The organism is Paenibacillus sp. J31R34 (assembly GCF_059383715.1).
In genome coordinates this window covers 288,356-346,026 of the sequence record NZ_JBXENU010000006.1, presented here as the reverse complement: position 1 = coordinate 346,026, position 57,671 = coordinate 288,356, and the positions used below count along the sequence as shown (strand labels likewise).

The 57,671-nt window shown below is 49.2% G+C and carries 55 protein-coding genes (2 of these 55 running past the window's edge); 30 read left to right on the top strand and 25 right to left on the bottom strand.

The features are described from left to right. Positions 1–337 carry the 5' portion of a nucleoside 2-deoxyribosyltransferase gene (locus tag AC50YG_RS18685; RefSeq protein ID WP_494828531.1) on the bottom strand. The gene continues 179 nt to the left of window position 1, outside the view, so the window shows 337 of its 516 coding nt (coding positions 1–337); its start codon is at positions 335–337; its stop codon lies beyond the left edge, outside the window. Between the two features lie 540 nt (positions 338–877). On the opposite strand from AC50YG_RS18685, the gene AC50YG_RS18680 reads away from it, so the two are divergent. Together AC50YG_RS18680 and rsgA are read left to right on the top strand one after the other, a co-directional pair. After that, positions 878–1,063, top strand: coding sequence for a hypothetical protein (locus AC50YG_RS18680; RefSeq protein WP_494828528.1), 186 nt, complete (start codon positions 878–880; stop codon positions 1,061–1,063). Then, positions 1,060–2,040, top strand: a complete 981-nt coding sequence (gene rsgA, locus AC50YG_RS18675; RefSeq protein ID WP_494828526.1) for a ribosome small subunit-dependent GTPase A — start codon at positions 1,060–1,062, stop codon at positions 2,038–2,040. The genes AC50YG_RS18680 and rsgA overlap by 4 nt, the downstream gene beginning before the upstream one ends. Positions 2,041–2,180: 140 nt before the next feature. On the opposite strand, the gene AC50YG_RS18670 is transcribed toward rsgA, so the two are convergent. The 5 genes from AC50YG_RS18670 to AC50YG_RS18650 all read right to left on the bottom strand — a co-directional run bounded on the left by AC50YG_RS18670 (position 2,181) and on the right by AC50YG_RS18650 (position 7,879). After that, entirely contained in the window at positions 2,181–3,719 is a 1,539-nt protein-coding gene (locus AC50YG_RS18670; RefSeq protein ID WP_494828524.1) for a hypothetical protein, read from the bottom strand. Positions 3,720–3,887: 168 nt separating this feature from the next. Next, a complete protein-coding gene (locus AC50YG_RS18665) occupies positions 3,888–4,568 on the bottom strand; it encodes an ABC transporter ATP-binding protein (RefSeq protein ID WP_473755927.1) in 681 nt (226 codons plus the stop codon). After that, on the bottom strand, positions 4,565–5,689 hold the full coding sequence (locus AC50YG_RS18660) for an ABC transporter permease (RefSeq protein ID WP_494828522.1): 1,125 nt from the start codon (positions 5,687–5,689) through the stop codon (positions 4,565–4,567). The genes AC50YG_RS18665 and AC50YG_RS18660 overlap by 4 nt, the downstream gene beginning before the upstream one ends. Positions 5,690–5,786: 97 nt before the next feature. Further along, a complete protein-coding gene (locus tag AC50YG_RS18655) occupies positions 5,787–7,205 on the bottom strand; it encodes a sensor histidine kinase (RefSeq protein ID WP_494828520.1) in 1,419 nt (472 codons plus the stop codon). Next, positions 7,202–7,879: a response regulator transcription factor gene (locus AC50YG_RS18650; protein WP_494828518.1), complete on the bottom strand. Its 678-nt coding sequence runs from the start codon at positions 7,877–7,879 to the stop codon at positions 7,202–7,204. Before AC50YG_RS18650 ends, AC50YG_RS18655 begins: the two co-directional genes overlap by 4 nt. Before the next feature lie 121 nt (positions 7,880–8,000). On the opposite strand from AC50YG_RS18650, the gene AC50YG_RS18645 reads away from it, so the two are divergent. The 4 genes from AC50YG_RS18645 (at position 8,001) to AC50YG_RS18630 (ending at position 11,488) form a co-directional block, all read left to right on the top strand. After that, positions 8,001–8,882, top strand: a complete 882-nt coding sequence (locus AC50YG_RS18645) for an NAD-dependent epimerase/dehydratase family protein (RefSeq protein WP_494828516.1) — start codon at positions 8,001–8,003, stop codon at positions 8,880–8,882. A gap of 28 nt (positions 8,883–8,910) precedes the next feature. Then, positions 8,911–9,726, top strand: a complete 816-nt coding sequence (locus tag AC50YG_RS18640; protein WP_494828514.1) for a GNAT family N-acetyltransferase — start codon at positions 8,911–8,913, stop codon at positions 9,724–9,726. Between the two features lie 93 nt (positions 9,727–9,819). Beyond that, positions 9,820–10,242, top strand: a complete 423-nt coding sequence (locus tag AC50YG_RS18635; protein WP_494828512.1) for a DUF1284 domain-containing protein — start codon at positions 9,820–9,822, stop codon at positions 10,240–10,242. Positions 10,243–10,687: 445 nt separating this feature from the next. Then, positions 10,688–11,488 (top strand): hypothetical protein, encoded by an 801-nt coding sequence (locus tag AC50YG_RS18630; protein ID WP_494828510.1) that lies wholly within the window; start codon positions 10,688–10,690, stop codon positions 11,486–11,488. A 388-nt stretch (positions 11,489–11,876) separates the two neighbouring features. On the opposite strand, the gene AC50YG_RS18625 is transcribed toward AC50YG_RS18630, so the two are convergent. Continuing rightward, entirely contained in the window at positions 11,877–12,611 is a 735-nt protein-coding gene (locus tag AC50YG_RS18625; protein ID WP_341280109.1) for an MgtC/SapB family protein, read from the bottom strand. A 450-nt stretch (positions 12,612–13,061) separates the two neighbouring features. Between AC50YG_RS18625 and AC50YG_RS18620 the strand changes: the two genes are divergently transcribed. The 3 genes from AC50YG_RS18620 to AC50YG_RS18610 all read left to right on the top strand — a co-directional run bounded on the left by AC50YG_RS18620 (position 13,062) and on the right by AC50YG_RS18610 (position 15,275). Further along, the gene (locus AC50YG_RS18620; protein ID WP_473755918.1) at positions 13,062–13,607 is read left to right on the top strand and encodes an MOSC domain-containing protein; all 546 of its coding nucleotides are present in this window, start codon (positions 13,062–13,064) and stop codon (positions 13,605–13,607) included. Positions 13,608–13,637: 30 nt separating this feature from the next. Beyond that, positions 13,638–14,003 carry a DUF7667 family protein gene (locus AC50YG_RS18615; RefSeq protein WP_494828507.1) on the top strand — a complete coding sequence of 122 codons (366 nt, stop codon included), beginning with the start codon at positions 13,638–13,640 and terminating at the stop codon, positions 14,001–14,003. Positions 14,004–14,303: 300 nt separating this feature from the next. Beyond that, positions 14,304–15,275, top strand: a complete 972-nt coding sequence (locus AC50YG_RS18610; protein ID WP_494828505.1) for an ankyrin repeat domain-containing protein — start codon at positions 14,304–14,306, stop codon at positions 15,273–15,275. Positions 15,276–15,405: 130 nt separating this feature from the next. On the opposite strand, the gene AC50YG_RS18605 is transcribed toward AC50YG_RS18610, so the two are convergent. Then, positions 15,406–16,155: a CPBP family intramembrane glutamic endopeptidase gene (locus AC50YG_RS18605; RefSeq protein WP_494828503.1), complete on the bottom strand. Its 750-nt coding sequence runs from the start codon at positions 16,153–16,155 to the stop codon at positions 15,406–15,408. Beyond that, entirely contained in the window at positions 16,136–16,684 is a 549-nt protein-coding gene (locus AC50YG_RS18600; protein ID WP_494828498.1) for a helix-turn-helix transcriptional regulator, read from the bottom strand. Before AC50YG_RS18600 ends, AC50YG_RS18605 begins: the two co-directional genes overlap by 20 nt. A 235-nt stretch (positions 16,685–16,919) precedes the next feature. On the opposite strand from AC50YG_RS18600, the gene AC50YG_RS18595 reads away from it, so the two are divergent. From AC50YG_RS18595 to AC50YG_RS18580, 4 genes are all read left to right on the top strand, one after another. Continuing rightward, the gene (locus tag AC50YG_RS18595) at positions 16,920–17,135 is read left to right on the top strand and encodes a helix-turn-helix transcriptional regulator (protein ID WP_341280105.1); all 216 of its coding nucleotides are present in this window, start codon (positions 16,920–16,922) and stop codon (positions 17,133–17,135) included. Next, on the top strand, positions 17,132–17,845 hold the full coding sequence (locus AC50YG_RS18590) for a DUF3169 family protein (RefSeq protein WP_494828493.1): 714 nt from the start codon (positions 17,132–17,134) through the stop codon (positions 17,843–17,845). Before AC50YG_RS18595 ends, AC50YG_RS18590 begins: the two co-directional genes overlap by 4 nt. 119 nt (positions 17,846–17,964) lie before the next feature. Continuing rightward, a complete protein-coding gene (locus tag AC50YG_RS18585; RefSeq protein ID WP_494828491.1) occupies positions 17,965–18,306 on the top strand; it encodes a sigma-70 RNA polymerase sigma factor region 4 domain-containing protein in 342 nt (113 codons plus the stop codon). Further along, a complete protein-coding gene (locus AC50YG_RS18580; RefSeq protein ID WP_494828489.1) occupies positions 18,258–18,482 on the top strand; it encodes a hypothetical protein in 225 nt (74 codons plus the stop codon). Before AC50YG_RS18585 ends, AC50YG_RS18580 begins: the two co-directional genes overlap by 49 nt. A gap of 67 nt (positions 18,483–18,549) precedes the next feature. On the opposite strand, the gene AC50YG_RS18575 is transcribed toward AC50YG_RS18580, so the two are convergent. After that, the gene (locus AC50YG_RS18575) at positions 18,550–19,185 is read right to left on the bottom strand and encodes a DUF1361 domain-containing protein (protein ID WP_494828487.1); all 636 of its coding nucleotides are present in this window, start codon (positions 19,183–19,185) and stop codon (positions 18,550–18,552) included. Between the two features lie 323 nt (positions 19,186–19,508). On the opposite strand from AC50YG_RS18575, the gene AC50YG_RS18570 reads away from it, so the two are divergent. From AC50YG_RS18570 to AC50YG_RS18555, 4 genes are all read left to right on the top strand, one after another. Beyond that, positions 19,509–20,927: an AAA family ATPase gene (locus AC50YG_RS18570; protein WP_494828485.1), complete on the top strand. Its 1,419-nt coding sequence runs from the start codon at positions 19,509–19,511 to the stop codon at positions 20,925–20,927. Between the two features lie 4 nt (positions 20,928–20,931). Continuing rightward, positions 20,932–21,564: a hypothetical protein gene (locus tag AC50YG_RS18565; protein ID WP_494828483.1), complete on the top strand. Its 633-nt coding sequence runs from the start codon at positions 20,932–20,934 to the stop codon at positions 21,562–21,564. Between the two features lie 277 nt (positions 21,565–21,841). Continuing rightward, positions 21,842–22,129: a putative quinol monooxygenase gene (locus AC50YG_RS18560; protein ID WP_473755908.1), complete on the top strand. Its 288-nt coding sequence runs from the start codon at positions 21,842–21,844 to the stop codon at positions 22,127–22,129. Between the two features lie 14 nt (positions 22,130–22,143). Further along, positions 22,144–22,557, top strand: a complete 414-nt coding sequence (locus AC50YG_RS18555) for an organic hydroperoxide resistance protein (RefSeq protein ID WP_099518023.1) — start codon at positions 22,144–22,146, stop codon at positions 22,555–22,557. A gap of 95 nt (positions 22,558–22,652) precedes the next feature. Here the strand turns inward: AC50YG_RS18555 and AC50YG_RS18550 are convergent, their stop codons facing one another. After that, complete coding sequence (locus tag AC50YG_RS18550; RefSeq protein WP_494828805.1) at positions 22,653–23,087, bottom strand: Lrp/AsnC family transcriptional regulator; 435 nt, start codon at positions 23,085–23,087, stop codon at positions 22,653–22,655. 160 nt (positions 23,088–23,247) lie between these two features. Here AC50YG_RS18550 and AC50YG_RS18545 point away from each other — a divergent pair, with 160 nt between their 5' ends. After that, positions 23,248–23,706 (top strand): VOC family protein, encoded by a 459-nt coding sequence (locus tag AC50YG_RS18545; RefSeq protein WP_494828481.1) that lies wholly within the window; start codon positions 23,248–23,250, stop codon positions 23,704–23,706. Between the two features lie 89 nt (positions 23,707–23,795). Here the strand turns inward: AC50YG_RS18545 and AC50YG_RS18540 are convergent, their stop codons facing one another. The 4 genes from AC50YG_RS18540 to AC50YG_RS18525 form a co-directional block, all read right to left on the bottom strand. After that, positions 23,796–26,108, bottom strand: a complete 2,313-nt coding sequence (locus AC50YG_RS18540) for a leucine-rich repeat protein (protein ID WP_494828480.1) — start codon at positions 26,106–26,108, stop codon at positions 23,796–23,798. Between the two features lie 225 nt (positions 26,109–26,333). Continuing rightward, positions 26,334–26,843 (bottom strand): hypothetical protein, encoded by a 510-nt coding sequence (locus tag AC50YG_RS18535; RefSeq protein WP_494828478.1) that lies wholly within the window; start codon positions 26,841–26,843, stop codon positions 26,334–26,336. Beyond that, the gene (locus AC50YG_RS18530; RefSeq protein WP_494828476.1) at positions 26,833–27,258 is read right to left on the bottom strand and encodes a YkvA family protein; all 426 of its coding nucleotides are present in this window, start codon (positions 27,256–27,258) and stop codon (positions 26,833–26,835) included. Before AC50YG_RS18530 ends, AC50YG_RS18535 begins: the two co-directional genes overlap by 11 nt. Positions 27,259–27,552: 294 nt before the next feature. Beyond that, positions 27,553–28,173 (bottom strand): acetate uptake transporter, encoded by a 621-nt coding sequence (locus AC50YG_RS18525; protein WP_494828474.1) that lies wholly within the window; start codon positions 28,171–28,173, stop codon positions 27,553–27,555. A gap of 215 nt (positions 28,174–28,388) precedes the next feature. Here AC50YG_RS18525 and AC50YG_RS18520 point away from each other — a divergent pair, with 215 nt between their 5' ends. The 4 genes from AC50YG_RS18520 to AC50YG_RS18505 all read left to right on the top strand — a co-directional run bounded on the left by AC50YG_RS18520 (position 28,389) and on the right by AC50YG_RS18505 (position 34,409). After that, positions 28,389–30,089, top strand: a complete 1,701-nt coding sequence (locus AC50YG_RS18520) for a methyl-accepting chemotaxis protein (protein WP_494828472.1) — start codon at positions 28,389–28,391, stop codon at positions 30,087–30,089. An 85-nt stretch (positions 30,090–30,174) separates the two neighbouring features. Further along, entirely contained in the window at positions 30,175–30,465 is a 291-nt protein-coding gene (locus AC50YG_RS18515; RefSeq protein WP_341280093.1) for a hypothetical protein, read from the top strand. A gap of 227 nt (positions 30,466–30,692) precedes the next feature. Continuing rightward, positions 30,693–33,221 (top strand): beta-glucosidase BglX, encoded by a 2,529-nt coding sequence (gene bglX / locus AC50YG_RS18510; protein ID WP_494828470.1) that lies wholly within the window; start codon positions 30,693–30,695, stop codon positions 33,219–33,221. A gap of 402 nt (positions 33,222–33,623) precedes the next feature. After that, the gene (locus AC50YG_RS18505) at positions 33,624–34,409 is read left to right on the top strand and encodes an ankyrin repeat domain-containing protein (RefSeq protein ID WP_473755898.1); all 786 of its coding nucleotides are present in this window, start codon (positions 33,624–33,626) and stop codon (positions 34,407–34,409) included. A 154-nt stretch (positions 34,410–34,563) separates the two neighbouring features. On the opposite strand, the gene AC50YG_RS18500 is transcribed toward AC50YG_RS18505, so the two are convergent. Next, a complete protein-coding gene (locus AC50YG_RS18500; RefSeq protein WP_494828803.1) occupies positions 34,564–35,283 on the bottom strand; it encodes a 3-ketoacyl-ACP reductase in 720 nt (239 codons plus the stop codon). Between the two features lie 125 nt (positions 35,284–35,408). Here AC50YG_RS18500 and AC50YG_RS18495 point away from each other — a divergent pair, with 125 nt between their 5' ends. From AC50YG_RS18495 to AC50YG_RS18485, 3 genes are all read left to right on the top strand, one after another. After that, a complete protein-coding gene (locus AC50YG_RS18495) occupies positions 35,409–36,341 on the top strand; it encodes a helix-turn-helix transcriptional regulator (RefSeq protein WP_494828467.1) in 933 nt (310 codons plus the stop codon). Between the two features lie 124 nt (positions 36,342–36,465). After that, entirely contained in the window at positions 36,466–36,981 is a 516-nt protein-coding gene (locus tag AC50YG_RS18490; RefSeq protein ID WP_473755896.1) for a GyrI-like domain-containing protein, read from the top strand. A gap of 128 nt (positions 36,982–37,109) precedes the next feature. Continuing rightward, on the top strand, positions 37,110–38,891 hold the full coding sequence (locus tag AC50YG_RS18485) for a WD40 repeat domain-containing protein (RefSeq protein WP_494828465.1): 1,782 nt from the start codon (positions 37,110–37,112) through the stop codon (positions 38,889–38,891). Between the two features lie 82 nt (positions 38,892–38,973). On the opposite strand, the gene AC50YG_RS18480 is transcribed toward AC50YG_RS18485, so the two are convergent. From AC50YG_RS18480 to AC50YG_RS18440, 9 genes are all read right to left on the bottom strand, one after another. Continuing rightward, positions 38,974–39,399: a hypothetical protein gene (locus tag AC50YG_RS18480; RefSeq protein WP_494828463.1), complete on the bottom strand. Its 426-nt coding sequence runs from the start codon at positions 39,397–39,399 to the stop codon at positions 38,974–38,976. Between the two features lie 145 nt (positions 39,400–39,544). After that, complete coding sequence (locus AC50YG_RS18475) at positions 39,545–40,378, bottom strand: carbohydrate ABC transporter permease (protein ID WP_494828461.1); 834 nt, start codon at positions 40,376–40,378, stop codon at positions 39,545–39,547. A gap of 26 nt (positions 40,379–40,404) precedes the next feature. Beyond that, entirely contained in the window at positions 40,405–41,280 is an 876-nt protein-coding gene (locus AC50YG_RS18470; RefSeq protein WP_473755890.1) for a carbohydrate ABC transporter permease, read from the bottom strand. 89 nt (positions 41,281–41,369) lie between these two features. After that, positions 41,370–42,659: an ABC transporter substrate-binding protein gene (locus AC50YG_RS18465; protein WP_494828459.1), complete on the bottom strand. Its 1,290-nt coding sequence runs from the start codon at positions 42,657–42,659 to the stop codon at positions 41,370–41,372. A 56-nt stretch (positions 42,660–42,715) separates the two neighbouring features. After that, positions 42,716–44,197 carry a DUF5605 domain-containing protein gene (locus AC50YG_RS18460; protein ID WP_494828457.1) on the bottom strand — a complete coding sequence of 494 codons (1,482 nt, stop codon included), beginning with the start codon at positions 44,195–44,197 and terminating at the stop codon, positions 42,716–42,718. 294 nt (positions 44,198–44,491) lie between these two features. Next, positions 44,492–45,724: a response regulator transcription factor gene (locus AC50YG_RS18455; protein ID WP_494828455.1), complete on the bottom strand. Its 1,233-nt coding sequence runs from the start codon at positions 45,722–45,724 to the stop codon at positions 44,492–44,494. Next, positions 45,702–47,525, bottom strand: coding sequence for a cache domain-containing sensor histidine kinase (locus tag AC50YG_RS18450; RefSeq protein ID WP_494828453.1), 1,824 nt, complete (start codon positions 47,523–47,525; stop codon positions 45,702–45,704). The genes AC50YG_RS18455 and AC50YG_RS18450 overlap by 23 nt, the downstream gene beginning before the upstream one ends. Positions 47,526–47,702: 177 nt before the next feature. Next, complete coding sequence (locus AC50YG_RS18445; protein WP_341280087.1) at positions 47,703–48,536, bottom strand: carbohydrate ABC transporter permease; 834 nt, start codon at positions 48,534–48,536, stop codon at positions 47,703–47,705. Further along, positions 48,536–49,426, bottom strand: coding sequence for a carbohydrate ABC transporter permease (locus AC50YG_RS18440; protein ID WP_473755884.1), 891 nt, complete (start codon positions 49,424–49,426; stop codon positions 48,536–48,538). Before AC50YG_RS18440 ends, AC50YG_RS18445 begins: the two co-directional genes overlap by 1 nt. Before the next feature lie 197 nt (positions 49,427–49,623). On the opposite strand from AC50YG_RS18440, the gene AC50YG_RS18435 reads away from it, so the two are divergent. From AC50YG_RS18435 to AC50YG_RS18415, 5 genes are all read left to right on the top strand, one after another. Further along, complete coding sequence (locus AC50YG_RS18435; protein WP_494828450.1) at positions 49,624–51,489, top strand: sensor histidine kinase; 1,866 nt, start codon at positions 49,624–49,626, stop codon at positions 51,487–51,489. Then, the gene (locus AC50YG_RS18430) at positions 51,486–53,201 is read left to right on the top strand and encodes a response regulator (protein ID WP_494828448.1); all 1,716 of its coding nucleotides are present in this window, start codon (positions 51,486–51,488) and stop codon (positions 53,199–53,201) included. The genes AC50YG_RS18435 and AC50YG_RS18430 overlap by 4 nt, the downstream gene beginning before the upstream one ends. Positions 53,202–53,332: 131 nt before the next feature. Then, entirely contained in the window at positions 53,333–54,670 is a 1,338-nt protein-coding gene (locus AC50YG_RS18425) for an ABC transporter substrate-binding protein (RefSeq protein ID WP_494828446.1), read from the top strand. Between the two features lie 197 nt (positions 54,671–54,867). Continuing rightward, positions 54,868–56,925 (top strand): methyl-accepting chemotaxis protein, encoded by a 2,058-nt coding sequence (locus AC50YG_RS18420; RefSeq protein WP_494828444.1) that lies wholly within the window; start codon positions 54,868–54,870, stop codon positions 56,923–56,925. Positions 56,926–57,114: 189 nt separating this feature from the next. Continuing rightward, a protein-coding gene (locus AC50YG_RS18415) for an ATP-binding protein (RefSeq protein ID WP_494828442.1) crosses the window boundary here: on the top strand, positions 57,115–57,671 show its start. Its footprint extends 1,165 nt past the window's final position; 557 of the gene's 1,722 nt are visible here — the first part of the coding sequence; the start codon lies at positions 57,115–57,117; its stop codon lies off the right edge, out of view.

Sequence of the window (57,671 nt, the reverse complement as noted above, 5' to 3'; positions counted from 1 at the left end):
TATCGCTGACGAAGCCGTACAGCTTTTTATTCATCGCGTAGCCAAGCCCGCACTCAAATACCGTGCCGGAATCCGGCTCATGTCCACGAAAAGGGTTCAAGTTGGCGATGATAATATCAGCCTTCTGCACAAGCTTGACGTTGCCGGCGAAAATCGCCTGTGCCGTCTCCCATTTTGTCGGTGAAGGCTTAATATCTTTATCCAGCGGAAAAATACCTTCAAAGCCGTATGCCTCGCACAGCTCCTTCATTTGCTTGCCCAGCCCCACAGCATCGGTGCGAAACACCTCAAAGCCTGCCATATATACTTTTAGTTTTCCAGTTGTCGTCTCGTCCATTTCCATTCTCCTTCGTGCCTGTGGCACGGTTTTAAGCTTAATTCTACTACGTCTCTAAATAAACAAGCAATAAAAAGGCGGCTGCCCGGCTTGACTGGCTGGTCTTCCAAGTCTATACTGGAACTAATTTGAAGAAGGAGGCTGATGTTATATGAGCACAATGAGCAGAGAGTTAATTGTTATGGCGTCGGTCTCTACGGACTTAAGCTAAGAAGACGGATAGAGCAGAAGGCTTCTGCTGGGGGAAGTGCAGCAGGGCTGGGCCGTTTTTGAAGCTTTTTTGTGTCCGCAGGAGACCAAGTTGGTGTCCTGCGGACTTTTTTTAAATATAAGCCTTTATAAGCTTCACGCTTATAACCGGCTTATATTTCACCCTCGAAATGGGCTTTGGCCGCCGAAAGGTGGAGACTGCCCTTTGCGTTTGTGCGTACAGATGTGGCTCCTTGGCATCGCTGTGCGAGAAAAAGACCGCAGGATTATGCTGTGGTCTTTTTTGTTGTACCTAAATAAATAAACATCCAACAAATGGAGGAATACGATTTGACATTGAATAAGGAAAATCAAGAAATCAAGCAACAACCGGAAGCACAGGAACACAAAACGCTGCTGCAAGCCTATGGCTGGAATGAGCATTGGGAAGTGGAACTGCAGCGCATAGCAGCAGGAGGTGTGCCGCTGGTGCCAGCGCGCGTCGTAGCGCAGTTTTCACATCAGTACCGAATGTGACGGACGCAGGCGAGCAGGCGGCCGTTGTCACCGGAAAGTTCGAGTTTGAAGCAGTCAATCGCGGAGATTTTCCAGCGGTAGGCGATTGGGTGTTGGCGCAGCCGCTCCCCGGTGAGGCGAGGGCTGTTATTCATGCGCTGCTGCCCCGCCGCTCGGCGATGGTACGCAAGGAGGCAGGGCAGCGGGTCGATGTGCAGGTGATCAGCGCCAACCTGGATTATGTTTTTATTACGAATGCCTTGAATCAGGATTTTAATCTGCGGAAAATAGAGCGGTATTTGCTCGCCGTTTGGGAGAGCGGGGCGAAGCCGGTTGTACTCCTGACCAAGGCCGATCTTTGTGATGACCCCGATCATTATACCGCGCTGGTGGAGGGGGTAGCTCCCGGCGTTCCCGTCCATGCCGTGAGTGCTTTTGAAAACCAGGGGCGGGAGGCATTAGCCGAGTATTTGCTCCCTGGGCAGACGATCGCGATAACCGGCTCCTCCGGTGTCGGCAAGTCGACGCTGCTTAACTGGCTGGCAGATGAAGAGAAGCAGCGCGTCCAGCAAATTCGCGAAAGCGACGCCAGAGGGCGGCATACGACGACACATCGCGAAATGTTTGTCACGCCGAGCGGTGCGATTATCGTTGACACGCCGGGTATGCGGGAGCTGCAATTATGGGAGTCCGATGAGGGTATGGATACGACCTTTTCCGATATTGGGGAGCTGGCTGCGAGCTGCCGTTTTCACGATTGCCGACATGTTAAGGAGGAGGGCTGTGCCGTCAAACAGGCGATTGCGGATGGAACGCTGGAGCAGCGCCGCTTTGCCAACTTCAAGAAGATGGAAAAGGAGCTGGCGCATATGGCGCGTAAAGAGGAATCGGTAAATAGGCGCACAAAAAAACAGGCTGATAAGCGCGTGTCCGCCAAATCGCGGGAAGGCAGACGGTCGGCTTCCACCTATGTGGTCGATATGGGGGATGATGAGTAACTAGCAGTAACTAGCTCAACAGTGTTAAGAAATAGCTCGGAATTAGGTTAAAGATAAGCTCGGTAAATGCGAAAACCGCTTGTATCCGGAAGCCCGGAGACAAGCGGTTTTTCGTGTCTAGTGTAAGCTGGATCTGTGATTTAAAAATCCCGTTCAGCGTCAAAAATGTCGAACAGCGTGTCTAAATCAATCTTGATGCCGGCTTCGGCGAGGTTCGGCTTCGTATTTTTCAGCAGATCATGCAGCACCTCGTAAACCTCCTCGCGTTCAATCGTCTCGATGAAGCCGCTGCGGCTGTCCATTTTATTGAGCGTTGCTGTAAAATCCGTCACGAGTGCCGCCAGAGCAGCATGCACTTCTGCGGCATTTATGCCGGAAGCGGCTTGCTTCTCTAGTGCCCCAAGCTCGCCCAGCATTTTTTTATAGAGCTTCATCGCTTTTTTGGCGTTGGTGCTCGTAATATGCTCGCGCCCATCCCAGTCGCGGAACGGATTGGTCAAATTTTCGGCAATCCATTCTGGCTTGCGGGGCTTGGTGACGGAAAGATCAAGGCCGCTTGCGGCCGCTTTTTTATAGCGGGCTTTGATCGTCTTGGCGGCATCCGCCGGAAGGCTGCCCAGCCTTAGCATATTGAGCTGCGGCAGCGTATCTGGCAGCGGAAACTCCTCGCCGGTGAAGCCGAACAAATCATAGGTTGTGAAGGTGTGCAGTCCCTTGAGCTTGGCGATTTCGCCCATATTCGCAGCGTACCCCGGAGCTCCCCAAATCCGCAGCTCGTGCAAATGAGGAAACTGCACGGCGAGCTCGGCCATATCGATGTCCGCGACTCTGCGAATATTCATCGCTCCTAATTGGCTCAGTCCGTAATGGCTTGTCGCTTGCTTGTCCACCATGAGTAGAAGCTCTTTGCCATCATGCTCCGCATAAATGCGCAGCTTCTCGGAAACGGGACCGACTAAGGAAAGCAGGCTCAGCCCTTCAGGAAGCTTTAGCGATTCCACTTGCTCAGCCTTCAAGATAAGGCGGGTTAAGCTCGTTCCCGTGAAATCCAGCTCTGTGGCACGGGGATCGTCCAAATGCAGCTCATTCACGAACGGTGTGCTTTGCAAATAGGTGATAAGCTCAGGCCTATAGGGGTGTGTGGTGTGAATCTGAGTCAAACAGGGCAGCTTATGCAGCTCCGACCAGTCCTCCAGCTGCTCCAGCGCCCCCTGGCGTATCGTGCTTGTCGACAGCTTTGCCGGGAATCCGGCAATGTCCACCTGTTCATTGGAGCCCGCTGCTGCTTTGAAACGGGCGCGAAGCTCGGCGGGAATCGCCTCCCACTGGAGCTGCCGATATAAGCTCCCGCCCGTCCGCCAGCCGCCATAGCTGTTGCATTCCGCTTCAATAAGCGGGGGAATGTTGCCGACTAGGCGATAATGCTGGGGCACATTGGCGTCCACAAAGCAGTAATCCCACCGGTCATTCCAAAAATAATAATTGCATATGAGCGGCTTTATATGCCCCAGCTCGTCCTCGGTCGGCGGCTGGTCGCTGTGCCAATCAAGCTCCAGCACGGCGATTAAGTCTTTTTGACGGCTCGAAGCCTGTTCTTTAATCCTAATAACCTGGCAGGCGGCATATTGCTGAAGCCGCTCTTCATATACAGCAAAAATATCTCCAATTTTGGCGATCATACTATCATCCTTTCGGTGCGAAACACAGGTATAAGAAAATTATACCAAAACGGATGTGGGCAGCCGTCCACCGAAGGGGCTGTTCTTGCCTGAGGCAGCTAGGGCTGCGGGCTTAAATCCCGCTCAAATAGTCGTTATATTATCGTCATATGGCCGTTATGTCGGTGCTTAAGCGCTGACTAATACGCCATTTTTCAGATGTAAAATGCGGTCGCATACATGCAGTACACGCTCATCATGCGTAACCATAACAGCGGCTTTGCCCTCCGTTTTCACCTCGCGGGCGAGCATCGCCACAACCTCCTGACCTCGGTTTGCATCCAGGCTCGCCGTCGGCTCATCGGCAAACAAAATGGCCGGGTCATTCATCCAGGCTCGGGCAATGGCAACGCGCTGTTTTTCCCCGCCAGACAGCTGATTCGGATAGGCTGAACGGCGATGCAGCAGGCCCAGGCGCTCCAGCAGCATGGCCGAGCGAGCCTGAGCGGCCCGCTTATCCCTATCAGCCAGCTTGGCGACGAGCATCAGCTGCTCCTCTACCTTCAAATAGGGAAGAAGATTAGCGCTTTGAAAAATAAAGCCGATGTTATGCAGCCGCAGCTTGCTGAGCTGCTGCCCGTTTTTGCCGGCAAGCGATTCGCCGTCGATGAGCACTTCGCCGCTCGTTGGCGTCAGTAGCGCTCCTGCGATCGATAGAAAGGTGCTTTTGCCAGAGCCGGAAGGCCCCATTACCGCGACGAGCTCCCCTGCTTTTACTTCAAGCGAAAGCTTATCCAGCACGGTCAGCTGGGTATCGCCATCATGATAAACCCGCGTAATTTCATTCAGCATAAGCTTTGTCGTTGTCATCCTGCTGTCCTCCCTATTGCTTCTAGCGCGTCAGTTCGCGCCACTTGAATGACGGAAATCAGCGAGCCAAGCAGCGACATGGCGATAAAAAGCAGGCAAGTATACAAGGTCGTTGCCGGCGATAACTGAAACGGCATCGAAGCGGGCAGCGCCGCCTCCATGACCGCAACCAGCAGGCAGCTTACGGCTAAGCTGGCAGCAGCAAGTACGAGCGCTTGAGCCACAACGCTGCGCGCTAAATAGAATGTCTGGGTGCCAATCGCTTTGAGAATGCCGAATTGGCTCGTCTTCTGAATGGTGATGACGTAGAAGAAAACGGCGAGTACAAAAGCGGAGATGACAAACAGGAAGCTGATCATCATCATTAGTGAGCCTTGCTCTTCTTTGTAGCCGGGAATGCTGGCTACCGCTTGCTTTTGCGTAATAATCACCGCATCTTCAAGCTGCTGTGAAAGCAGCTCTGCTTCTGTATCCGTTGCTTGTATGGCTATGGCATTGAATGGGGCGGCGAATGCGGGATCAACTGCTGCGCGGCCGGCCATTTGCTGCTTCAACTGCTGCCAGTCGCTTAGGTTCATAAATACGGCAGGCGTATGGCTGAACGACTGATTTTCCGTAAAGCCGCTAACGGTCCACGTGAGTCCTGTCGTTTGGTCATGCAGCAAGCTGCCGACGGTTATGCCTTCCTCCGCCAGCTTGCGGTCTACGATAACCTCGCCAGCCCCCGTATTGGAGACGGCTGAGCCGGAGACGACAGTCGGAGCGAGCCAGCTGCTCATGTCCACGCCGAATAACGTAATATCTGTTTTCATTCCGTCCGTTCCGCCTGTTACCGTCGTCATCTGCACGCCAAGCCGCTGGGCATTCGCGTCGCCAACGACCGAACGGGCTTTGTTAAGCTCCTTCTCCCCAACGATAGAGCGGGCGAAGCGTTGACTCGCATCCTGCTGCATAAGGAAATGGGTGGCGGGCATATTTTCAACAGCGGAGGCATTCGCATAAGCGAGTCCACCCGCAAGTCCGGTTACGAACAGGACCAGAAAGGAAACGAGCAGCATAATCGCCATAATGAGCAAATAACGGGTTTTGGCAAAACGCATTTCTCTAAGGGCCAAATACATTCTCATTCCTCCTACTTGTGATGCCACAAGTGTAAAAAGTGAAAATGAACGGCGTATGAACGGCAAATTACAAATGCGGAAGAACAAAAGCGATCCGTTAGGGCTGTGGAAGCGTCACGGTGAAGGTCGTCCCTTGACCGGGCTCGCTGGCTGCCTCAATCGTCCCGTTATGCAGGTGGACGATTTTTTGGGTAATGGCGAGCCCTAGTCCTGAGCCGACGGAGTCGCCTGGACGGTTGTTTGGGTGAGAGCTACCCTCGGTTCCCCGTTCTCTGGCCCGATCGGCGCGGTAGAAGCGATCAAACAGAAACGGCAGCTGCTCCTTGCTGATGCCATCTCCCGTATCGGTGACCCGAATGACACAGCGGCCTCGCTCCAGCTTGGCTTCCACCTCAATCGCCCTTCCTGATGGGATGTATTTAGCGGCATTGGACAGCAGATTCATCCATACCTGATACAGCAGCATTTCATCGCCATCAAGCATTAGAGAGCTAGGGACAGCGATTTTGAGTGCAATTCCCTTCTCTGTCAGCTGCCATTCCATCACTTGTGCAACCTGCCGCAGCTGAGTGCGCAGATTGAAGGGCTTACGCTGAAGCGCCTCCGCAGCTTGGTCCAGCGATGACAGCAGCAGCAGCTCCTTGGTGAGTGCCGCTAGGCGGCGGCTTTCCTCGCCAATAATAGCGGCATAATGGGTACGCTCACCGGTGGGCAATTCTTTCTCCGCCAAGGCGTGCGCAAAGCCTTGAATGGAGGTGAGCGGCGACTGGATTTCATGCGAGACGTTGGCGATAAACTCCTGCCGTGCTTGCTCTACCCGCTCAAGCTCGTGGCTCATTGTCATAAAATGGGCAGCGAGCTGCCCGATTTCATCCCGCCGCTTCGTATTCAGCGACAGGGCGTAGTTTCCCTGAGCGATCCGCTGCGTTGCTTCTGTCAGCCTCGTGACGGGCTTCACCAAATAGCGGGTGCTGAGCAGGAAGCAGAGCAGGCTGAAGGCAACCGTCAGCAGCCCAATCATCGCAAAGAAGCTGCGCAGCTCGCCAAATTGCAAAATGACATCCGGGCGTATGAACAGTGCATACCGTTTGTCTTCCAATTGCAGCGGAACGCCCACCGTATTGCTGAGCGTGTTGTCGAAAAAGCCGGTAATAAACAGCTGATTGGGAAACTCCGCGATGCCATGGTATTGCCCACCAGCGAGTACGGTGCGCAGCACGTCATCCGCCAGCTCTTTTTCCCGAAAAGCTCGTCCGAAGTAACGCTCGGTGCCTTGATCATCCGTCAGCAATATTTCATAGCCGAGCTCGGCCGCATTGGCGAGATAAGCAGTGGCCAGCTCCGGCTGGGCTTCGGCGAACTGCTGCATTTGCAGGGCAATGCGGGTCAGCTTGGCATCGTTATAAGGCTTGAGCTTATTATGATAATAAAGATTAGACACCAGAAAACCGAGAAAGCTGCTGCCAATAATGGCTGCCATAGCTACTAGAAAAACTCTAGAGTAGAGCGACTTCATGGCGCTGCCAGCTCGATTTTGTAGCCGATTCCCCGCACTGTCGTAATGCGGAAGTCTTGATCATATGCAGCAAAACGCTGCCGCAGCCGTTTAATATGCACATCCACCGTTCGTTCATCTCCTTCATAATCCGCTGCCCATACGAGCCGAATGAGCTCCTCGCGTGAAAACAGCCGTCCCGGGTATTCGGCAAGCTGCGCCAGCAGCTCAAACTCCTTAAGCGGCAGCAGAAGCATCGCATCTCCATCGGCAATCTCATAGTTTTTACGGTCGATGGTAAGGCGGCCGAGCTGGATTTTGTCGCTGGAGGAAATAGAATAACGGCGAAATAGCGCCTTGATGCGAAACAGCAGCTCCTCTGGTTCAAATGGCTTGGTGACATAATCGTCAGTGCCGCGCAAATAGCCCTGCTCCTTATCCGTCAACTGCTCCCGCGCCGTCAGCAAAATAATCGGGATATCGTAATTCGTCCGAATATACCCGCAAAGCTCTAGTCCATCCATCCGCGGCATCATGACATCTAATATCGCAAGATCAATCGGATGCTCCTTCAGCTTATGTACGGCATCCTCTCCCTCTTTTGCCTCAACGACGCGATAGCCTTCTTTCGTCATAAAGTGCCTCAGCAGCGTGCGGATATGGGGATCATCATCGACTACAAGCAGGGTTTTCATAGCAGCCTCCTAAAATAGAGTGAATGAATTAGAATTTCCTTATATTTCTAACTGTAGTATTTGCGATAATGATACAATACAGGAACTATACGAAAATTCAAAGTGTTGGAGGTGCTGATAGGTGAAGGTATTGATTCTGGGAGGAACGCGGTTTTTCGGAAAAAAGCTTGTGCAGCGTCTTATTAATCAGCAGGCGGAAGTGACGATCGTTACTCGCGGCATTAAGCTTGACCCTTTTGGCGACGCGGTAAAACGCATATGTGTCGACCGAACCGACGCGGCCGCACTAGCTAATGCGCTTGGCGGGGCAAGCTTCGACGTCATCTACGACAACATTTGCTTCTCGCCTAAGGAGGCGCGGGAGGCCACTTGCCTATTTAGTGGGCGTACGGGCAAATACATCGTCACTTCTTCTATGAGCGTATATCCATTTGGTGAGGAACCGCTAATGGAGCAGGTTTTTGATCCTTATACTTGCGAGCTGCCCGAGCCGGATACCTTCTCCTCCCTCAGTTACGCCGACGGAAAACGGCTTGTTGAGGCGGTTTTTATGCAGGAAGCGCCGTTTCCAACAGCAGCTGTGCGCATTCCGTTTGTGCTTGGCCCGGATGATTACACCCGCCGGCTGCACTTTCATGTTGAACATGTGCAAAAAGAAGTGGCGATTTCCATGCCTGCTCCTGAGGCGGAGCTATCGTTCATTCACTCGGATGAAGCAGCTGAATTCCTCGAATGGCTTGGAAAATCTGATCTTACAGGGCCAATTAATGCTTGCTCTCAAGGGAGAATTAGCTTGAATCAAATGATGTCGATTATTGAAGGAATTGTGGGTAAAAATGCAAAAATTGTTGAAGAAGCATCCGAAGAGCATCAATCGCCGTTTGGCGTACCTGTTTCTTGGTATATGGATACAAGTAAGGCGGAAACGGCAGGATTTGCATTTAAGCACATAAAAGATTGGCTGCCAGAATTGATCGGCGAGCTGGCAAAAACGAAGCAATAAAGCGATTTTATAAAGAGGAGAGAGGCTGATGCTGGAAAGGTTTGAATGCGATGATTCGGTGCTGAATAAGGGTTCTTTCCTTGCCGATGAGGTCGCCTATAATATCATTTACCGCATTTGTGATTCGGAAACGAAGCTCTGCTGGAAGACGGCGGATGATACAATGATTTTTGCAAAAACGCCCAGCAATAGCGGCTGGTTGTGGATGGCGCCAGAGCTGTCCGACGCGGTTCGTGAGGGAATAGCTCGAAATCTGGCGGGGCAGCTGTATAGAGAAGGCATTGAGGTAACGGGGATATCGGGCACCCCAGAGCTGGCCGGACTTTTCGCCAGAGTGTATCCGCCATTAACAGGGCAGAGCCATCGCCTGCATATAAAGCTTGAGGCCTATCGGTGTCCAGTCGTACGGCAGCCTACAGGTATAGCGGGGGCCATAAGAAAAGCGGGACAGGAAGATATTAAGACGGTGGCGGGCTACATCGCTGCCTTTACGCAAGAAGCATATGGTCAGCAGGTGGAGGTAGCAAGCCAAATTCCGGCTGCCGCGGAAATGGTGGAATCGGGCGAATTATATGTGTGGGTTGAGGCGGAGAGAATTGTATCCATGGCAGCGATAGCTCATCGTACAGCAAGGCATGCTAGAATTAATGCGGTTTATACGGCGCTGGATGCGAGAAATCGCGGATTTGCCAGCGCTGTGGTTGCAGAGGTAAGCGCCATTATTGTGGAAGGTGGTTTAGAGCCGATGCTGTATGCGGATGTTCAAAACTCAGCCGCAAACAAAGCGTATCGCAATATCGGCTATATCCCTAGCGGGCAAATTTCTGAATATCGCTTCTCCTAATACGTTCATTAACTCGCCTATCATTGCTCGCAAGTATGTTAACCTTTGTGATATAATTTGGTTAACATTTAATCGGAGAGTGGGAGTAGCATCATGAACATTCGTTTGCGAGGCCATCATTTATTTTGTCTGCTCGGTTATCGGGGCAAGGGCTACTCGGAGGGCTTCTGCGTCAATATGACAGCCGTATATGAGCAGCTGCGCCAGCAGCCTGATACCATCATTGAAATCATTGATGGTCCTGACGATATCTGCAAGGCGTTCCCGGCGGATAAGCCGTCCCATTGCCAGAATAAGAGCGTCTATCAGAAGGACAAAGCCATTTTGCAGGAAGTCGGATTAACGATAGGCAGTGTGGCAAAATGGTCCGATGTATGCGAGTCCGTCGCAAGCCGCATTGTGCCTGGCGACATTAACCGCCTATGCTCGGACTGCCCATGGCAGCCCTACGGCATGTGCCAGGAGGGTATCGGCCATATCCGCGAATCTCGGGAGCTAAGGGTGCTGCCAAGCTAGGTGGGTTAAAATGGGGGCTGAGAATTGAGCTAGTAACCAAAAAACCAATAAGGGTGAGGAAGGCGCCGCTAGAACTACCAAGTACATGTTTTATTTAGTTGTATATTACCGGTGGAGATTAATATGGTTCACGCAATCTAATCGGGGTGAGCTTTAAGGTTAGGTCAGTCAAACTATAATAGAAGATGATTTGAGGATTTTGAAATATGTTAATCCTGTGCGCCTGCTATTTGCCAATTGCAAAAGCGGGCGTGTTTCTTTTTATATGAATATTGAGGCGTAACTGTAATAATGATCCTAGCTTAAAGTGCAAATAATTGCTCTTTATGAAAGAGGGTTTACTTACAGACGTTCACAAAAGATACATATTAATTTTGGTAAATTATACATTTTAAATAATTTATGTGGTAAATTTAATTCCTATAAAAGTAAAAGGAGTTGTACTATGAGATTCAAGAAAACAATCGTAACACTCTCTTCTTTTGCAATGCTATGTGGGAGCATTGTTCCATCCGCTGCTTTTGCTGCGGACGTCCCTAAAACTGTAAAACAGTTAGATGTAAAGGTTGCATCTAACCAATCCCACATTTTAAAGGTGGAAAGTAGCGAGTTAACAGAAGAAATTGTACAAGCTGGTGAAACAATTACAAAATATATTAAACTTGGTGAAGACAATCTATATTACATTGATCCAGCAGCAGAACCATTGTATAGTAGTGAGGTGTATCAATCGTACTCTAGAGCTGTTGATAGTGTTAACGATGCTATTGATCAAAAGTTACTGAAAATCGAAAATGGTGAACCGGTAGCCAATATTGAGGTAGCTCAACCTTCTAGCAACATTGATAGTTTTAAGCAAGCTGCAAGCAAAAAGCTACTTCAAAATACTAATGCAAACTCTACAAGCCTTTCATTTCCTCAAAAAAGTATCGAAGGTGCACAAAAGTATGTTTTTGCTAATCTCTATTGGTGGGGAGTGGCTGTAACTTTTAATAATCAAGAAACAATTGATCAAGTTTATCAACTAAATCAATCTGGTCAGGTGTGGGTCTTAGTAGCAGTTGTTGGTGGAGCTATTGCAGTTGTAAATCCGCCAGCAGGTCTCTCTGCCTCTGCAGCAGCTACAATTGTGGCTGTAGGATCATTTATGATTGCAAATTCGATGTCACATAATAATAAGGGAAGAGGAGTGACATTGAACTTACATTGGCTCCCGCTCCCTTACTTTGAATCTACGTCTAACTAGAAAGTTGCGGGCTATATGATATTGGGCAATATTCTAATTTATGGGTTCCTTTTATTTTATGTTGTTATATTTCTTTTGATCACAGTTATAATAAGAAAAAAATCAAAAAGTAAAATTACACATACGGGTTATTGGATTTTAGCAGTTTTGATCCTATTGTTAGGTATTAGTACTTGGCTACTGTTGGATGGTGCTAATAAGGCTGTAGCTGTACTCATTCCTGTGCTCCTGCTGTCAATAATTACTGTAATTAGAACGATGAGGGCAAAATAAAAAATAAGCAATCCCAAGAGGCTAACTACTCGGGATTGCTTATTTTTTAATAAATGTTAATATTTGTAATGATATTAAGTTTAAGTTCGGTTCCTAACACGCCTGTGCACTATAATTAAAGCGGTTCTCCGCTAATTTCCATGCCCCTAACGCCATCCATGGAGGCCATCATCAGCGTTAGGTCGCTGAAAAGGCTTGTTCCTTTGAATTTCACCTGAATAATGACATTCATCGTCTTCGAGCCACCCATTTGCTCAGATGAATCATCGTCATCATCTAATATGGTCAGCTTATGAATTTTCATGCCGTGTTCATGGAAAGTAGCTACTATGTCCTGCAAGCCGGAAGTGTGCTTCGCCAGCTTGAATCTAATTTCATGAATGCGTTTTGTTCGTGAAAATGTTTTTTCCAGTTTGTTGAATACAAACAAAGATATCACCGCCAATGTAGTAGAGATAGCTGCTGCCACATAAAATCCAGCTCCAACCGATAGACCGATGGCTGCTACAACCCACAAGGAAGCCGCCGTTGTCAGACCCGAAATGCCAGTGCCCTTGCGGAGAATCGTACCGGCTCCCAGAAAGCCGATGCCGCTAATAACCTGTGCGGCTAGCCTTGCCGGATCGAGAGTAACACGAGGCTCATTCGCGAATGCCGCGAATCCGTACATGGATAGCAAAACGACGGTAGAAGAGCCTAGAGATACGAGAATATGTGTGCGGAAGCCTGCGGAGTGGCCGCCGAATTCGCGCTCAAGACCGACGAGTCCGCCAAGCACGACTGCGAGCAGCAGGCGAATGGTCAGCTCATAATAGCTGATTTCCCACACGGAAGAAACGGCATTCGTCATGTTAATCTCCTTTCCCGAAGAGTGGCGTCAGCGGCTGCAGCCGAGTAATCGAATCAGGTTTATTTTCCAAGCTAAAATGAAAATCTAGACGCAAGTACGCTTCCTCCCCATCTTATGCAAATAATAATGCCGTCAACACTGCTGCGGTTTATCAACGATAATACGATCGAATGAACGTTACGTCAATAGCTGGAAATTTCGCAAAGCAAGTAGAATGAAAGCGCTATACCTAAGACTAGTTTAGCAGAAAGAGCATCCCCGCGCAGTACAATGTCGCAAAAAAATGAAATAAAGAGACGGAAAAATGAATTATAAAAACGTTATAGTGATTTATTTGATCAAAAAAACCATAGAATCTACTCCTTTATAATGCCGGACTGTTAATGATCCGATACGGGGATTAATTCAAGCGAAACTTATAAATACTATTTGTTAAAAAGGGGAGCGCGTATGGGTGTGGGTGTTGTGGTTAAACAGGTTTTATTAGCAGAGGAGAAGGCGACTTTCGTAACCTGCGAAGTGCCATTCATTGAGGTGGAGCTGGGCGGCATTCCGGGCGACCGCCATTATGGGCTGCTTCGCCCGGCAGACTCCAGGCAAAAAATTTATTCTCGCGGTACGATGATTGCAAATCGCAGGCAGATCAGCATTGTATCAGTTGAGGAGTGTGAGCTCATTGCGGAAGCTATGGGTTTGCCGCTTATTAAGCCAGAGTGGTTAGGCGCTAACCTGCTCATCAGCGGCATCGACAAGCTGACGGAGCTTCCGGTTGGGACGAGGCTGCTGTTTCCAGGTGGTACCGGCTTAATTTGTGAAGGGGAAAATCTGCCGTGCATCGCCCCTGGCAAGGTGATTGAGGAGGCAAGCGGACAAGCGGGGCTGCGCAGCAAATTCGTTCCTGCCGCCCGCAAGCGCAGAGGTATTGTCTGTTCCGTTGAACGCGAGGGCAGCATTAAAGCCGGTGATAGTGTACGTGTTATGAACGTTAAGGTTTGACGTGTATGTACGTGAAAAGAAAGGCTTGCAATGGAGGAGCTTTTTGCGCAGCTGCGACGTAAAATAGAAGGGTGTAAAGCATATTTTGCGGCTAAAAAGGGTACGCTGGCTCGTATAGGGTGGTGGTCGCAAGTGGTAATCCCGTTTCATCAGCGAATGGCAGAGCTGTGGCTGCATAGCAAAAAACGGCAGCTTTCGCCAAGCGAAGCCGCGGAGCTGGAGCAATGCCAGCAGCTCAACGTGAATTATGTCAGCGAAGCCGCTTATTTGGCGAATATGTCGCTGCTTGCTTCAATGAGCAAGGATGTAAATTGGCAGCATGAAATATGCAAGGAAATCGAGCAGTTCCAGCTGACGGGCAAGCGGAAAAAATCCGGCACGGCAGGTGCGGAATAAATGCTAAATTCAATAAGCAGCGCAAAATACCGTTTCTCCGGGCGATCGTCTGGAAGAGCGGTATTTTTTTGTTTTGGCTGCGTAATACGTTCGTGGTCATTGCCTCCAAAGAATGGAAAAGCCATATATCCTTGCAGGAGCCATTAAGGGTAAAATAGAGAGAGGAGCAATGAATTTTTTTGAAATATAGGAAAGGATATGATTTTTCCATCCATTCTCTATATTTCATTGCGAAACGGTAGCTTAGTCGCCAGAGGACGGCTTTCGGCCGTTTACGCTTGGGAAAGCGGGGGAGTTTTGATGGAAACGGAATGGGAAGAGCGTATGGTGCAAGCTTGCAAGAGCGGGAATATTGAAGTAATCAAAACGCTTATTTCCGAAGGCATGGATTTGAATGATTTAAAAAATCCAGCAATCGTTACGGCTTCAAAGCAGGGCAAGCGCCCAGTATTCGAGTTTTTGCTGGAGCAGGGTGCGGACATTAATGCGGTGTCTCATGTGGGCAGCTCTGCCTTGTCTCATGCTGTCAGCTGGGGAAATGCTAAGGCGGTAGAGGCGCTGCTGGCGCTCGGCATTGATGTGGCTCTACATGGCGGCCTTGCTTTGCGAGGAGCAGCGGGCGGACGTCTGGATTTGGTTAAAATGCTGGTGGAGGCAGGCGCTCCCGTTAATTTTAATGAGCCGGATATGGTACGCCCATATGGCGGAACGCCGCTGCAAGCGGCTGCTGGCATCGGGCATTTGCCGATCGTTCGTTATTTACTGGAGGCGGGTGCTAATCCGGCGATTAAAGACAGCTATGGAGAGCGGGCTTACACGGACGCGAAGCGCTATAAGCATAAAGAAGTGATGGAACTCATCTATTCTTACGAGCCGAAGGAGCTGCATGATTTCGATAACCGAGCGGCTCAACTGAAAAAAGCGGGCCTTCCTGCCGCCATTATCCGCGATCTGGGAGAGACGAGCAGTCGGGTTGAAATACCGGATTGTGAGCAGGTATCCTATATTGAATTTGGTTCGGTCTTGGACGTCACTGAACTGGAATATCAGGGGCTCAAGCTGCTTAATTTACTTGTGGATATGGACAATTATTCGCCGCTGGGCATGTTCGTCTGGGTGCCTGCACATAAGAAATTCGCCAGCTACGATGTGGAGCATAAGGAGCTGATGATGCTGCCTGACGCGACATGGGCGAAGCTGAGGAAAAAGCCGGGCGCATTCATCGACCGCATACTGGACGGTGAGTATGAGCCGCTCGTGCTTGCGGACTAACTCGGAAACGTAGTCGATCCGCTTGCATGCAAATCAATAAAGAGACTTCTGTTTAAGCTGCTGAGGCTTATGGAAGTCTCTTTGCTTTTCAAACTCATGGAGAAAATTGGATTTACCAAAAAGTGCTGCGTTATGCTGTTGCTTTCCCTTGTCTCAAGCTCATGCCTACCCAAACGCAATGTGCCGCAAGGATCGCGATAATGAGCAGATCTGGGCCGATGGCGGTACGCTCATTGCCAATAAACTGAATCAGGTTATGGACAAAATGGAACAAAATCAGCGGCACAAGGTTGCGATTTTTCACCATTAATAACGCAAGGGAAAGGCCGACCGCCAAGGAATAGGCAATTTGGATCGTCGTATCTACCGCATTTTGCCCTGATAAAGCGTTCAAAATATGCGTGACACCGAACAGCAGGCTGGAGAGGATGACCGCGGTCGAAGCCGATTTGCGCAGCAGGATGTTCAGAATAAGGCCCCGGTAAACCGTCTCCTCTACAAAGCCGACAAGCAAGGTGAAAAAGATGAAAAAATAAATTTCGCCCGGCGTAAGCGCCTTGAACCCATTCGTGCCGATAACGATCAGTACAGCCACGAGCGGAAGGTAATACTTCCAGCCGCCTTGCGGAATGGCAGAGAGCGGGCGAAAGCCGGCAAAGCCCCATTTTTTGCGCAAAGTTAAGTAGATGATTAAGGCAAGCGCAATAGGGATGAACGATAGCAGCACAGGTGCTGTATAATCCAGTTCTTTAATGGTGGCGTAGGCCCCGGCAGCGGATACGGCGAATAGCAGCAGCAGCTGGATGATAAGGATAGCGAGCACAGGTCTCTTTTCAGAAAAAGCGGGTTTATTTAGGGGGTTAGTGTTCGTTGCGGTCATTGTTTAAATTCTTCCTCTCTTTAATCGCTTGAATCCATTTCTGTTCCATTAGAAAATAGTTGAGCCCATAGGACAATACGGATACGCGGTAATAGTAGTTTTCCGGATTTGGTACTTCCTGTAGCTCCCCGGCAACAATGCCTTCAACAGCCTTCAGCCTGCCAATCTCCTGACCTAAACGCATCTGGTATTCACTAAGGCGCTGCTGGCGGGTATCCTCATCCAAATAGTCGAAAAAGAAAACCTTCAGCAGCAGCTCGCTTCGCGACAGCTGAATCGGTTCCGCCAGCCATGCGAGAAAGGTAGCCTTGCCTTCTGGCAGCAGCGTGTATAGTTTTTTATTTTTGCTATTATCCAGCTCTGCCGAAACGCTTACCCAGCGCTTGGTCTCCAGACGCTTTAAGGCGGGATACAAGCTTCCGAAGCTTGCCCGATAGAAAATGCCGACGGAATGGTCAATCGTCTTCTTCATGTCATAGCCGCTCATCGGCTGCTCCATCAACAGTCCCAATATTATGTTTTCGAGCATTGTGATTCACTTCCAATCAGGTATTTGAATTTATTCATAATGTATCTACTCGATATATCCATTTGATATATATATGAGTATACCTAGTTTTGGAAATTCGTCAATCCTTTTTTTGTGAAAAAGCAGGCTCGTATGCTTGTGAGGCATATAATTTGTAAGTTTTATTTATTATTTTGACAACTTTAGTTTACATTATGTCATGCATCCTGTATATTAGTCACATGGAGGTGGACGTATGAAGCTCGATAATCGGGTTCGCGAATTAAGGGCTCGTTTTCGAATGAGCCAGTCGGAGCTGGCTGAAGCCATTGATGTCTCTCGGCAAACGATCAGCTTAATTGAACGGGGCGACTATTCACCATCAGTGGTTTTGGCGTTAAAGATGGCGAAGCTGTTTAAGGAGCCTGTGGAATTTATTTTTATATTGGATGATGAGGGGGAACTTCAATGAGCAAGGGGAAATCGCAGAGGCTGCAGTGGGTGCTTGTTATTGTTATAGGTGGATTATTAGGTTTTGGAGTAAGTTATTTTGGAATGTCGAATGCAGGGAAGCTGAATTTCGAGGGGATATCGGTGGGCCTTTTTCGCCTTGATGTCATCCATATGCTGTTTCTGCTCGCTTCTATTGGCACTTGGGCAGCCAGCGTAAGGTATTGTCTGAGGTTTAACCAGGAGGAGGATAAGGATAAGGGGGAGAGGCTGCTCAGCTCCAGCATGATGCTGAACACCTTCGGCACGTATACGGCGATCGTTGGGAGCATGACGCTGCTTTCACAAATGATTATTGAGGACATACATGGCAAGGCTGTACTTGCCCTTTTAATTATTTCGCTATTACTGGTGCTGGCGCATATCCGGCTGCAATCGCTGCTGTTTAAAGTGTTTAACCGCAATTTTCCGAAGCGGGTTTTTGACACCGGACGCCCTTTTGGAGCAAAACAGGCCTATATGGACAAGCTGGATGAGGCGGAGAAATTCATTGTGTATAAAGCGTCGTATCGCGCCTTCAACATGATTAATAATACGCTGTATGCGCTCGTATTTGTCACCTTTGCCTATTCCGCTCTAAGCAGCTTTCAATTGTTTCCGTTCCTCCTCCTGTTAGTTTTGTTTATTGCGAACAATTTGGCATATTTCAAGGAGACTCAGAAGTACCAGTAGCAAGCGGGTCCGCTTTCAGTCCGCTTTGTGTCCGCTAGATGTCCTCTAATAAACCCCTATAATTGTTATAATTATCCTAACGAATGAGATGATTATAACGATAGAGGAGGTTTCAGCAGATGGATGAAGCGAGGACGGCTATTGATTTTTATAAAAAAGAACTCTACCGCATCGGCTGGCGCATCCAGTATCAAGCGAGAAAGCAGCGCAAGCATGAATGCTCGCTCACTTATGAGCCCGTCCGTTCGGATAGCGATTCCGACCAGATGGAGCAGAAAATATTAGTGCAGCAGCTGCTTGCTGAGCTCCCTTCAAAGCTGGGCCGAACCGTCATTCGTGAGCTGTATTTGCAGGACAAGACGGAAGCGCAGGTAGCCAAGACACTGAACATGAGCCAGCAGGCGGTGAACAAATGGAAGCGAAAGACGCTAAAGCAGCTATGTCAGATGCTGAGTTCCTGAGGCTGCTCGAGCTGGTTCAGCAAAATGATGAGCAGGCGGCACTTGCACTGATCCGATTTTTTGAGCCGGAGATGATACGAATCAGCCGCTTTATCCGCATGCCGCAAGAGGATGCTGTGCAGAGCATGACTGCGGAGCTGCTTGCTTTTTTCAAGGAAGGACAAGGAGCCCCCTAGCCCAAATCGGATAGGGGGCTATAGGCATTTAGGAACCCAGACACTCTAACACTCAGACACTGGATAACTACCGCCTCATCCAAGTAAAGGCGTAAAGCACTACGTAGAAAAACAAAGTGAAGGCAAAGATCGACAAGGTGAAGGGGATAAGCAGTACTTCTGCCTTCGCATTCGTTACGATCTCATAGAGCTGGCCGAATACGACATGCGGTCGTGCCCATACATCCCAAGTGTTCCAGCGTACAAACCTGCCAATATAGATACCGAAGCTGCTGAGCAGCAAAACAACAACAGTGAACAGCCAGCCGGTAACAGCACCAAAGGCTTGGCGGACGAGCTGATGCAGCGAGTACAGCGAGACGACGCTTAGCAGCACGCCGACTGAAGCTGCCGTCAGAAAAATAAAAAGATGCTGCCAAAATTCCATTGTCCGGACAAAATGCCCGCCCCCATCGGCTTGAACCCGCATAAAGGGATGCAGCAGGTCCGTGATCAAATAAGCGGCGTTTGGATAGAAGAGCAGCCATACCAGTCCGAGAGGCAGCAAAATCAGCGTCTTCACCGCTGTATGCTTCTGCTTCAAATAAAAAGCTGCCAGTTCAATGATTAAGGAAAGCCCCAGTGGAACCCACGCCAGAAACACATCCCAATCCAAAAACAAATAAATTTCGCGGCCTGTCACCGCTCTTAAGTGATCTGCCAAAGTGAGGCTTGCTATAGTAGCCGCCAATAAGACGGCAATAATAATAGCTTTGCTGTGCAGCTGCGTATTTTCCCGAAATTTCAGTTTGAACCCTCCCTATGCGTTTTCCTATATATGTATAACGTTTGTTTTGGGATTTTGTTGCTGGAGGGAAAAATTGTGGATTGTGTTAATGCCGACCAGTATCGATATTACGGCATTGTAGGGTAACCCATTTATTGCTATCATATTAGAGAATCATGCATGTAATAAATAAAGCGTTATAAAGCCGCGCAGAACGGGCATATTTTATAGTAAGAAGAGGTTTTGAGAGGGTGAGTAGATTGAGCAACCAATGGGAATTGAATGTTAAGGACTTTGGTCGAATAAAAGAAGCCAACGTTATCGTTTCTCCTTTTATGCTGTTTGTTGGTAAAAACAACAGCGGAAAGACGTACTTAATGATGCTGCTTTGGGGGATTTTGACCGAGGCACGAGGGTTGATTAGGAAGCACCTTTCAGAGCATCCCGGTTACAATTCATACAAGGAAACCCTCATGCAGGGGTTAGAGCAGGCAAATGAGGTGCAAGATACTGTATTTGAGCTGAATGAAGCCGCTCAGGATGAGTTATTAAATATGTTCAATGATATTCTTAATGAGAACAAAGAACAGTTATTGAATAAAATTTTCAGGTTTCCAGTGCGTGCTGGGAGCTTGAAGATTAGCAGACATAATGAAACACCCTTTTATTATAAATATAGAAAAGAGCTTTTACCTCACGAAGATAGTATTATCTCAAAAAATCATGCTATTAATAATATTATTAATTTTCAAATTCACTATGGTAATGAAGTGATCATAACAGGTTTTCATCCAGTAGGTGTGCAGCAATTTTTCAATACCTATCTTGAGCTTTGTTTAGTGAACATGATATGTCTCGATTTTAATGCCTCTGCACGAAGAATAGCTAGTGATCCACTTTATTTTCCTGCTTCTCGAACGGGTTTTTTGCAGACGTATCGTGCCATTATTGGCAGTTACTTTGATACGCAGCTGGAGGTTGGATCATATGTAATGGAAGGAAACGAAGGCAGCTTGCTGGATACAAGCGGTACAGAGCTGACGCTCCCTGTCGCGCAGTTTCTCAGCAGATTGCAAAGGCATGACCTGAATGAAGAAACCACAGCTTTTTATCAGGACGAAATCAATTTTCTTAATACGGAGCTACTCGATGGACAACTAGAAAAGGGAATGGGTAATCAGTTTAGGTTTAAGCCGGGTGGCGGTGAGCAAGCTTATCCACTCCACGTCACCTCTTCGCTTGTTGCTGAGGTTGCCCCATTGTCTATTTTCTTAACTGCCAAAGAAGACTCCAAGCTTTGGATTATTGAAGAGGTTGAATCGCATTTGCACTCCGAGCTGCAACGGAGAATGGTACGCTTCTTATTCCGGCTAATCAACAAAGGAAAATCCATCTGGATGACGACACATAGCGATAATTTGGCACAGCAGATTAATAATCTACTAGCCATTGCTCAACATAAGCATAAAGATAAACTTTTGGAAAAGCTAAATTATATGGAGCAAGATATTATTAAAGACCTCTCCATCGTCAACGCCTATCAATTTGAAGTGGTTAATGGAGTTACAGAGGTTACGCATTTGCCGTTAACAGAGAATGGATTTGTAATGGATACATTTAATGACACATTGGTCAAGTTAGTAACAGAAACAGATCTTATTCAAAACTATACGGAGTGATAGCGTGATCGACATCGGTTTTGATTTAAGTCGGGTGAATGGGGCGTATTATGAGATTGTTTCTAATCGCTTCAGTTTGCTGGAAGAGGCGGAGGATGGCGCTGCTGAACTGGAAATTCATTTTGCAGGGCGAGTGGATAAACAATATATAAGGTTGCTTAAAGAGCATGATCATATTCTTACTTATGTAGAGAATCGAAAATGTGCGGATGGCATCATATTGGAGTGGGATTTGGTTGGCTCTGGTAATCGTGCGGTAAAGGTTTATATTATTGAATTGAAAACAGGGATAGGCGTTAACACTTGGAAAAAGGTGAAAAAGCAGTTTCAGGGAGCCACTCTTCGTGCACTCGCCTTTGCCTCAACGATCGGCGTTGGGCCTGTAGAACAGATTCATTATTTTACCGCCTTTACGGAAGACCGCCAGATGAAGAAATCACAGGATATGCTGGATAAACAGAAGAGAATTACAGGTATTGCGGCGTCCAAACGGCTCGTGGGCATAAATCCTGAAGAGATTGAAGAGTGGGACAGCAAGACATTGAAGCTGTTTCCTGAGCAGAAGATGGACTTTTCACATAATCCTGTGCTGCTTGACAAGCATGAAGATAAAAGCGCAGGAACAATAACAATTTAAACGTTCAAGCTATTATATATTTGTATTTTCATATCGTATAGTTAAGTAAATTCCCGAGGAGCCTGTCATAGGCTGGACCGGGAATTTTTTTGCGACTGCAGTTGACAGCAGCACAGTGATGCGTTAATATTGGTTTTATCAAATTAAATTTTATGCAATTTATTATTAAACCCTAACTGACATCCAATCTTCGTTTCCCATTTATGGGAATAGCAATTGCGAATTTGGGTAATAAGAAAGTAGGGTGTAGCAGCACACAGCATGGAGGTAGGCAAAGATGATTATTGTACAAGCTTTTCTGAAGGTGCAAGCAGAGGCGCGTGAGGCTTTTATTGAGCAGGCGAAAACTCTGATCGCCGCGACGCAGCAGGAGCCGGGCAATATAAGCTACAAGCTGTATGAGGATGCGGAGCAGCCCAGCCATTTTGTGATGCTGGAGGAATGGCAGGATCAGCAGGCGATTGACGAGCATAATGGATCGGCGCATTACACAGCATTCGCTGGCTTTGCACGCGGCGTATTGGCGGCACCGCCAGAACTTAAACTTTCTACACCAAAACAATAACGGAGGCGATTGATATGCAAAATTTATACACAGCAACAGTAACAGCAGTAGGCGGAAGAGACGGTCAGCTTAAATCCGAGGACGGCATTTTGGAATTAGCAATTCGCGCACCTAAGGAGCTGGGCGGCCCGGGCGGCGCCACGAATCCGGAGCAGCTTTTTGCTGGCGGCTATGCGGCTTGCTTTGAAAGTGCCTTGAACGTTGTCGCAAGAATGAAAAAGATCAAGGTTGAGAAGACGCAGGTTACAGCGCATGTCACGCTCGGCAAAGAAGACGATGGCGGCTACGGTCTGGAAGCGAAGCTGGACATTTCCGTAGTTGGCGTAGATGCAGATGTGGCGAAGGAGCTTGTTGAAGCGGCGCATCAGGTTTGCCCGTATTCAAGAGCAACAAGAGGAAACATTAAAGTCGAATTGAACATCGTTTAATGATAGATCAAGCCATCCTTCGCGGGATGGCTTTTTTTCGTAAGCGGGCATTAAATGCTTATCCAATAGCCAATGCAATTAGCCAACAACAAGCGTTAGAGCAAAATCCTGTTCTCGATTATATTTTTCATACTAATATGAGATTTGGAGGCTCCAAGCGTGACCAGCGTATCTTGAAAAGCGGCAACCTCGCCGACGGAGTCGGTTTGTATTTTGATTAAATAATTATATTCCCCGCTTATTCGAAATAAATCTGTTACTTCGCCAGCGTTGTGGCAAAAATCGACCAGCTCTTGGCATTGCTCTGTTTTCACGAGAATAAAGGTGGTCATTCCGCGATTCAGCTCCTGCAAACGGAATACGGTTGTGTATGAAGCTATAATATTTTTCTCTTCCAGCTTCATTATTCTTTCTTTAACTGAAGGGGGAGACATGGCGATTTGTTTGCTGATTTGTGAGATGGGCATTCGGGCATTTTGCTGAAGCAACCGCATAATTTTTTTATCAATATCATCAATGAGATGATACATCATAAGCACCTCCCAGGCTATGCCTTAAAAAATAAGCCTATATCGCTTAAATAACTGTGATACATAAACTATTTTAGCCGAATATCCTCATCTATTCTATGTATTTATCACTATATTCCCCGTAAAATAAACGGCATATTCGAAACGGGAGCGATGGCAGATGAGTATAAAAGGACTTGCGCACGTAGCTATTCAAGCTAAAAATTATCAAGAAACGATTGCGTTTTACACGCTGGCCTTAGGTTTTAAGGTGGGGCATCATTGGAGCTTGCCGTCGTTTCAGATTGAGGAAGCGTCCATGCTGATTTCGCCTGACGGACGGACCTGCCTAGAGATTTTCGATAATGAGGCCGTCATTCCGGCACAAGGGAGAAAAGCTGCTTCTGATGAGGAGGTAGTCCATGGGGCGCTGCTGCATCTGGCCTTTTATGTTGATCAAGTGGATGTCATCTATCAGAAGTCGCTTGCCTATGGAGCGAAGTCTTATATAGAGCCTGGGGAGTTAGCTCTTGGGGAGCCGCCGCTGCTCGTCAGAAATGCGCTCGTCTATAGCCCGAATGGCGAGGTTATCGAGTTTATTGAGGATGTGGATTTTGATCGTTCGGGGCTTTTGCAGTGAAGCGGACGCTGCTTTGAATGCAGCAGATCCTATCAGTAAAAAAACCAGTCTCATAAGAAACTGGTTTTTACTTCATTTTAGCACGTAAACTAGGGTTGGCTGCTTAATAATTGCCACAGTATTGTAATAGCCTCAGCGCGAGAGGCCTCTGCCTGCCCGTCAAACTGTCCGTCTTTACGCCCTTGCAATACCCCTTTTTGTTTCAGCGCCTCGGCTGCGCCACTTGCCCAGTTAGGAATGCTTGCACTATCTGTGAAGCTAGAATCGCCTTGAACAACAGCAATATTAAATGCTCTGGCAACCATGGTTACGAGCTCCGCACGTGTAATACGTTCTTTTGGCCGGAAACTGCCGTCGGCATAGCCGCTTACGATGCCCTTGCTGACCGCCTCTTCAACTGCAGACTTTGCCCAAGTGCTAATTGCGGTACCGTCGGTGAAGCTTGCAGCTCCTCCGCTGTTACCTGTGTTTGTTCCTGCGGCTTTCATGATCATGACTACGAACTCTGCTCGTGTTACAGGGGCATTTGGACGGAATGAACCATCAGGATAGCCGCTTACAATGCCGCTAGCAGTCATTTCCTGAATGGCTTCCGAAGCCCAGTGCTCGTTCACATCAGTGAACGTAGACGTATTAGGAGCGGAAGGCTGGGCTTTGCGGACAATGGTAATTGTGTAAGTCTTTGTCGCCCCGTCTGCTGCCTGCACATTCACTTCAATTCGGTTATCGCCTTCTTTGAGATCAATAGGGCTGTCCAGACTAACGGACTTTCCATTAATATACGCCGTAACTTTCGTTGCGTTAGCAGCAACATCAGGGCTGAGGGTAATCTGGCTGGCTTCTGTTTCTGCGGTATAGGCCGTATCACTGGTTTTATTCAGTACTAATGCTTTACCATGTACCAGGAAATTGACCTGTTTAATATCTGTGTTGCTGGAAACAATAGGAAGGCTTCCTCCGCCAGCTCCGCCACCGCTAGGTAATGGAGAGGGGGAGACAATTTGCACCTGTTTTACATACTCATTGCCTGCCTGATCTTTGGCATAGATGCTTAGCCAGCTATTTTCCGCTATGCTCAATGTAGCTTTGTCGTCGATTAAGGTAAGTGTTGTTCCGTTTTGTTCAAAATAGGAGACGGATTGAATGCCGGTTGCCCATTTCGTTTCAACGGTTCCGCTATGCGAATCATATACGGAAGCAGTGACGCTAACCAACTGATTCGATGAAGGTGTAGCTGTCGTCAATACAATATCAGGTGGTGTAACATCAATAAAAAAAGGATGGGATTCATAATAAAAGTCAAACCCATGAGAATCCTTAGCCCATACATGCAAATACCATTGACCTGTTTGCGTAGGAGTCGCAATTGAAACATTGGAGTCAAATGCATTCCATGCTCCGGACTGAGGAATAGCAGCGCTTGTAGACCACTGATATTTCATTATTTCAGTACCGGGTGAAGAGGGAAGAGATATATTTACATCTGTTGTATGCGTCTGTTGCCAATTCGCGTTGCCATTGGGAGTAAAGTCGACAGTAATCGGTGCAAATCGCTCAAATGAATATCCTTGGGCATCGGCAAATTGCTCTGCATTGTCGTACCCAATTAGGGTGAGTCCTGATGGATTATCTCTAAAAGCAGCGTGATTAATGTATGTAGAATCGCCTTTAACAAGTACCTTTGATAATTGATTATTGGAAAAAGCCGCCCCTGCAACAGCGAAGACACCTTCAGGGAGAGAAAGGGAGGTTAGCTGATTATATGAAAAGGCATCCTGATAAATTTGATAGATACTATCAGGTAGCGAGATACTAGTGAGTTCGTTGTGTGAAAAAACGTTCATATTAAGGGTCATCACACTGTCAGGGATAGAGAGACTGGTTAATTGGTTGTAGGAAAAAGCACCTGATTCAATGTTAGTAACACCTTTAGAAATGACAAGGCTTGTTATTTTATTGTGAGAAAAAGCATAATCTCCAATTATTTTTATGCTACCAATGTTCACACTTGTTAATTGGCTATTCGAGAATGCCTCGAAGGCAATTGAGAAGACACTATCTGGGATAGAAACACTAGTTAGTTGACTAAAATAAAAGGCTCGTATACCAATAAATTTTATACTATCAGGAATAGAAACACTTGTTAATGAATTATAAGCAAATGAAGCTGGTCCAATTCCTGTTATTTGCAATCCATTGATGGATTTTGGAATATTGACATGCCCCGCACTTCCTACGTATTTTGTAATGGTGGCTGTCCCATCTCCATTATTTTCATACTCAAAATCTCCTGAAACTAAAGCAGCAGCATGTACTTGTTGCATAGGAGAGCCCGGCCATACAATTTGTAGAAATAAAGCAAGAACAATCAGCGTGATCCATTTAGCAGATTTCATATTCATAAATAGTGATCCCATCCCTTTGATAAATTAAGCAATATATTTAGCTCTAAGCAGATAGTCCCAATGTACCATACCCATTATTTTGATAGCAATAAAATTATAAAGAAACAAAAGGAAAAATATTAAAAATTAAATATTATAGAATATTTAATTTTTAATTTATTAAAGGGATTCCACTACAAATAAAAAATGCGATCCAGTGATCGCATTTTTCCAAAGCATATATTAAGTTTGACGTTGCTTCCCTCGGTTCCTTTTACCTACCCTACTAACATTTCGTGTTATCGCGAGCAGCTCCCCCAGCGCCCACCCATAAATGACATGGCCAACAAGCCACCAAGTCCACGCGGCGCCGCTTCCGATGGACGGCGTACGATCCGATAAAAGCGTAGTCGGAAAAAGCGCCAATCCGATTAGCAGGCTGACTGCCATTGCAGCATAGGTTTGTCGTACGCTGGGCCAGCGAAAGATCCTGAAGAAGAGAGCTAGTCCGATGCCGACGAGTGCAGATACGACCAAGTGCAAGGCGAATTCCCATAGCTCGGATAGCGCCAGCTCGTTCAGCAGCGGGATATAATCGACATTGAGCAGCAGCGTGTAGACGGTTTGTCCGGTCAACTGCTGAACGGCCTTCATATACAATCCGATCAGCAAGCCAGCCCCTGCGCCAGCAGAGGCTGCGAGGGCAAGCGTCCGGGCTAAGCCGCCGTTGCCTAGTTTGCGTTTACTTCGCAAACCACTGCTCCGCCATCTCCGTATGTGCGTCCGTCACATGGATGCTGATGCTGCGGTATGCCGCCCAGAAGGCTGCTGCATCATCGGTATAGCCAATGCCGAGCACGAAATCCGGAATCAAATCAATCGGCAGCAAAATATAAGCGAGCGCCCCAATGGCAATGACTTTAGCCGAAGTAGGCGTATTGGCGTCAACAGCGCAGTAGTACATAGCAACGGCGTGCTTCGCGAAAGGGATTTTTTTGGCGTGTTTTTTAATTTTACGCAGAAAGCCTTGCTTCACATACTTTTCCTGTTTGGCGGAATCGCCAATTTTGGACGTCCACTCATTCACATTCGGCGTATCCTCGGGTGCCGTCTGCTGCTCCTGTTCATCCTTAAAGCGGTAAGGCTGGCCTGTAATCAAGTTATCCATTATCATTTGCCCCTTTCATTCATAAAATCCATCTATTGCTTAACAGCTTCATAGCTTCAACCATCTAAATTCTAAGCCCGCAAATGCAGGATGTAATGCTTATACGTAGTTATACCCAAGTTTGATTCGTTTTGAAAATAAATCAAAAAACCGCCCCCGCGAATCGGCGCGGGAGGCGGCTTAATGAAAATATAAGAAAGTATAAGATTCCCCCTTATACTCCGCTTATATTTCTCGGACTGAAACGCGCCGAGCCGCCAAAGGACGGCGACAGCCGTTTCACCTTGAGCACAGCTAAGCGCGTGGCTTGAAAATGCCGAACGGCTTGCCAATCGGCAGGAAGCTCCGGCCGAAATGAGCGTTGAGCACGGAAGCGCCGCAGCCGTAAAGCGATACGATGCCGATAGCGAGCTCGGAGTAGGCAGCCAGCGTATGGAAAATTTCAGGTGCAACACCGAAAGCATCGAGCGTAAGTCCTAGGAACAATAGATCAATCAAGCAGAAAATGATCAGCAGCACGCGGTTCGTTTCAACCGCGCCAATGGTCATAAACAAAGTAAATACGAGATAGCCGGCGAAAGCGAAGCCGAGCTGCTTGCCATCAACATCGCCTGCGAGCGCGGTGCCAAAGACACCCATTTTAAACATCCAGCTTGTTGCGACTGCAAACCAGAAAAACGCATACGCGCCGAAAGCTGTCGTACCGAATGTATTGTTCCGCTTGGAATCTTGAATGCAAGCGAATAACTGGGCGAATGCGCCCAGGAAGATGGCCCAGGGGATAACGAAGCTGTAGCCCGTTGTAATTCCGAGCTTTTGGGATGATGCGACCAAGGTGACGATTGCTAGTCCGAATAAGCCTAGGGCGCTCGGATCAGCATTAATAATTTTGACGTTCGATGATTCCTTTTGCATATAAGCCTCCAATAATCCTGCGATTTCCTCTGTTTCATGCGTATTTGCCGACTACTAACACACATTGAAACATTCTAACTGAATTCGAAACAAGAATAAAGGGTATAATTCGTGTCCAAAAGTCGAACTTTGTTGAAATTAGGTGTTTCGTCATGTTTAAAATGGTTTAATAGGTAAAGAGAACTATTACATAAGATAAAAGGGAGCGCTTGCATGTGAACATTCGAAAAAAGCTAATTACAGGTTTTGCAGCAGTATTATTGCTTACTTTGGTAGTTGGAATGATTAGCTTGTTTCAGCTTACGTCTCTTAATCAGGCTTATCAGGATTTGCTGAATGACCGTGTTCAGAAAATTATTTGGGTGAATAAGCTTAAGGAATTGACGATGAGTGAGTTCAGCTATGTAAGGGGTCATTTAATTACCGGAAGCTCATCCCAGTTGGATAAATATGAAGCGAATCGCTTATCTTTTGCCGATACAATAAACCAATTGGGGACCTCTGTTAAAACGCAGACGGCGGTCAATCTGACGGCGGAGCTCAAGCAGCTGGAAGCAGATTATAATGCGGCGGCACTGGAATTTATTGCAGCCAAAAAACAAGACGATATGGATCAAGTATCCTATTTGCTTGAAACAAAAGGTGTGCCAATTGCAGAGAAGTTTTTGAGTGCAGCTAATGAGCTGGAGGAATACCAAACGAACCTGCTGAATGAAGGCAGAACCGTTTTAACGAAGCAAGTGAGCGAAGTGAAGACGATCATTTTGACGACAATCATCGTTGCTATGGTCCTTGGTATCGCACTGGCGCTGCTCATTGGACAAATAATTGCCCGTCCTGTACAGAAGGTAGCCCAGGCAGCGCGGCAAATCGCAGATGGCGACCTGACGGGAGCAGATATTGTGCTGCGACAGAAAGATGAAATCGGAGCGATGGCTTTGGATTTCAATAGAATGAAGCAAAATTTGCGACAGCTGATGCTGGCCATCAATCATAATGCGGTGGAGGTTGAAGCAGCGTCGAAGGAGCTTTCTGGCGGGGCAGAGCAGGCAGTAATGGCTTCCAACCATATAGCGGAGTCTGTGCAGGAGGTATCGGAAGCATCGGATCAGCAGTCTGCGAGCATTAATGAGAATAAGCAGGCGATTGAAGAGAGCGCCATCAGCATTCAGCGTATTGCCGATTCAGCTACGGTTACTTCGGAATCGTCCGAGCTTGCCTTACAGCAAGCAGAACGCGGCAGTGCGCTGCTCGGCGAGACGATTGGCCAAATGAAGCAGCTCCACCTGACCATTGATCAATCTGCTGCTGTCATTTACGAGCTTGGCGAGCAATCGCGGGCAATTGAGGGAATTACACAGTTTATTCGTGAGATTGCCAATCAGACAAACCTGCTGTCGCTGAACGCATCCATCGAGGCGGCACGGGCAGGCGAAGGCGGCAGAGGCTTTGCTGTCGTTGCTGGCGAGGTGAAAAAGCTGGCTGAGCAGACCGGTGAAGCATCCGATAAAATTGCATTATCCATTCGGGCTATGGTGGACAAGGTGAACGGCGCAGTTGTGTCCATGCAGAAGGGCTCCGGTGAGGTTGAGTCCAGCACCGCTTATATGAATCAGACAGGCGAAGCTTTTGAGCAGGTGTATGCGGCTATTCGTACGGTAACCAGCCAAGTTCAGGAAGTATCGGCATCGGCGGAGGAACTGGCCGCTTCGACAGAGCAGCAGCTCGCAACCGAGGAGCAGTTGGTCGTGCTTGCGAATAACATTTCGGGCAATTCTCAAAGCGTGGCTGCCGTTTGCGAGGAGCAGCTGGCATCGATGGAGGAAATTTCAGCTTCGGCCGAAGCGCTGAGCCAGATGGCTAATGTGCTGCGGGGCGAAATTCAGAGGTTTACTTTTGAGAAAGAGCAGGCTTAATTTGTTTAGCTGCTGAGCATGCTTAGATACGAAGGGGCCGTTGTGATACAATGACAATAGACAGCCCATGAGGAGATGATGACAGATGAGCGAGCAAGGAAATGACCAAATCGACGAGCAACAGCTGATCGCGTACATAACGAGTAAGGCGAAGGCATCCGAAGCGGATGTAAAGCTGGTGCTTAAGCATGAAATGACCTTCATTAACAATGCGCAGGAGAATGCTTCTGGCGAGGTTGAAGTTGACAGCGATGAGCTGGTCGATTACATCCTGAAGCAGCGTGATGTGAAGCTGGACGAGCTTATGGTTGAGACGATTCTTGATCTGGAAATGGAATATTTGATGGATCAAGGTGTGGCTGGGTACGTTGATTAAGCCGTATAATTAAAAGAAGCTTTCGAAGCGCCATTTAGGCGTATTCGGAAGCTTTTTTTATTCAGAAGTAAACGAATCCCATGATTGTGGATGTGTCGAAGCATCCCCTTATTCTAGTCGCAAAAGTACTAATAAATAGTCGTCTTATCGGTAGTGAGGGTGGATGTATAAAGGTTATAGTCAAACTAATCAAATGCAGCACTTTTAATGAAGAGAGGACGATAGCGATGAAGGGCGTATGGCATGGGCATGTGAAAATGGGGGAAGGCTCCACGCTGTTTATTTTTACAGTAGAGGAATGGGACGGCGATTACCGGCTTGCTGTGCATTCGGTACCAGGCATATACAGCTTTGAGGCAGGCGGCCTGAAAGCGGAGGGAGGCAAAGGCAATGAGCTTAAGGCAACCGGTCATCTGGCGATGTTTGGGGCGAATATGACGGTTCACCTTATATTTGGAGAAACATCGCTCACAGGCATGGTGACTTTACCGTTTGGCGGTCCCTTTCCGCTCGAAGGGGAGAAAGGGCATCCGTCCTTTCGCAATGATTCCCTTTTAGCGAAAGCTGCTGAGGTGCAGGGCGGAACAGTCGTAGAACGAACGGAGGCGGAAATCGCCGAGCAAGTGGAGCTGCTGCTGGAACGAATGAGCGTGGAGGAGAAAATCGGACAAATGAGCCAGGTCGGAGCGTCGAACTTCTCGTTCGGCGGCGATGTGGAGAGCGAGCCGGTTGAGGTGCTGATCGCAAAAGGGAAGATTGGCTCAATATTAGGCGCATTCGATATGAGTCAGGTACTGGAGCTGCAAAGAATTGCGGTCGAGCAGTCTCCGCTCCGTATTCCGCTGTTGTTTAATGCCGATGTGATTCACGGTTATCAGACGATTTTTCCGGTGCCGCTAGCTTGGGCATGCAGTTGGGATATGGAGGCGATTCGCAAAGCCTGCGCAATCGCGGCAAAGGAGGCCGCAGCTTCCGGCATTACGTATAATCATGCGCCAATGGTCGATGTTACTCGCGATGCCAGATGGGGCAGGGTAGTTGAGGGAGCGGGCGAGGACCCGTATCTTGGCGCTGCCATTGCTAAAGCTCAGGTAGAGGGATTTCAAGGTGAAAGCCTGCTGGATCAGGACACAATGATTGCCTGCTTGAAGCATTTTATTGCGTATGGAGCGGCCGAGGCAGGCCGGGATTACAATACGGTCGATATTTCCGAGCGTACGCTGCGTGACGTGTTTTTGCCGCCCTTTCGTGCGGGCATTGAGGCCGGCGCCGGATCGGTCATGAATGCTTTTAATTTGTACGATGGCATTCCGATTGCTGGAAATACCCGCATATTGCGTGATCTGCTGCGGGAGGAGCTTGGGTTCGAGGGCATGCTCATCTCCGATTATGCGGCCATTGATGAGCTGGTCGTCCATGGCGCTGCCGAGAACGGCAAAGAGGCTGCCGCGCAAGCGCTGCATGCAACGATGGATATTGAAATGGTGACCAGGCTGTACGAGGAGCATCTTCCGGCGCTTCTGGCAGAAGGAAGGGTGACGGAAGAGCAGTTGAATGCGGCGGTGCGCCGGATTTTGACCTATAAATTTAAAATCGGCATTATGGATGCCCCTTATCGTTATGTGAGGCCAGAAGAAGCGTACAAGCATTATTTGTCGCCTGAGCATTTGGAGGCAAGCCGTGACGTAGCCCGCAAATCCATTGTGCTGCTTAAAAATAACGGCGTGCTGCCGCTAGCGTATGGCTCCAAGCTGGCAGTTATCGGGCCGTTCGCGGCCAGCCGGGATTTGCTCGGGCCGTGGCAGTTTTCCAATTTCGCGAGTGAAACGGCGACGCTGCTGCAAGGCTTGGCAGCGAAGGGCTTCGCACCGGAGCAGCTGCTGTATGCAGAAGGCTGCGGCGTGCATGAGCCGCTGGCCGGAGGCATCGAGCGCGCCGTGGAGCAGGCGCGCAAAGCAGATATCGTGCTGCTGGCGTTGGGCGAGAGCAGCGATATGTCTGGCGAGGCGGCATCTCGTATGGATGTGACGCTGCCAGATGCCCAATTGGAGCTGGCTAAGGCAATTGCGCAGACAGGTAAGCCGGTCGTGCTTATTTTGACCAATGGCCGTCCATTGGTGCTGGAATGGTTTGATAACCACATGGCTGCGATAGTGGAAAGCTGGTTCCTTGGCTCGCAAGCGGGGCATGCTTTAGCGGATGTTCTTCTGGGCGATTACAATCCATCAGGCAAGCTGACGATGAGCTTTCCATACAAGACGGGCCAAGTGCCTGTGTATTACAATCATTTCCGAACCGGCCGTCCGCTTACGGAGAGCAACAGCGGCCAGAAGTTTATTTCCAAATACATGGATGGCCCGAATGAGCCCTTGTACCCATTTGGCTATGGCCTCAGCTATACGGCATTTGCTTATTCAGAGCTTGCGCTTAGCCGCTCTGAGCTGCGGGCGGGCGACACGCTGGAGGTTTCCATCACGGTGACGAATACAGGCAGCAGAGCTGGAGAAGAAATCGTGCAGCTGTACGTTCAGGACGTTCACGGTAGTGTCGTTCGTCCGGTGAAGGAGCTGAAAGGGTTCCAAAAGCTGATGCTGGAGGCGGGAGAAAGCCGCAAGGCGGTCTTCACCATTTCAGAAGAGCCTTTGAAATTTACGACAGCAGCTATGACTCACGAGGTGGAAGCAGGGCAGTTTAAGGTGTACGTAGGAGGAAGCTCAAGAGAAACGCTGGCAGCGGGGTTCGAATGGCTGGCATAGATTTAAGCTTAAGAGCGATTAAAGCCTAAAGGAAGCATAAAGTTTTGAGTAAGAGGAACCATCTGCTTAAAATAGCTATGAAAAAGACAAGGAAGAGGGCGAATCCCTCGCTCCTTGTCTTTTTTTGCGTCGTTACATGATTCTTAGCCCACAATTGTGCGAATGGAGTCATGCGGCGGATGCGAATATCCGCATGAACACACGCCTATCAAAAGAAAATAAAGGTTTAGATTGGATAGGGGTGTAAGCTAACGGGCAGGACATTATTATCCTTCCACGAATACTTCAAGTACAGCGAATTTGCGAAGCTTAAATTTAAGACAGTATACAATTCAAACGGTTACACAATCCTTGAAGGACAGATATAGAACTGATTATATAAGTGTGTGAGGAGATCTGGATATGGAATTTATTTACGAAGATGAAACGCTGGCAGTAACTGTTGTTAAAGCGCTCCACACTGGCGATATCCCATCTTTGAAACGACTTCTTGAAGAGAATCCGGGCTTGGCTACGGCAAGAATGATCGGTAGAGACAATAACAACGAAAACAATAGTTGTGGAATGTCTCGAACACTTTTGCATGTCGTGACCGACTGGCCCGGTCACTTTCCTAACGGTGCGGCTGCTGTTAGTACGTTAGTCGAGTTTGGTGCGGAGGTTAACGCTCGGTTCACTGGAGCGCACACCGAGACACCGCTTCATTGGGCTTCGAGTTGCGATGACATTAAAGTGCTTGATGCGCTTCTTGATGCTGGTGCCGATATCGAAGCGCCAGGTGCAGTGATCGCAGGCGGCACACCACTGGATGATGCAGTAGCGTTCGCACAGTGGCGGGCAGCGCATAGGTTGGTTGAACGTGGAGCACAAATCGCACTCTGGCATGCGGCTGCGCTAGGACAAATGGCTGCAATTGAGGCTTACTTCGCCGGTTCCACACTTTCAGAACGATACCCTTGGGGAGCAAGTCGCTCTTCACCTCCGGACAAGATTACCGTCGCCTTCTGGTGCGCTTGCCACGGTGGACAACGGAGCTCTGCAGAGTATCTTCTCGGCCGAGGCGCTGAACTGAACTGGATTTCGGTTTGGGATGGATTGACCCCGCTGGATGCGGCGCAACGCAGTTCTGCTGCTGATCTGGTTCATTGGCTGCATAGCCAAGGCGCCAAATCTGCCGGCGAATTGTAAAGAATCAATATGGTTGTTGAGCCTCAAGCTAGAGTTCCTTAGGAATAAGCTAACGAATTCGTTAGTCCAATAAGAACAGCGGCAGTCTAAGGCTTTTTTCAGTCTTAGTCCGCCGCTGTTTCATTTTTATGGTCTGTCTAATCCTTCATTAACTTTATTGCGGGTTCGTCGTCCAGATACCCGCCGTCTTAATGAAGACGCGTGGCGGCAGCGATATAGCGGCAAGCGCCAAAGCTGCAACATCCTCGGGCTGCATCATGCGGTCCTCATCACCGATTTTGAGGCCAGCTTTCGTAGCCAGCTCGGTATTGACCGTGCTTGGCGTAAGGGCTGTAACGCGAATATTGTGCTTGCGCACCTCTTGCAGCAGCGATTCGGTGAAGCCCAGCACTGCGAACTTGGAAGCGCAGTAGGCCGAACCCGTTGCGAAGCCTCGCTCTCCCGCTGTGGAGGCCACATTAATAATTTCGCCGCTATTTCTGGCAACCATATCTGGCAGTACAGCGCGAGTCACATTGTAGGTGCCGAATAAATTGACATCCATCATGCTCTTCCACTCTTCTGGGTCCATATCCAGCAAAGTGCCGAATTTGGCAATGCCTGCATTATTGATTAGAATATCAATAGGGCCAAGCTGCTCGGTAATCGAGGCAACAGCTGCCTGAACCTCTTGATTAACCGATACATCCGCAGCCGCAAGGCTGACCTGTATCGAATAGCTGGCTTTCAACGTATCGGCGAGCGTCTCCAAATCGGATGCCGTGCGGGAAATAAGTCCAAGGCTTACGCCCTCCTTCGCGAGTGCATGGGCAATAGCAAGTCCGATGCCTTTGCCCGCGCCGGTAATGATCGCTGTTTTTCCGCTTAGTGTCATCATTAATCTCTCCATTCATTAGGGAAATCGCTTCTCGTTTCTCCTCTCCATTATAAAGCTGTCAATAACCGGAATACAAATAAGCCCCAATAAGCGGGCAAATGCTACAAGTCAGGTGGGTCCGTATGAAAATAGATCGATTGCTCAGCATCGTTGTCCTGCTGCTCGGCAGGAAGCGTTGGAATGCGACCGAGCTTGCTGAGCGTTTTGAAGTATCAATCAAAACGATTTACCGCGATATGGATACGCTGAGTCTAGCTGGCATTCCTGTCGTCTCGCACCATGGTGCAGCCGGCGGTTACGAAATTATGGAGCAATACACGTTAAATCGGCAGCTTGCAAGCGCGAAGGAATGGAAGGCGCTGCTTGCTGCAGTGAAGGGAATTGCCTCAGCCCTAGATGATCAAACCTATCATGAGCTGCTCGCCAAAGTGAATGCGCTGCTGCCTCAAGCAGCGCATGAGGAGCAAGCCAGGCAGGGCGAGGAGCTGGTGTTTGATCTGCAATCATGGGGAGCGGGACTGGATTTGAAGCCCAAGCTGGCCTTGCTCCAACAAGCGATTACAGAAAGCAAGGTGGCTTGCCTGCGTTATGCCAGCTCGGCCGGGACCGAAAGCGAGCGGGAGGTTGAGCCGGCAGCGCTCATCATGAAAGGCTCCGTGTGGTATGTGCAGGCGTATTGCCGGGGGAAGCAGGGCTTTCGCATGTTTCGTTTGACGCGCATACTCAGCCTGTCGCTAAGGCTGGAACGCTTCGAGCCGCGGCAGTCGCCGCAATTGGAAGGGCTGATCTGGCGCAGCGACTGGGGAGCAGAACAGGAGACGCAGATGCTTCTGCACTTTCAGCCGCAGGTCAAGCATCGGGTATATGATGCTTTTCCAAGCGTGTTTATTACCGAGCTAGCGGATGGCAGCTTGCAGGTGGCGGGCTCTTTTTCGCTGGATGAGTGGTTTTATGGCTTGCTGCTGAGCTTCTGCCAGCATGTTAAGGTGCTGGCTCCCGTTCATGCCGCTGAAGAAGTGAAGCGCAGGGCACGGCTTATTTATGAAAGCTATTAATTTACAATATTGAATCCGGACATATAGCTGTCTGATAAGATGCGATAAGCTTTGGGTAAATCTAAGTAAGCATGGTGAATGGCTCGCACCTTAGCCGCTGTGCTTATGGAAAAGAGGAAATGACATGATGAAATCAATAGTGGAGCAGCAAGGGACCTTGAAACTGGCGGGCATCGGCGTTCGGACAACAAATCAGGAGGAAGCGGGGCCGAATGGGCGAATTCCTGCACTCTGGACACAGTATTTTCAGCTGGCGGGTACGCACTCCAATGAGGCTCAAGCTCAAGACGATTTTATTTATGGGGTATATACGGACTATGAAACGGATGCAAGCGGCGCTTACACGGCTTTCATCGGACATGCCTATGATTTAGACCTGCCCATGACAACAGAAACAACAGGGGCATCTGCCGCAGCAAACCTACAGCAAATTGTTGTGCCGAGCTCTATGTACCGGGTTTTTGAGACGAGGAGAGGGCCTATGCCGCAGGTTGTCATCGAGGCTTGGCAGGAAATTTGGGCTTATTATGAGACAGCTGCCGAGCAGCGGGCGTATACGGGTGATTTTGAGCGATATGATAAAAATGATTATCAGGATGGGGAAGCAGCCGTTCGTATTTATATCGCCATTAAAGGCTGAATGCTGTTAAGCGTTCGTTAGCCGAGAATGCGTCATGTAAATGCCGAATTCCCCGTCACTGGATGGATCGCCGTTCCTTTTTTTGTGCGAGAGGAGAGGATAACGGTTAGATTGGAAGGGGAAGGCGAATGATCAATAGAAGCAAGCTGGAGCAAATAAAAAAATGGAACAGGACCGGTGAATTTCATCGGTCCATTCAAGCGTTGCAGGAGGCGGTAGCCATTCCCGCTGATATTAGAAGTGAAGCGGGCTGCCAGAAAGGCTTTGATACGCTGTACTTATATGTAGAAGCGCAGCTTTACAGCGGGCATGCGGAGGAAGCAGAGGCGCATTACCCAGCGCTTCAATCGCTGCTGTATACGTGGAATGGCATTTATAATCACAGCTATACAACCAATTATCAGCTGAATTTCATTCGGTCAGCACTGGATTACGCGCTAGGGAGCAAGCTTGCAGCAGGGCGCGGCTTCGCCAGGCTGATGGAGTATGGCGCACAGCTTGATACGCAGCTGCGGGCGGCGATTTATTATTATTTTTCGCTAATGGACTATGAGGATTACAACGTGGTGGATGCGGGAGAGAAGCTGAATTTGGCTAAGCGAGAGAAAGGCTGCACGCCGTTCGTAGCAGAGCTGTTAGACGAATTGGAGCAGTGGATTGTCATTCGCGAAGCACGGATGGAGTGGGAGCAGCTTGATCGCAGCCGCTCAACCTTCCAGCAATTCGGGGAGCTTGCAGCGGGGCAAGAAAGCGGCATCTGCGAGCTAGCGCTGAATGCCGAGGGCAGCTTGGCAGCCGTCCTCTATAATGACGGCATCGTCCGCGTGTGGCTTACAGCGGATGGCCAGCTTCAAGCTGTAATCGACAGAGGAGATGGGGAAGCTGTAAGTGATCGTACTGAAAGCAAAGCTGCAGCAGATAGGGCTGCGTTGTGCTTTAGTCCCGACTCCAGTCTGCTGGCGATTGGCAGTGGAATTGGTGTTATAGATCTCTTTCATGTACATAGCGGGAAGCTGGAGCAGCATTGGGAGTTCTGTGCTGACATACAGAAGCCGCTTCGTGATGCGCCTGATCAGAGCTTTTATACGCATGTCAGCTTTAGCGGCAATGGCCGTTATGCCGTCGTTATTCCGGTGGCCGAGGGCGATGTGCTTCCATTTGTAGATGAGGTGGATATGTCGTGTTTCCACACCGTGTTTGTTATAGAAACAAGCAGTGGACAGTGTGTGCTGCAGCATGCGTTTCGCGAAGGACGAATCGGTGCGGTTGCCTTCAGCGAGGATGAGCGGATGCTGGCGGTCGGCGTTATTGGCCAGGAGGTTGCTGTATGGGAGCTGAATAGCGGCAGTATCATATATTTCGATCATGATTTTGTGACGGTGCAAGATCATGGTCGCATGGCGCTTGCGAATACGATTGCTTTTGCACATGGCAGCTCCATGCTTGCTTATCCGGCAAGCGATCATACGATTAAAATAATCAGCATGAGTGAGTGGGGCGGCGTCTATACGATTCAGCGGCGGGCGATTGTACTGGAGGAAGGTGTTACAGTCAGCGCGATAACGTTCAGCGAAGATGGTGCAACGCTCATTTCGGCGGAGGATCATAGCCGTTGGAAACATGGATTGCTCAGCGTTTGGGATGTGGAGCGGGCACAGCAGCTGCATACGGCCGCCATTGAGCGGTCCGTCGCTTCTAAGCTTGCTATTCATGAACAAAACGATGAGCTATGGGTGCTAACCGGCCCGCTCTTGGAAATCCGCAGGCTGAGTACGCTGGAGCAGCTAAAAAGGCTCGACCCTTGCCAATGGCTCAATTCCACAGCCATATTGCAAAATGCCAGCGTGCTTGCTGATGACAGAGCCGCCTGCGCCATCGCCTTTAAAGGCAAGGTGCGGTTTTTCAGCTAACGGTAGATTGCCAAGCTTATAATAATAGGATCGGTCTGCTGTCGCGGACTCATGCAGCAGGCTGGAGTCGTTAAGAAAGGCTTTATTTTTGATTTAATAGCAGGCGGCATAGGTCGGGATAAACCTCCTGATTGTTCAGAGCCATAAGCAAGTAATCGGTGTTTACATCCTCCGGCATAACAGCCGAAACGTAGGCAGCAAACTCATGATAGGATGGGGGAGCATCGGCAAACAAAGGATGGTTTGGACTGGAGAATAGCGTGTGACGCTGCTGAATGTCGGCAACCTTTGCGTTATAAAAGCGGATGCTATGCTCATCGCTATCGGAGGCAGTCCCCTTCATGCGATGATTTAACATATAAAGCACATCGTGCAACGCTCTTGTCTGCTGCTCCGTGAAATCATGATCCAATAAAAATAGGTAGAATGGAAACTCATCTTTTGCCATAATCGTCCTCATGAGCTTCATTTGATATTTTAATTGTTCTATTTCTTCATGTACATTCATTGAATTTCCCCTCTCCTTTTTCTTTTCCAGCCTATTCCTTTTCCCCAGTATACGATAGTAGCAGAAACAACCGCAAAGAAACCGTTTCTCGGCAAAATGGCAGCGTGAAGCTGCCGTATGCCGAGGAGACGGTTTCTTTTCCAGCCTATCCTTTCACGGAACCAGCGAGGCCGGATACGAAGTATTTCTGAAACGCGACATAGACGATGAGCACCGGTACGACCGAAATGAGCACGCCTGCGTTCATCAGAGGGTAGTTCGCCGAATATTGGCCGCGGAATGCCAGCAGCCCTGTCGTAATGGTACGCATCGAATCCTTGGTAATAAAAATTTGGGCCAGCAGAAATTCATTCCAGGTGGCCATAAAATCAAAAATAAACAGCGTTGCAATGGCGGGCATCGATAATGGAATAATGATCTTGAAAAACTTCCCCATGACCCCACAGCCGTCAATCAGTGCAGCCTCATCAATTTCCTTAGGGATGGTGCGGAAAAATCCACGGAGGATCAAAATGCCGAACGGGATGCCGAAGCCCAAATAAATGAGAATAATGCCGGGATACGTGTCGACAAGCCCAAGCTTGTTGAGAATCATATTGAGCGGAACGAGCGTAGCCTGCATGGGAACCATCATGCCGATGAGAAACAAGGCGAACAGCCACTCGCTTCCCTTGAAAGCCAGCCGCGTCAGGGCAAAGGCGGCGAGCGCTTCAATCAAAATGCCAAGGGGAACCTTGATTAAGGCGATAAACGCTGTATTTTTCATATACATGCTCATACGCCCTTGCTCCCAAGCCTGCACAAAATTATGCCATTGCAGCTTTTCGGGGAACATATAAAAAGGACGTGTCAGCAAGTCGCTGCTCGACTTTAGCGCCGTAAAGGCAATGAATAAAACGGGCAGCAGAAAGATGGCTGCTAATACAACGACTAAAACATATTTAAGTACCTTACTGACGGGATGAACGCGCTGTTCCATCGGATGGACACCATCCTTCCTCCATATTACAAATGCGATTTTTTAGTGGTGTAATAAACATAAGGGATAATAATGACCAGCGTAATGAGAACTAAAAACATGGAAATGGCTGAACCTGTGCCAATATTGGCAAATTTGAACGTCTGAATATACATCCACGAAGCCAGCACATGGGTGCTTTCCGCCGGGCCTCCGCCCGTCATTGCATAGATTAAATCGTATACCTTCATGGAAGATACCATCGTGATGGCCACCACAATAACAAACGTTTCCCGCAGCAGAGGGACGGTAATAAACCAGAACATTTGCCGGGGCTTGGCACCATCAATCGTTGCGGCTTCATAAGGGTCCTGTGGAATCGTCTGTAGTCCAGCGAGAAACAGCACCATCGGCTGCCCAACGCCATTCCAGACAGCTGCAACGAACACGGCATAGAGGGCGAATTTAGGTTCCGCCAGCCAAGCCTGCGCCCAACTGCCAAGTCCAATCAGCTCCAGCGCTTTATTGAAAAATCCTTGCATGGGATTGTACATCCATGTCCAGATCGTCGCGACGATGACCCCGGATAATACGTAAGGGAAATAAAAAATACCGCGAAACATGATGCGGCCCTTCAGCTTCTGATTCAATAAAATCGCCAGCATCAGGCCGATTCCCATAATGATTGTCAAAGAGCCGAGCGTCCATAACAGATTGTTGGCGACTGCTCTTGGAAAGACGGAATCGTGCAGCAGCAGCTCGGTATAATTGCTTAAGCCGACAAAGGTTTTCGTAGGCGCAACGCCGTTCCAGTTAAAGAAGCTGAGATACAGCGTGTAGAGCGTTGGGATAAAGATAACGGCAATATAGATGAAAAGGGCGGGAAACACAAACAGCCAGGGCTTTAATACGCCGATTTTCAAGCTTCATTCCTCCTTGCGAATCAAGATGGAGACGGCAAAGCAGCCGCGCTCCATCTCTTTTCTCATTTACAGCGCTTCATTAATGCGGCCTAGCTTGTTTTATTTTTAGCCTTATAGTCAGCAGCGGCCTTTTCCATTCCTTCCGCAGCCTGCTCAGGCGTCCATTCTTTTAGAGCGACCTTGTCCTGCGCTTCAAACAGCTTTTGTACGACTTCCTGCGGAAGTGCTTGGTCGGTAATGAGGAAGCTGCCTTTCGTCGCCATATCGAGCAGAGGCTTCAGGTGAGGCGTGTTTTCCGAATAGGTGACATTAAGAGCAGCGGGCGTGCCGTAAGTATCAATATATTTATTGACTACCTCAGCACCAGTCAAATATTCGCCTACTTTAATGGTAGCCTCAAGCGTCGCTTGATCAAGGTCGGCGCTGACTTGGAACATTTCGGCAAATACGGATGAGCGGCCGGTAGGGAACTTGAATACATCAAAATCATTGACATTAAACCCGGCTGCTGCAATATTGCCGTCGAGCCATGTGCCTTCAATGTCGATTCCTGTAGTACCCGGATAGAAGAGATTTACAGCCTCTGTTGGATCAAGGGCAACGTAACCTTTAGGGAAATAGCCTTTATCGTTATATTCCTTGAGCTTTGCGAACGTTTGAACAACGGCCGGATCGTTCCACGAGGCAGTCAGGCTGTTCAGCTTGTCATGCAGCTCAGGTCCTGCAAAATGCTCCAGCAGTTGCTCTGTCAGACGCATGACGTGCCAGCCGTTTTTCCCGCCAAGCGAGAGTGGAATAATACCGCCATCCTTCAACGCTTGCAGATGCCCTTCAAACTCCTCAAAGGAGGTAGGAGCGGTAAGCTTAACCTTGTCAAAGGCTGTTTTGGAGTACCACATATCCACGGCATTTAAGTGATAGGGTATGCCGGACACTTTACCGTTGTAGGTTCCCATATCAATAGCAGCTTGATTGTAAAGCGAAGGCCAATTATGATCCTTGGCAATCTGAGTCAAATCAGCTGTAAGTCCATTTTCGGCATAAAAGGAACCTAGAGAACCGCCCCATGTAAACCACATATTAGGGAGCGTTCCTGAGTTAGCAGCTACCTTTAGCGCCTCTTTCAGCGGGTCAACGGCATATTTGCTAACCTCGATTTGAATATCAGAATGAGCCGCATTAAAGTCAGCAGCAGCTCCGTCAATCCAGGTGTGCTCCTGCAAAGCCCACACGGATACGACGGTTTTCTTTGCACTGCCTGAACTGCTTGTACCGCTCGTACTGCCAGCCTCTGAATTTGTGCCGCCGCTGGAAGAGCAGCCGGCTGCAATAAGTGCGATTATTAATAAGCCTACAAATGCTTGCCATCTTTTTGTCATGAGAATCCCCCTCTAGTGGTCAATCAAATAGTGGTACATCAAAATAACCGTTACACTTAAATCTTGCTGATGCGCAGCGCTTGATAAGGAATGCCGGGAAGCGGCACCTTGCATTCCCCCGCAAATTCCCCTTCCAGCGGCGATATCGACATCGCCCAGGTATCAATTAAATCAATTCGGAATGCTGCGCCTTCCGGAAGCGTTAAGCTGCGGAACGCGGGGCGGCTGGCGCCAAAATAAATCAAATAATATTCGCCCTCCACGCCGCCGGCAGAAGCATCCCATTTGAAATTAATGCGGCTCGTATTGAGTCTTGGCCCTTCTTCCATGATGCTGCGCAGAAATGCAATCCGCTCCGCGCTGCTTCCATGCAGCTCGCCTCCATGCGACCACCAAATGATATCTTCTGGATGAACGTACGTTTCTCCATGAGTGACATAACCCCCTTGAGCCATTCCTTCCCAGAAGCATTCGACCATTCGCTCTGCCGTAAGATTGCCCCAGCCGTGATTCAGATTGCCTTCATAGCGGCATTCATCGATGACGATTGGCTTACGGTACAGCTCGCGCCATTCTGTTACAAAATTCAAATCGGCATGCTGGATGCTGGCATGTGTGACCCAAGGCTTCCCGTGATCATACCAGTGCAGGTTGCTTCTATAATGGATTTCGGGATTATGCCAGTTATGAATGGAGCGAAGATGCTGATAAGGATCATGCTCCTGAATGATGCGGAAAAACCGGTCCCAGTCCGTCATCTTCTTCTCGAACAGTAGGTCATATTCATTGGCAAGCGACCACCATATGTTGCGGAAGGAGGCTAGCCTTGCCAGCGCGTACCGCAAATAATAATCGTCCGATTCAGCAGCCATGCGCGAGAAGCCCCAGCGGTCATAGGGATGGAATAAAATTAAATCTGCTTCAATGCCGAGAAGCTGTAATTGCTCCAGCTGTGATTCCAGGCGGCGCCAAAATTCAGGATTGAACGCCTCCCAATCAAAGCCCTCCTGCAAGGACCCTGCGAAAGCAAAATGCTCCGGCTCGGTGGCGTTATAATCATAATGCTTGGGAAACACGCACATCCTAATTTTGTTGAACGGTGCTTTGCTCAGCGAGCGCAGCGTTTGCTGTTCAAGCTGCTCCCCTTGATGGTTCCATACATAAGCAGTTGTTCCAACTGGATAGAAGGGTGTTCCGTCGGCATAGCTGAAATGATAAATTTGATCAACCTTTACAGGTCCATGATTTTCGGCCGATGTGGGGGCGGTGCAAATGAGTGTTCCTTGCAGGCCATCCAGCTGCGCCGTGCTGCTGCTCGTAGTGAAGGACCATGAGCCTATGCAATCCGGCATGAAGCGAATGACGTATTGTCCATTGCCATCATAGAAGCCGTCAACCTTAACAGACCGATGCCCGAATTGAAATTCGGCGCTGAGCACAACGCCCTTATAGGGATTTCCTTCCTGCGGCCCTTCTATGCGAAGCTCAAAACGATTCCACTGCTCAGCCTCGAAAGGCTCTGACCATGTGCGAGTCATGCTGTTCCTCCTTCTCTGATCATAAAAATACATGGTATTTGGTGAATGGCTTCATTTTATAGGATGCTGCTGCTCATGCGTAGCTGTCCAAAGCATCTTTTTGAGCATTATTATGACTGTTTGCTTGTGCTAAGCCTGCTAATGCGCCCCTGTAAGTAGACGAACGATGCGTTTTCCTATGCTTTTATGCCCATATGCTTCAATAGGGAAAGGCGGACAAGCGAAAGAGCCCCCTGAGTTCTTCTCTTGGAGGGAAGAGGCAGGAGGCAGGAGGCGCAAGGCTTTAGAAAAACCTTATTGATTGCGATATTCGAGTGGAGAAACGCCCGTGCGTTCTTTGAACAGCTTGCTAAAATAATGCGGATTCATATAACCGATAGCCGCGGAAATTTCATATACCTTATAGCTTGTCGTGCGCAGAAGCTGCTGTGCATGCTCGATTTTGTGCCGAATGACATATTCGCTGAAGCTTTCCCCGATCTCCTTTTGAAAAATGCGGCTTAAATAGCTTGGGCTGACATGGATGGAAGCCGCTACTTTTACGAGCGTCAAGTCCTCCAGCAAATGCTGGTCGATAAAAGCCTTCGATTTTCGAACGATAAAATTATCGCTTTGTTCGTTTAAAGGCAGCTGCAGCAGCGTTTCCATATAGGCCTTCGGCAGTTCTTGGAGGGAGCCGTAGCGCGAGCTGACGGAGCAGATGATCGCTACGTTCAGCAGCTCCAGCGTTTTCTGCCGTACCATATCGAGCAGCTTGTTTAATTCGGCGGGGCACTTTTTGTCCTCTTTGTCGGTATCGCCGTGTTCACCATGCCCCTGAGCCCGGGCCGCACCCGTTGAGCCCGCATATTGCGGGCAAAGCCAGATTACTTCGCGGTAATTGCGATGAAAGACGATCCCGCCCCATTCCTTCGTAACAAATTCGGCAATGAGATGCTGGAGGGAGCGGAAGCGCAAATGCCCGGCGTCCTGCATAGGGGCGGCATCGTCGCGTTTGCGGAAGACGGTCAGCCGAAAGCCCGTCTCATAGGCAGGCTGCGCAAGCTCTGCCAGCAGCGGCTGTTCAGGGAACGTATGCTCATCGAGCAGCGACAGCAGATATTGATTTTTCTCCTCTTCCGTATAAGCCGGCTGGGGAGCTGTGGTATGCGCAAGCTTCGCCGAAGCTTTGAGCAGGGAAGCGCCAATCTCCTCCTCATCCATCGTTGGCTTGTGCAAATAGTTGACGGCACCGAGGCGAAGGGCCTCTTTGGCATAGGTGAAATTATCGTAGCTGCTGATAAAAATAATTTGCACGTCGGGATAGCGCTCCAGCGCCTTCTTGGCAAAAGTGAGACCGTCCATGCCGGGCATTCGAATATCCGTAAGGATAATATGGATAGGCTGCGCGGACTCCATAGCCAGCAGTGCTTCTTCCCCATTCGAGGCTTCGGCCTTCCAATGAACGCCGTATTTTTCCCAATCTACCATATGGCGCAGTCCTAGTCTTGCGATGGATTCATCTTCAACGACGAGCAGATTCCACATCCGTATGCTCCTCCTTCTCTAATATCCGATAGGGCATTCTGACCGTCACGATCGTAAGTGTCTCTGTGCGCTCAAAACATAAGCCATATTCCTCGCCAAAACGCAGCCGGATGCGATCCTGCACATTGCGCAGCCCAATATTTTGTGTGCCGGTATCGCTTTGCGGCCGCCTCAGCAGCTCTAAGGCTGGACTATCGAAACCGCTCCCATCATCCCGCAGCTCAATGACTAGCAGGCGGTTATCCTTCTGATCGAGGCGGGCTTCCAGCGAAATATGCAGCTTCCTCTCCAGCCCCTTGGCCCCGTGAAAAATCGCATTTTCCAGCAGCGGCTGCAGCAGCATGGGCGGTATGGCTGCCTGATTCAGCTCGGGCGGAATATGCCACTCCATATCAAATACATTCGTATAGCGCAAATCCATTAACGTCGCATAGTCGCGCAGCAGCCGAATCTCTTCCTCGAATGTAACGAGCTCGCTGTCGAGCTTCATATTCGCATGGAGCAGCTTATTCAGCGACTGAATCAGCTTGGCGATTTGCCCAGATTGCTGGAGCACAGCCAGCATGCGAATAGAATTGAGCGTATTGTATAAAAAATGAGGCTGAATACGGGCCCGCAGCGCGTAAAGCTCGGCATGCCGCTTTTGCCGTTCCTTCTCTTCAATGGATTGAATGAGCTCCTCCAGTCGAATGACCATTCGGCCATAGCTGCTTTCAAGCTGGCCGATTTCATCGGAGCGGCCATGCGCCTCGGGCGTAAAAAACTGCCCTTTTTCTACTTTGCGCATGGAGCTTATAAGTCTGGAGATCGGCTGGGAAAACCCTCGCGCGATTAGGAGGGAGGAAACGGCCGCCAGTACAGCAACGCAAATAATAATCAGCATCGTAAAGCTCTGAATGGAACGACTGCTTTGCAGCATGGCATCCTTGTCCACACCCATATAAATCTGCCATTCCAGATAATCGCTTTTCAAGGAAACACCGCTAAAGGTTTTGCCTCCAGCTTGTTCATCAATGGAAACTTCCCACTCGTCATGCTGATTATTTTGGCTTGCGTGTTTCTGAAGCTCAGTTGCAAGCATGGCATTCGAGGCATAAATTAAATGACCGTCTCTATCTATGACGGTTACTTGCGCATTTGGCAGCTCTAGCGAGCGTACAAGATTCGAAATAAAGCGCGGGGAGATGAACATCACTGTGACAGCCAGCGGCTTGTAGTCCTCGTCCATCAACAGCCGAGCTCCAATGATGGCTTCAAAAGAATTGCTTTTAAACTGCTGAATGTTCTGAATGCCGGTCACGGCGAAATGGCCCTTCCCCGCCATCACCTCTTGATACCAGTCCTCATCCTTGGCGTCATAGGCCCCATTAATGGTGCTGTCCCCATCTATGCGGTAGCCATTAATCGACCCGTTCATGCCATAAACCATCAAGCCGTTAATGGAGGAATTAATGGACGGATAGGCACTCATGAGCCGGGCCATCGTTTTTTGGGCGTTAATCTCCTCTGTGCCCCACTGTTCAGGCGAGATCGCAGGCTTGTTCAGAAAGGAAAACACCTCCGGCATAAAATAAGGCAGCATGCTGAAACGGTCAAAGTCGCTAATTTGCCGTTCAATGGAGGCGTTGAGCTGTGCCAATATGACCTTCAGGTCCTGCGTCGTCTGCGCCTCCAACGTACCCGATGACTTCGTTGAGCCGACAGCTCCTATAATGAAAGCAGGGATACTGCTGAGCAGAAAAAATAAAATGAGCAGCTTTGTCTGATAACGTGCGTTTCTCCAGCGTCCCAATTTGCCCACCCTTTCATGCATGCTAGGAAGTAAATGTGAATTATAGCGCTTTCATCCCGTGCAGTGTTCAAGCATTTTATCATGATTGCTTCCAGAAGACAAAACTAAATCACTAAACAGAAAAATAAGGAAAAGGCCCATCCTTCGTAAAGGACGGGCCTTTTCCTTGCTCAAATTTCGCTAGTTTTAGCCTTTCACCGCTCCGGCAACGACGCCTTTGACGATGTATTTTTGCAGAAAAATAAAGACGATAATCGAAGGCAGCACGGCCATGACCATGGCGGTCATTGCATATTGCCAGTCGGATGTATATTGGCCGACGAACGTGTATGCCGCAAGCGTCAGCGTCTTCGTATCCGGCGAGCCGTTCACCATAAGCAGCGGCAGCAGGAAGTCATTCCAGATCCACATCACATCAATAATAATGATGGTCGTCGTGACCGATTGCAGCAGCGGAAAGATGACGAGGAAAAATAGTCGAAAGCCAGAGGCGCCATCCATCGTCGCGCTTTCGTCGATTTCCTGTGGGATGCCTTTCACGAAGCCGTGATAAATAAAGACGGCAAGCGGAGCGCCAAAGCCCCAATACAGCACGCCAAGTCCCCAGGTGCTCTCCGACAAATGCAGCTGTTTGGCGAATTGGAGCACCGTCAGCATAATCGACTGGAACGGAATGAGCATTGGCATAATGCAGAGCAGATAGATCAGGCCGCTCATCCGCGTTTTGGTACGCGCCAGCTTGTAGGCAGCGATAGACGAGACGAGAATAATGCCCGCGAGACCGACGATCGTAATGACCAGATTGTTCATGAACAGCTTCGGATAGTTGATAAACTGCCACACATAAGCATAGTTTTCAAAAATAATTTTCTCCGGCAGCGCGATAACATCGCTCATCACTTCTCCAAAGCTTTTGAACGAGTTGTTAATGGCCAGAAACAGCGGGTATAGAAACAGCAGCGAGAGCAGAAGCATGACGGCTTCCAGCGCGTAGCGTCCGACTGGGCGATTTTTTCTCATTAGGCTTCTACCTCCCGGCGCTTGAACAGCGTTAATTGAATGATCGTAATGAACAGCACGGCAACGAACAGAATGAGCGCTTTCGCCGTACCGTAGCCATACAGATTGTTCTGGAATGTATCGCGGTAAATGTCATAGGCGATGCTGTAGGTCGAGCCGCCCGGCCCGCCGCCCGTCAGCGACAAAATGACATCAAACACCTTGATCGAATTTGTCAGCGCCATAAAGACGGCAATCGTAATCGAAGGGGCGAGCAGGGGCAGCGTAATGTTGAAAAAGGTGCGGAATGGCCCCGCGCCGTCTACCGTTGCCGCCTCCTTCAAATCTCCCGGCACCGATTGCAGCCCCGCGATATAGATAACGAGGTAGAAGCCAATCGATTGCCAGATCGATACGAGCAAAATCGAAACAAAGGCAAGCCCCGGCGTGCCAAGCCAGCTTAAATCAAAAATCCCCCAGCCTGTACTTTCCCCCAGCGACTCAAAGCCCTGCATGAAAATAAACTTCCAGATAAAGCCGACGATGACGAGGCTCAAAATGTAAGGAATAAAGAAAGCGGCCCGCAGCCAATTGGTCGTGCGCAGCTTCATGTCGAGCAGAACCGCAAGCCCAATCGCCAGTACATTGACAAGCACGATGTACAGCACCGCGTATTTAATCGTAAACCACGCCGAGCTGGTGAAATTCGCATCATTCAGAAAAATTTGCTTGAAATTATCGAGCCCAATAAATTTCGGATGCTTGGAAATACCGTTCCATTTGGTTAAGGAATAACGGATGGTCATGGCAAAAGGAATATAAAAGGCAATGGCAATACAAATCAGTACAGGCAGGCTGAATAAGGTAAATTCCAGCTTTCCGCCCCACTTTTTACCTAATGCTTTGAACATATGATGCACCCCAATTCGTCTATTTCATCCACGCTTGCGAGCCTCGCAGCCAGAGGATGGCGACGGCTGCTTACGCTGGAAAAAGCATTTTCCAATCTAGCTTTAATGTGTATTATAGAGCAGACGGTTGCCCGTCTAAATGGATTATAGAAAACAGTTAGGGGTAAAAAGGTGAACTGTATGCGGAGCGTGAAACGATGATGAAAGCGATTGCGGGCAAGGTGTGGGAGCTGCTTTCTTTTTGGCGGGAGCTGGTTGCCAGAAGGCTGGTCAATAAGCTGATTTTACTGTTTACGGGCGTCATTGTGCTGGTTGTGGCTTCGCTTAACTTCATCTCCTACCAGATGCTTGAGAAGGAATCGGTCGGCAACAGCATCGATAGTACAACGAACAACTTGCTGCTCGTTGGCCGCAATTTAGAGGATTATCTGAAGGGCATCGAGCAAATTTCCTTGCCGCAAATCGGCTACGATGAAATTACTTATGCCATCATGCACGAGTCAGAGGACTATTCCTCCAAGATGTATGTTGAAAATTATTTGCGCAATCTGTTTTATTCCCGCAGCGACTTGGAGGCTATCTACTTGTATGTCGTAGAGAAGCAGAAGTATTATGCGATAACGAGAGAAAATTACAATATAACGGTGCGGACGGGAACGAACACCGTCATTGCGGAGCAGCCATGGTATGCCAAGGCGATGGCAGATCCGAGCAATCAAGCGTATCAATCGCTGTCGGGGCCAGGTGCGGAGGCGGATTTCGGCTATTCCGCCGAAATTCAGCAGGCCAGCTTTATGGCGTATCACCGGGTCATGCGTTCGATTAAGACGCGCAAGCCGCAGGCGGTGCTTTCTTTTTATTACAACGCTTCAGTCAAGGACGAGATTGTGAAGGATATACCGTTTAGCGAAGGCCAGCATTTGCTGTATGTCAGCCCGGATAATGAGCCTTTTGAGCTGGACGATGAAGCGTTCTACACGGAGCTGCGGGACGCAGGTGTGCTGCAAAAGCTGGGTGGAGGAGATGGACTGGCTGGAGCCTCCAGTGGGCCGTTTACTTGGGTGCAGGGGGAGCAGAAATATTTAATTATTTACAATGTGGCGGAGAAAAGCGGCTGGAAGCTGATTAAGCCGATTCCTTATTCGCAAATTTACGAGGCCGCGACGAAGACGCGCAATCTGAACTATGCCATTGGCGTGCTGTTTTTGCTGCTCGCAGTCGTGCTCGTCAGCTTGATGTCGAGCGCTATCACAAAGCCTCTCAAGAAATTATCCCGCCAAATGAGCCGATTCAGCGCAGGCAGCTTTGACGCGGAGGCCGAGGTGAAGGGCCGCGATGAAATTGCTTATTTATCGCGCCATTTCAATTTGATGGTCAGGCGGACGAATGAGCTGATTAATGAGCGCTACAAGATGAAGCTGGCGGAAAACCATGCGATTTTAAAGGCGCTGGAGGCGGAGATCAATCCGCATTTTCTGTACAATGCGCTGCAAGCGATCTCCACGAAAGCGCTCAAGCATCAAACGTATGACGTCGCGGATATGATCGATGCGTTGGCGCTGACGTTCCGCTATTGCATCAGCGGGAAGGATATTGTGTTTGCGCGCGAGGAGCTGAAGCATATTGAGCGTTATATGGCGCTGCAAACGGCGCGGTTCGGCGCTAGATTGCAGGTCGTCTATGAGTGGGAGGAAGCGCTGATGGAGCTTGAGATTCCGAAGCTTTCGGTGCAGACGCTGGTCGAGAACGCGATCAAGCATGGGCTGGAGAAGGTAACAAACACCGTCACCATTGGCATTAAGGCGTCCATTCAAGAGGACGGAACAGCGCTGATCGCTGTTCAGGATGACGGGCCGGGCTTTACGCAAGGCAGGCTGGGCCAGGTGGAGGCTTCGCTGCGGCGCGAATGGGGCCAGCGGGAGAGCGACAACATTGGGCTCGTCAACCTTTACACGAGGCTGAAGCTGCTGTATGGGGAAGAGGCTGAGCTGCTCATTAAGAGCGATCAAGCGGGGACGGAGCTGGCGATGCGGCTGCCCCGGCGAGGAGGGAACGGTTCATGAATTATACGGTGCTGATCATTGATGATGAAGAGCCGCTGCGCGAGGCCATTCGGCTGCTTGGCGACTGGGATGGACTTGGCGTGGAGCAGGTGCTGGAGGCTGCAGATGGGTTAAGCGGACTGCGCATGCTTGCGGAGCATAAGGTGGACCTGGCTATCGTCGATATGAAGATGCCTGGCCTGAACGGGGCGGAGCTGCTGCAAACCGTGGAGCAGCAGTACCCGGGGCTGCTGACCATTGTCGTCAGCGGCTACAACGACTTTGAATATACGCGGCAGGCGATTCGCTCCAAAGTCGTCGATTATTTGCTCAAGCCCGTAAACCGGACAGAGCTGAATCAGGCGCTGCGCAAGGCAATGGATGTGCTGGAGGCGAAGCGCAGGCAGGAGAGCGATTTTATTGCGCAAAATATTACCCTCAACCTGTCGCTGCCAGGGCTCAAGGAGAAGATGTATTTGTCCATTCTCGAACGCAGCTTTAAGCAGCAGGCGAATGAAGCGTTTCTGCCGCTCATTGGCGCGGACGACAAGGCCAATCGCTTCGTCGTTGTGCTGCTGCGCATTTTGAATCTAGACCAGGTCAGGCGCAGCCGCTTCCACGGCGATACGGAGCTGCTGCATTTCGCCGTCAGCAACGTCGTCAATGAGGTGGCGGGCGCGCACTTTCAAGCGTTCAGCTTCGCGAATCCGAAGCAGGAGCGCGAGCTGTTCGCCATTCTGACCATGAATGGCGGGGGTGCAGCCGATGCAGCCTATCGGGCGCTGCATCAGGTGAATGCAATAGCCGCTACGCTCCAGCGGCTATTCGGCATTAGGGTCGCCGCAGGCATCGGCGGCCCGGTAATGGAGGCGCTGGACATGGCCGCCTCCTTCGAAGAAGCGCGCACAGCGCTGGGTGAGATGGACCTGCTGCGCATGAATGGAGCAGCAGCTGTTAGAGCTGCCGCGGCTGAGCATCACGGCGACGGCAGCGGCAATGGCAGCGGTAGCCGCACGTCGGGAGCGGCTGCCACGGGTACAGAGAAGCGGCAGCCGAAGGAGGGGTTGTCGCTGCCGGGGCGTATGGCGGTCATCCGCCAAGCGCTGGCGGGCGACAATCTTCAGCAGGCGAGCAGCATCATCAGCGAGCTGGCCCGCAGCTGGCAGGAGGCGGACAAGCTGAGCTTGGGCGAGGCCGATCGCATCATTCGCGAGGGCATCGTGCTGCTTGGCGACCTGTCGCTTGCGCTTGGCGTTCCGCAGGAGCGGCTGCCGGCCGGCAGCGAGGAAAGCTTTCGCAGCTGGGGGCTTTCGCTCGATTTTGCCACCTTCGAGCAGTTCGCCGCGCTGCTTCAGCGGCTGCTAAGCTTCTACCATGAGCAGCTGAGGGCAGCGCAGGCCGTGCAGAAGCCATTCGATATTGCCGATATTAAAGCCCATATCGACCGTTATTATTTTGAGGATATTAAAATCTCGCTATATACCGATAAATATTTTCTCAGCCGCGAGTATTTGATGAAGCTGTTCAAGCAGCAGTTTGGCTGCGGCATTCATGAATATGTACAGAAGGTGCGGATGGATAAAGCGCGGGAGCTGCTGGACGATTCGGCTCTCAAAATTCAAGATATTTCCGAGCTGCTCGGCTACAAGGACAACAATTATTTCAGCAAGGCGTTCCGCAATTATTACAGCCTGTCGCCTTCGGAATATCGGAGCAGCAAGGGGAATGGTTAGGGGAGCCCACAGCCATATACCACTTTTTTACCCTTAATACACCACTTATCTGCATGTTTATCTCCTATCCTTTTCTTTAGAATAAGCAGCGAAGACTTGTATTCCAAGCGAAAAGAAATGGGGGCCCTACCATGTTCAAAAAAATCATGTCCATGTCCACCAGTATCGTCCTGGCTTCGGTCATGCTGGCTGCTTGCGGCAGCGGCAATGGCAGCACCACGAGCAACAGCGGCACTACGCCGGAAGCGAGCAGCACAGCCGAGGCTGGCGGCGCTGCGAATGAGGCTAAGCCGGTTACGATCAACATGTTCACCGCTTCTCCCGAATATACCGATGCGTTTAATGCTTACATTGCCGAATACAAAAAAGTAAAGCCGAACGTCACGATCAACCTGGAAATTATGCAAGCCGATTACAATACGGTGCTGAAGTCGAAAATCGCAGCGGGAAGCACGCCGGATGTATTCCAGACGACGGCGGGCGGCGACATTGACACCTTTGCTGAATACAGCGCAGATTTGACGAATGAGCCGCTTGCGGCAGCTATGATGGATGCGGTACGTGTTAATATGACATCGAGCGACGGCAAGGTGCTTGGACTTCCGGTCAAGGGCAATTTAATGATGATGATTTATAATAAAAAGCTGCTCGCGGACGCGGGCATTACTGCCGCTCCGAAGACGACAGCAGAGCTTGAGGATGCGGTTGCCAAGCTGGAAGCGAAGGGCATCACGCCATTTGCCAACGCCTACAAAGAGTGGTGGGTATGGAAGCATATTTTCCAAAACTTCGTCAACGCAGCAGCGGAAGATGCGGGCACCACGCCGAAAGAGCTGGTGGGTCAGTTCATCGCGGGTGAAACGACCTTTAAAGACCATCCTATGCTGAGCGACAATTTCTTTCATTTCATCGATCTGACCGTGAAACACGGGACAGATAAGCCGCTCGAGCGTGACAGCAACGCCGAAGTAAGTGACTTTGCTTCAGGCAAAGCGGCCTTCATGACGGGCAAGGGCGCATGGGACGAGGAAGCGATCAAGAAAATTACGCCTGACATCGAGATCGGCATCGCAGGCTATCCAGTCAGCGATAAGCCGGAGCAAGCGCTGCTTGTAACGGGAGCGGATCAGGCGCTGCGCATTAACAAGGATTCCGCTGTTGCGGCGGAAACAATTGCATTTTTCAACTGGCTGTATACCTCCGACTACGGTAAAAAATGGTTTTCGGAAGTCGCGAAGGTCATTCCGCCGATTAAAGATGCAGCGCTGCCGGATCTGGATATGCCGAAGCAGATGGAAGAGATATTGAAGACGGAGAAATCCGGCGATCTGTCGGTCAACTATTCTCTCGACACGTTCCATCAAAAATTTGGTGAGCTGATGCAGAGCTACATTAGTGGCGGAAAAACGAAGGAGCAGACGATTACCGAAATCCAGCAAGCGTGGATTCAATTCGGCTCCTCGATGTAAGCAAGCGGCTAAGCACAGGGACGAAAGCGTTCCCTGTGCTTTTTGTTATGAAATGACGTGTTGATTAGCGCCATGAAATGGCAAGGCTATTCTACAATTATTGTTTTAATTAATGGGCTTGGCACTTACTATCCTTCTTGAGTTAACCGATATAACTAGGTAAAAGGGTTTACTTTAAGCTAGAGGAGAGTGACGAGATGAAAGCATCTAGTCCATTGAAATTTTTAACTAATCTGTCATTTCGCGTTAAGCTTCCCGTCATGATCTGCTTGCTGGTATGTATCGTGCTTGCGGCAACGGGCATTTTAAGCTATCGCATCGCAGCGGAAATTACAATTGATAAGAGCAAGGATGAAATTCGTTCTACCTCCGATCGCATCGGAGAAGGGCTGTATTCGTCGATTGAGCTGGCGCAGCAATCCGTATTTCTGCTGTCGGTTCAGGCCCCTATTCTTGATATAGTGAGTTTGCACAATAGCAGCTCGGTAGCGGAGGAGCAGTTTTTCACAGCTGACAATACCGCTTTAACGAGCGTAAATGAACGATTAACAACGAGTATTAAAGGTATGCAGGGAACGGAAACCATTTTAGTTTTGGACAAAAATGGTTTGATTGTCGCCAGCAGCAACGAATCTGTATTGAATAACAGCCGCTCGGACCGTGATTATTTTCAGCAGGCGATTAAAGGGAAGGCTGCGGTGAGCGATGCGCTGGTGTCCAAATCCACAGGCAACTTGGTAACCGTGCTTGCCGCTCCTGTTATGGACAAGCAGGGTGCCGTTCAAGGCGTTGTTGCTGTTACGCTCGTTACTGATTTTTTCGTCAATAAATTGCAAAATGTGAAAATTAATGACGAGGGCAAAGTCATTATTTTAGATCGCGTTGGTATGGTAATCTATCATTCGGGTGATGAGGCGCTCGTTGGTACGGTGCTTGAAACCGAAGATTATAAGGCGGTGCTGGAGCTGCCGCCAAGCAATGAAATAATGAAAAATGAGCTATTATTCCCGGATAAGGTCGCCTTCTACTCCAAAACGCCGATTGCGGACTGGTCCATTATTATTGAGGATGCGTCCAGCGACGTAAATAAACCATTGAATCATATGATGGAACAGATGTTCATCGTATTGCTTTTTGCCATTGTTATTTCCATTGCCGTTGGTATCGGGATATCCCTACTGATTACGAAGCCAGTCAGCCGCTTGACAACCTTATTCAAAAAGCTGGCCTCAGGCGATTTGACTGTGGTGGCTACTGGCAAATACAGTGGGGAGTTCAAGGTTCTTGCTGATAGCTTTGATGTCATGGTTTCACGCAACAAGCAGCTTATTACGAGCATGAACGGCTCGATTGCCGTCTTGCAAAACAGCATGTCAGAGCTTGAAGAGACGTCAAAAAGAACAAATCTTTCGATCGCCGAGACGTCGACTACGACGCAGGAAATCGCCAAGGCGATGGAATCACAGGCTAACGATACGGAATCAATCGTCGATAAGTTCATGGAGGTCGGAGACAAGATTGCTGACGTAAGCAGCAAGTCGCAGGCAATTAGAACGAAAGCAGATTCCGTAGCTCAAGTATTCAAAGCCAATTATGAGGTTATTGAAGCTTTGGTGGAAATCAACCATCGCAGCGAGCTGGAGGTGCGCAACATTTCTGAGGTAACCGCACAGCTGGCGGAAAGCTCATCGGGCATCCGCCAAATTACAGGAGCCATTTCCGACATTGCTAATCAGACGCAGCTGCTCGCGCTGAATGCTTCCATTGAAGCGGCAAGAGCAGGAGAGCAGGGCCGCGGCTTTGCGGTCGTCGCTTCGGAAATTCGCAAGCTGGCGGAGCAGACGTCGATGCAATCCCAAGATATTAATAAAATCGTTGCTCAGACGATTGAATACGTAGAGCGCAGCGACCACAGTGTGAAGGCGATAGAGTCCATATCGGAGCAGCATAACAGCAGTGTGCAGCAGACGCAGCAAACCTTCGGCTACATTACCGATAATATTCGCGAAATCATTGAGCAGGTCAAGACGATTGCTGTCCAGCTGAAAGCGATAGAGCAGGATAAAGACGGCGTGCTTGGCGCAGCGCAAAGCTTGTCGGCTTCCGGCGAGCAGGTATCCGCTTCCGTGGAGGAAGTAACAGCAACGGTACAGGAGCAATCGGCAATGGTACAGAACCTTGCGGAGATGGTTGAAACGATCGAAAGCTTGAGCAATGAGCTGGCACAAGCAGCTGGCGAATTTAAAGTAGAATAACGATACAGTTCATAAACACCCCTGTTCTATTAGTAGAACAGGGGTGTTTGGTTCGCCTAAATAAAGGAACTCATAGCGGGTGAAAATAAGCTATAATATAACAATAATCGATAAATATCGGGTTGAAGCGTGTGCGCTAGTTGCCTGCCAGGCAGGAAAACAGTTTGTTGCGAAAAGGAGATTGCGGCGGTGGATCACTTCAAAAATTTATTTGAGCTATCTTTTGACATGCTTGTGGTCATGGACTGCAACGGCCGCGTTGTGCACTATAACAGTGGCTTGCAGAAGATGCTGGGCTATCCTGTCTTATTGAATAGTATGAAAGATTTTTACACGTATATGCATCCCGATGACATAGCATCCATGGATACTTTAGTCCCACAATTGATACAAGGCAGGGAGCTAAGCGGGTACTTAAATCGATTCCGCTGCTTAGACGGCTCTTATAAATGGCTGCAATGGAATGTCTCTCTGGATCAGATCAACATGTACTTTTATGTCATAGGGCGTGATGTGCATCATCAGAAAAGCTTCGAGCAGCACCTGGCGGCACAGGAGCTATGGTACCGTTCCTGCCTCGACAATTTGCTGGATGGCTTCAGTTATTATAAGACAGTCAGGGACGAAGGTGGAGACATTATTGATTATCGGTCGGAGTACATGAATGATACCTTTTGCCGCATGATGAATTATTCGAAAGATGAAGCTGTGGGCCGGCTGTGGTCGCAGCTTTTTCCTGATTTTAC

What these genes read in the sequence shown, in the direction of transcription:
- AC50YG_RS18660 (WP_494828522.1), bottom strand. Translation starts at nt 5,689, where the DNA reads ATGTATTTGGCCCTTAGAGAAATGCGTTTTGCCAAAACCCGTTATTTG.
- AC50YG_RS18625 (WP_341280109.1), bottom strand. Translation starts at nt 12,611, where the DNA reads ATGACGAATGCCGTTTCTTCCGTGTGGGAAATCAGCTATTATGAGCTG.
- AC50YG_RS18600 (WP_494828498.1), bottom strand. Translation starts at nt 16,684, where the DNA reads ATGCTCGAAAACATAATATTGGGACTGTTGATGGAGCAGCCGATGAGC.
- AC50YG_RS18560 (WP_473755908.1), top strand. Translation starts at nt 21,842, where the DNA reads ATGATTATTGTACAAGCTTTTCTGAAGGTGCAAGCAGAGGCGCGTGAG.
- AC50YG_RS18530 (WP_494828476.1), bottom strand. Translation starts at nt 27,258, where the DNA reads ATGGATAACTTGATTACAGGCCAGCCTTACCGCTTTAAGGATGAACAG.
- AC50YG_RS18610 (WP_494828505.1), top strand. Translation starts at nt 14,304, where the DNA reads ATGGAAACGGAATGGGAAGAGCGTATGGTGCAAGCTTGCAAGAGCGGG.
- AC50YG_RS18460 (WP_494828457.1), bottom strand. Translation starts at nt 44,197, where the DNA reads ATGACTCGCACATGGTCAGAGCCTTTCGAGGCTGAGCAGTGGAATCGT.
- AC50YG_RS18425 (WP_494828446.1), top strand. Translation starts at nt 53,333, where the DNA reads ATGTTCAAAAAAATCATGTCCATGTCCACCAGTATCGTCCTGGCTTCG.
- AC50YG_RS18490 (WP_473755896.1), top strand. Translation starts at nt 36,466, where the DNA reads ATGATGAAATCAATAGTGGAGCAGCAAGGGACCTTGAAACTGGCGGGC.
- bglX (WP_494828470.1), top strand. Translation starts at nt 30,693, where the DNA reads ATGAAGGGCGTATGGCATGGGCATGTGAAAATGGGGGAAGGCTCCACG.
- AC50YG_RS18485 (WP_494828465.1), top strand. Translation starts at nt 37,110, where the DNA reads ATGATCAATAGAAGCAAGCTGGAGCAAATAAAAAAATGGAACAGGACC.
- AC50YG_RS18500 (WP_494828803.1), bottom strand. Translation starts at nt 35,283, where the DNA reads ATGACACTAAGCGGAAAAACAGCGATCATTACCGGCGCGGGCAAAGGC.
- AC50YG_RS18630 (WP_494828510.1), top strand. Translation starts at nt 10,688, where the DNA reads ATGAGATTCAAGAAAACAATCGTAACACTCTCTTCTTTTGCAATGCTA.
- AC50YG_RS18540 (WP_494828480.1), bottom strand. Translation starts at nt 26,108, where the DNA reads ATGAATATGAAATCTGCTAAATGGATCACGCTGATTGTTCTTGCTTTA.
- AC50YG_RS18480 (WP_494828463.1), bottom strand. Translation starts at nt 39,399, where the DNA reads ATGAATGTACATGAAGAAATAGAACAATTAAAATATCAAATGAAGCTC.
- AC50YG_RS18640 (WP_494828514.1), top strand. Translation starts at nt 8,911, where the DNA reads ATGCTGGAAAGGTTTGAATGCGATGATTCGGTGCTGAATAAGGGTTCT.
- AC50YG_RS18635 (WP_494828512.1), top strand. Translation starts at nt 9,820, where the DNA reads ATGAACATTCGTTTGCGAGGCCATCATTTATTTTGTCTGCTCGGTTAT.
- AC50YG_RS18670 (WP_494828524.1), bottom strand. Translation starts at nt 3,719, where the DNA reads ATGATCGCCAAAATTGGAGATATTTTTGCTGTATATGAAGAGCGGCTT.
- AC50YG_RS18550 (WP_494828805.1), bottom strand. Translation starts at nt 23,087, where the DNA reads ATGTATCATCTCATTGATGATATTGATAAAAAAATTATGCGGTTGCTT.
- AC50YG_RS18580 (WP_494828489.1), top strand. Translation starts at nt 18,258, where the DNA reads ATGGAAGCGAAAGACGCTAAAGCAGCTATGTCAGATGCTGAGTTCCTG.
- AC50YG_RS18435 (WP_494828450.1), top strand. Translation starts at nt 49,624, where the DNA reads ATGATGAAAGCGATTGCGGGCAAGGTGTGGGAGCTGCTTTCTTTTTGG.
- AC50YG_RS18650 (WP_494828518.1), bottom strand. Translation starts at nt 7,879, where the DNA reads ATGAAAACCCTGCTTGTAGTCGATGATGATCCCCATATCCGCACGCTG.
- AC50YG_RS18455 (WP_494828455.1), bottom strand. Translation starts at nt 45,724, where the DNA reads ATGTGGAATCTGCTCGTCGTTGAAGATGAATCCATCGCAAGACTAGGA.
- AC50YG_RS18430 (WP_494828448.1), top strand. Translation starts at nt 51,486, where the DNA reads ATGAATTATACGGTGCTGATCATTGATGATGAAGAGCCGCTGCGCGAG.
- AC50YG_RS18590 (WP_494828493.1), top strand. Translation starts at nt 17,132, where the DNA reads ATGAGCAAGGGGAAATCGCAGAGGCTGCAGTGGGTGCTTGTTATTGTT.
- AC50YG_RS18495 (WP_494828467.1), top strand. Translation starts at nt 35,409, where the DNA reads ATGAAAATAGATCGATTGCTCAGCATCGTTGTCCTGCTGCTCGGCAGG.
- AC50YG_RS18465 (WP_494828459.1), bottom strand. Translation starts at nt 42,659, where the DNA reads ATGACAAAAAGATGGCAAGCATTTGTAGGCTTATTAATAATCGCACTT.
- AC50YG_RS18440 (WP_473755884.1), bottom strand. Translation starts at nt 49,426, where the DNA reads ATGTTCAAAGCATTAGGTAAAAAGTGGGGCGGAAAGCTGGAATTTACC.
- AC50YG_RS18620 (WP_473755918.1), top strand. Translation starts at nt 13,062, where the DNA reads ATGGGTGTGGGTGTTGTGGTTAAACAGGTTTTATTAGCAGAGGAGAAG.
- AC50YG_RS18555 (WP_099518023.1), top strand. Translation starts at nt 22,144, where the DNA reads ATGCAAAATTTATACACAGCAACAGTAACAGCAGTAGGCGGAAGAGAC.
- AC50YG_RS18525 (WP_494828474.1), bottom strand. Translation starts at nt 28,173, where the DNA reads ATGCAAAAGGAATCATCGAACGTCAAAATTATTAATGCTGATCCGAGC.
- AC50YG_RS18420 (WP_494828444.1), top strand. Translation starts at nt 54,868, where the DNA reads ATGAAAGCATCTAGTCCATTGAAATTTTTAACTAATCTGTCATTTCGC.
- AC50YG_RS18595 (WP_341280105.1), top strand. Translation starts at nt 16,920, where the DNA reads ATGAAGCTCGATAATCGGGTTCGCGAATTAAGGGCTCGTTTTCGAATG.
- AC50YG_RS18585 (WP_494828491.1), top strand. Translation starts at nt 17,965, where the DNA reads ATGGATGAAGCGAGGACGGCTATTGATTTTTATAAAAAAGAACTCTAC.
- AC50YG_RS18445 (WP_341280087.1), bottom strand. Translation starts at nt 48,536, where the DNA reads ATGAGAAAAAATCGCCCAGTCGGACGCTACGCGCTGGAAGCCGTCATG.
- AC50YG_RS18515 (WP_341280093.1), top strand. Translation starts at nt 30,175, where the DNA reads ATGAGCGAGCAAGGAAATGACCAAATCGACGAGCAACAGCTGATCGCG.
- AC50YG_RS18475 (WP_494828461.1), bottom strand. Translation starts at nt 40,378, where the DNA reads ATGGAACAGCGCGTTCATCCCGTCAGTAAGGTACTTAAATATGTTTTA.
- AC50YG_RS18545 (WP_494828481.1), top strand. Translation starts at nt 23,248, where the DNA reads ATGAGTATAAAAGGACTTGCGCACGTAGCTATTCAAGCTAAAAATTAT.
- AC50YG_RS18605 (WP_494828503.1), bottom strand. Translation starts at nt 16,155, where the DNA reads ATGACCGCAACGAACACTAACCCCCTAAATAAACCCGCTTTTTCTGAA.
- AC50YG_RS18615 (WP_494828507.1), top strand. Translation starts at nt 13,638, where the DNA reads ATGGAGGAGCTTTTTGCGCAGCTGCGACGTAAAATAGAAGGGTGTAAA.
- AC50YG_RS18655 (WP_494828520.1), bottom strand. Translation starts at nt 7,205, where the DNA reads ATGAAGTCGCTCTACTCTAGAGTTTTTCTAGTAGCTATGGCAGCCATT.
- AC50YG_RS18505 (WP_473755898.1), top strand. Translation starts at nt 33,624, where the DNA reads ATGGAATTTATTTACGAAGATGAAACGCTGGCAGTAACTGTTGTTAAA.
- AC50YG_RS18665 (WP_473755927.1), bottom strand. Translation starts at nt 4,568, where the DNA reads ATGACAACGACAAAGCTTATGCTGAATGAAATTACGCGGGTTTATCAT.